Source organism: Brevibacterium aurantiacum, from assembly GCF_900169065.1.
Lineage (GTDB): Bacteria > Actinomycetota > Actinomycetes > Actinomycetales > Brevibacteriaceae > Brevibacterium > Brevibacterium aurantiacum.
Window position 1 is genome coordinate 172,174 of the sequence record NZ_FXZB01000002.1, and the last position, 54,420, is coordinate 226,593.

45 protein-coding genes and 2 tRNA genes are annotated in these 54,420 nt (G+C 60.5%); 25 read left to right on the forward strand and 22 right to left on the reverse strand.

Going from position 1 to position 54,420, the window contains the following annotated elements; genetic code table 11:
• Nucleotides 1-15: 15 nt before the first annotated feature.
• The 10 genes from BAUR9175_RS02390 to dnaA form a co-directional block, all read right to left on the reverse strand.
• The gene (locus BAUR9175_RS02390) at nt 16-1,452 is read right to left on the reverse strand and encodes an MDR family MFS transporter (RefSeq protein WP_096161575.1); all 1,437 of its coding nucleotides are present in this window, start codon (nt 1,450-1,452) and stop codon (nt 16-18) included.
• Between the two features lie 312 nt (nt 1,453-1,764).
• Nucleotides 1,765-1,840: transfer RNA gene (locus BAUR9175_RS02395), tRNA-Ala, on the reverse strand.
• 151 nt (nt 1,841-1,991) lie between these two features.
• A tRNA-Ile gene (locus BAUR9175_RS02400) sits at nt 1,992-2,065 on the reverse strand.
• 217 nt (nt 2,066-2,282) lie between these two features.
• On the reverse strand, nt 2,283-3,137 hold the full coding sequence (locus BAUR9175_RS19600; protein ID WP_233430336.1) for a DUF3566 domain-containing protein: 855 nt from the start codon (nt 3,135-3,137) through the stop codon (nt 2,283-2,285).
• Nucleotides 3,134-5,692 (reverse strand): DNA gyrase subunit A, encoded by a 2,559-nt coding sequence (gyrA, locus tag BAUR9175_RS02410; RefSeq protein ID WP_101582859.1) that lies wholly within the window; start codon nt 5,690-5,692, stop codon nt 3,134-3,136. Before gyrA ends, BAUR9175_RS19600 begins: the two co-directional genes overlap by 4 nt.
• Nucleotides 5,693-5,801: 109 nt before the next feature.
• Nucleotides 5,802-7,799: a DNA topoisomerase (ATP-hydrolyzing) subunit B gene (gene gyrB, locus BAUR9175_RS02415; protein ID WP_069599103.1), complete on the reverse strand. Its 1,998-nt coding sequence runs from the start codon at nt 7,797-7,799 to the stop codon at nt 5,802-5,804.
• A gap of 248 nt (nt 7,800-8,047) precedes the next feature.
• Complete coding sequence (locus BAUR9175_RS02420) at nt 8,048-8,560, reverse strand: DciA family protein (RefSeq protein WP_009882739.1); 513 nt, start codon at nt 8,558-8,560, stop codon at nt 8,048-8,050.
• Entirely contained in the window at nt 8,557-9,681 is a 1,125-nt protein-coding gene (gene recF, locus BAUR9175_RS02425; RefSeq protein WP_009882740.1) for a DNA replication/repair protein RecF, read from the reverse strand. The genes BAUR9175_RS02420 and recF overlap by 4 nt, the downstream gene beginning before the upstream one ends.
• Nucleotides 9,682-10,821 carry a DNA polymerase III subunit beta gene (gene dnaN, locus BAUR9175_RS02430; RefSeq protein ID WP_180959195.1) on the reverse strand — a complete coding sequence of 380 codons (1,140 nt, stop codon included), beginning with the start codon at nt 10,819-10,821 and terminating at the stop codon, nt 9,682-9,684.
• 541 nt (nt 10,822-11,362) lie between these two features.
• Nucleotides 11,363-12,997 (reverse strand): chromosomal replication initiator protein DnaA, encoded by a 1,635-nt coding sequence (dnaA, locus tag BAUR9175_RS02440; protein WP_069599102.1) that lies wholly within the window; start codon nt 12,995-12,997, stop codon nt 11,363-11,365.
• 415 nt (nt 12,998-13,412) lie between these two features.
• On the opposite strand from dnaA, the gene rpmH reads away from it, so the two are divergent.
• The 8 genes from rpmH to BAUR9175_RS19605 all read left to right on the forward strand — a co-directional run bounded on the left by rpmH (nt 13,413) and on the right by BAUR9175_RS19605 (nt 19,454).
• On the forward strand, nt 13,413-13,550 hold the full coding sequence (gene rpmH, locus BAUR9175_RS02445) for a 50S ribosomal protein L34 (RefSeq protein WP_009882743.1): 138 nt from the start codon (nt 13,413-13,415) through the stop codon (nt 13,548-13,550).
• A 2-nt stretch (nt 13,551-13,552) separates the two neighbouring features.
• A complete protein-coding gene (gene rnpA, locus BAUR9175_RS02450) occupies nt 13,553-13,918 on the forward strand; it encodes a ribonuclease P protein component (protein ID WP_009882744.1) in 366 nt (121 codons plus the stop codon).
• A gap of 82 nt (nt 13,919-14,000) precedes the next feature.
• Nucleotides 14,001-14,255, forward strand: a complete 255-nt coding sequence (yidD, locus tag BAUR9175_RS02455) for a membrane protein insertion efficiency factor YidD (RefSeq protein ID WP_226823932.1) — start codon at nt 14,001-14,003, stop codon at nt 14,253-14,255.
• A 172-nt stretch (nt 14,256-14,427) separates the two neighbouring features.
• Entirely contained in the window at nt 14,428-15,387 is a 960-nt protein-coding gene (yidC, locus tag BAUR9175_RS02460; protein ID WP_101582860.1) for a membrane protein insertase YidC, read from the forward strand.
• A 9-nt stretch (nt 15,388-15,396) separates the two neighbouring features.
• Nucleotides 15,397-15,978 carry a Jag family protein gene (locus tag BAUR9175_RS02465; protein WP_096146174.1) on the forward strand — a complete coding sequence of 194 codons (582 nt, stop codon included), beginning with the start codon at nt 15,397-15,399 and terminating at the stop codon, nt 15,976-15,978.
• Nucleotides 15,971-16,609, forward strand: a complete 639-nt coding sequence (gene rsmG / locus BAUR9175_RS02470) for a 16S rRNA (guanine(527)-N(7))-methyltransferase RsmG (RefSeq protein WP_226829955.1) — start codon at nt 15,971-15,973, stop codon at nt 16,607-16,609. Before BAUR9175_RS02465 ends, rsmG begins: the two co-directional genes overlap by 8 nt.
• Nucleotides 16,610-16,675: 66 nt before the next feature.
• Nucleotides 16,676-17,572: a ParA family protein gene (locus BAUR9175_RS02475; protein ID WP_009882749.1), complete on the forward strand. Its 897-nt coding sequence runs from the start codon at nt 16,676-16,678 to the stop codon at nt 17,570-17,572.
• Nucleotides 17,573-18,332: 760 nt separating this feature from the next.
• Nucleotides 18,333-19,454, forward strand: coding sequence for a ParB/RepB/Spo0J family partition protein (locus tag BAUR9175_RS19605; RefSeq protein WP_226829954.1), 1,122 nt, complete (start codon nt 18,333-18,335; stop codon nt 19,452-19,454).
• Nucleotides 19,455-22,201: 2,747 nt separating this feature from the next.
• On the opposite strand, the gene BAUR9175_RS02485 is transcribed toward BAUR9175_RS19605, so the two are convergent.
• The 7 genes from BAUR9175_RS02485 to BAUR9175_RS02515 form a co-directional block, all read right to left on the reverse strand.
• Nucleotides 22,202-23,344 carry an N-acetylmuramoyl-L-alanine amidase gene (locus BAUR9175_RS02485; protein ID WP_226829953.1) on the reverse strand — a complete coding sequence of 381 codons (1,143 nt, stop codon included), beginning with the start codon at nt 23,342-23,344 and terminating at the stop codon, nt 22,202-22,204.
• Between the two features lie 97 nt (nt 23,345-23,441).
• On the reverse strand, nt 23,442-23,759 hold the full coding sequence (trxA, locus tag BAUR9175_RS02490; RefSeq protein WP_009882752.1) for a thioredoxin: 318 nt from the start codon (nt 23,757-23,759) through the stop codon (nt 23,442-23,444).
• Nucleotides 23,760-23,901: 142 nt separating this feature from the next.
• Nucleotides 23,902-24,897 (reverse strand): thioredoxin-disulfide reductase, encoded by a 996-nt coding sequence (gene trxB / locus BAUR9175_RS02495; protein WP_096146171.1) that lies wholly within the window; start codon nt 24,895-24,897, stop codon nt 23,902-23,904.
• A 190-nt stretch (nt 24,898-25,087) separates the two neighbouring features.
• The gene (locus tag BAUR9175_RS02500; RefSeq protein WP_101582862.1) at nt 25,088-27,658 is read right to left on the reverse strand and encodes a protein kinase family protein; all 2,571 of its coding nucleotides are present in this window, start codon (nt 27,656-27,658) and stop codon (nt 25,088-25,090) included.
• A gap of 25 nt (nt 27,659-27,683) precedes the next feature.
• A complete protein-coding gene (gene murJ, locus BAUR9175_RS02505) occupies nt 27,684-29,297 on the reverse strand; it encodes a murein biosynthesis integral membrane protein MurJ (protein ID WP_096146169.1) in 1,614 nt (537 codons plus the stop codon).
• 3 nt (nt 29,298-29,300) lie between these two features.
• The gene (locus BAUR9175_RS02510; RefSeq protein ID WP_096146168.1) at nt 29,301-31,631 is read right to left on the reverse strand and encodes a DUF6049 family protein; all 2,331 of its coding nucleotides are present in this window, start codon (nt 31,629-31,631) and stop codon (nt 29,301-29,303) included.
• Nucleotides 31,628-32,116, reverse strand: a complete 489-nt coding sequence (locus BAUR9175_RS02515) for an NUDIX domain-containing protein (RefSeq protein ID WP_096146167.1) — start codon at nt 32,114-32,116, stop codon at nt 31,628-31,630. Before BAUR9175_RS02515 ends, BAUR9175_RS02510 begins: the two co-directional genes overlap by 4 nt.
• A gap of 119 nt (nt 32,117-32,235) precedes the next feature.
• Here BAUR9175_RS02515 and BAUR9175_RS02520 point away from each other — a divergent pair, with 119 nt between their 5' ends.
• The 8 genes from BAUR9175_RS02520 to rplI all read left to right on the forward strand — a co-directional run bounded on the left by BAUR9175_RS02520 (nt 32,236) and on the right by rplI (nt 41,578).
• Nucleotides 32,236-33,723, forward strand: a complete 1,488-nt coding sequence (locus BAUR9175_RS02520; RefSeq protein WP_069601193.1) for a CCA tRNA nucleotidyltransferase — start codon at nt 32,236-32,238, stop codon at nt 33,721-33,723.
• Nucleotides 33,724-33,834: 111 nt separating this feature from the next.
• Nucleotides 33,835-35,541 (forward strand): AMP-binding protein, encoded by a 1,707-nt coding sequence (locus BAUR9175_RS02525; RefSeq protein WP_101582864.1) that lies wholly within the window; start codon nt 33,835-33,837, stop codon nt 35,539-35,541.
• 341 nt (nt 35,542-35,882) lie between these two features.
• On the forward strand, nt 35,883-38,339 hold the full coding sequence (locus BAUR9175_RS02530; protein WP_257944249.1) for a transglycosylase domain-containing protein: 2,457 nt from the start codon (nt 35,883-35,885) through the stop codon (nt 38,337-38,339).
• Between the two features lie 60 nt (nt 38,340-38,399).
• Nucleotides 38,400-39,725 (forward strand): glycosyltransferase family protein, encoded by a 1,326-nt coding sequence (locus tag BAUR9175_RS02535; RefSeq protein WP_101582868.1) that lies wholly within the window; start codon nt 38,400-38,402, stop codon nt 39,723-39,725.
• A 137-nt stretch (nt 39,726-39,862) separates the two neighbouring features.
• Nucleotides 39,863-40,153 (forward strand): 30S ribosomal protein S6, encoded by a 291-nt coding sequence (gene rpsF, locus BAUR9175_RS02540; protein ID WP_009882765.1) that lies wholly within the window; start codon nt 39,863-39,865, stop codon nt 40,151-40,153.
• A 33-nt stretch (nt 40,154-40,186) separates the two neighbouring features.
• Nucleotides 40,187-40,828: a single-stranded DNA-binding protein gene (locus BAUR9175_RS02545; RefSeq protein ID WP_009882766.1), complete on the forward strand. Its 642-nt coding sequence runs from the start codon at nt 40,187-40,189 to the stop codon at nt 40,826-40,828.
• A 36-nt stretch (nt 40,829-40,864) separates the two neighbouring features.
• Nucleotides 40,865-41,104: a 30S ribosomal protein S18 gene (rpsR, locus tag BAUR9175_RS02550; protein WP_009882767.1), complete on the forward strand. Its 240-nt coding sequence runs from the start codon at nt 40,865-40,867 to the stop codon at nt 41,102-41,104.
• A 15-nt stretch (nt 41,105-41,119) separates the two neighbouring features.
• Nucleotides 41,120-41,578 carry a 50S ribosomal protein L9 gene (gene rplI / locus BAUR9175_RS02555; RefSeq protein WP_009882769.1) on the forward strand — a complete coding sequence of 153 codons (459 nt, stop codon included), beginning with the start codon at nt 41,120-41,122 and terminating at the stop codon, nt 41,576-41,578.
• A gap of 239 nt (nt 41,579-41,817) precedes the next feature.
• Here the strand turns inward: rplI and BAUR9175_RS02560 are convergent, their stop codons facing one another.
• From BAUR9175_RS02560 to BAUR9175_RS19900, 4 genes are all read right to left on the reverse strand, one after another.
• Complete coding sequence (locus BAUR9175_RS02560; RefSeq protein ID WP_096146163.1) at nt 41,818-43,119, reverse strand: MFS transporter; 1,302 nt, start codon at nt 43,117-43,119, stop codon at nt 41,818-41,820.
• On the reverse strand, nt 43,116-44,324 hold the full coding sequence (gene argE, locus BAUR9175_RS02565; RefSeq protein WP_096146162.1) for an acetylornithine deacetylase: 1,209 nt from the start codon (nt 44,322-44,324) through the stop codon (nt 43,116-43,118). Before argE ends, BAUR9175_RS02560 begins: the two co-directional genes overlap by 4 nt.
• 246 nt (nt 44,325-44,570) lie before the next feature.
• Nucleotides 44,571-45,143, reverse strand: a complete 573-nt coding sequence (locus BAUR9175_RS02570; protein ID WP_096146161.1) for a DUF488 domain-containing protein — start codon at nt 45,141-45,143, stop codon at nt 44,571-44,573.
• Entirely contained in the window at nt 45,143-45,481 is a 339-nt protein-coding gene (locus BAUR9175_RS19900) for a hypervirulence associated TUDOR domain-containing protein (RefSeq protein ID WP_009882777.1), read from the reverse strand. The genes BAUR9175_RS02570 and BAUR9175_RS19900 overlap by 1 nt, the downstream gene beginning before the upstream one ends.
• Nucleotides 45,482-45,531: 50 nt before the next feature.
• On the opposite strand from BAUR9175_RS19900, the gene BAUR9175_RS02580 reads away from it, so the two are divergent.
• Nucleotides 45,532-46,830, forward strand: coding sequence for a DUF445 domain-containing protein (locus tag BAUR9175_RS02580; RefSeq protein WP_096146238.1), 1,299 nt, complete (start codon nt 45,532-45,534; stop codon nt 46,828-46,830).
• A gap of 75 nt (nt 46,831-46,905) precedes the next feature.
• On the opposite strand, the gene BAUR9175_RS02585 is transcribed toward BAUR9175_RS02580, so the two are convergent.
• The gene (locus BAUR9175_RS02585) at nt 46,906-47,319 is read right to left on the reverse strand and encodes a VOC family protein (protein WP_009882779.1); all 414 of its coding nucleotides are present in this window, start codon (nt 47,317-47,319) and stop codon (nt 46,906-46,908) included.
• Between the two features lie 282 nt (nt 47,320-47,601).
• Between BAUR9175_RS02585 and BAUR9175_RS02590 the strand changes: the two genes are divergently transcribed.
• The 8 genes from BAUR9175_RS02590 to BAUR9175_RS02620 all read left to right on the forward strand — a co-directional run bounded on the left by BAUR9175_RS02590 (nt 47,602) and on the right by BAUR9175_RS02620 (nt 54,296).
• Nucleotides 47,602-48,348, forward strand: a complete 747-nt coding sequence (locus BAUR9175_RS02590) for an ABC transporter ATP-binding protein (protein ID WP_009882780.1) — start codon at nt 47,602-47,604, stop codon at nt 48,346-48,348.
• A complete protein-coding gene (locus BAUR9175_RS02595; RefSeq protein WP_101582871.1) occupies nt 48,348-49,718 on the forward strand; it encodes an FtsX-like permease family protein in 1,371 nt (456 codons plus the stop codon). The genes BAUR9175_RS02590 and BAUR9175_RS02595 overlap by 1 nt, the downstream gene beginning before the upstream one ends.
• Before the next feature lie 13 nt (nt 49,719-49,731).
• Nucleotides 49,732-51,126 carry an FtsX-like permease family protein gene (locus BAUR9175_RS02600; protein ID WP_009882783.1) on the forward strand — a complete coding sequence of 465 codons (1,395 nt, stop codon included), beginning with the start codon at nt 49,732-49,734 and terminating at the stop codon, nt 51,124-51,126.
• Between the two features lie 115 nt (nt 51,127-51,241).
• Nucleotides 51,242-52,552 carry a replicative DNA helicase gene (gene dnaB / locus BAUR9175_RS02605; RefSeq protein ID WP_050773361.1) on the forward strand — a complete coding sequence of 437 codons (1,311 nt, stop codon included), beginning with the start codon at nt 51,242-51,244 and terminating at the stop codon, nt 52,550-52,552.
• A gap of 126 nt (nt 52,553-52,678) precedes the next feature.
• Nucleotides 52,679-52,837 carry a hypothetical protein gene (locus BAUR9175_RS19300; protein WP_168769738.1) on the forward strand — a complete coding sequence of 53 codons (159 nt, stop codon included), beginning with the start codon at nt 52,679-52,681 and terminating at the stop codon, nt 52,835-52,837.
• Nucleotides 52,834-53,139: a hypothetical protein gene (locus tag BAUR9175_RS02610; protein ID WP_035278575.1), complete on the forward strand. Its 306-nt coding sequence runs from the start codon at nt 52,834-52,836 to the stop codon at nt 53,137-53,139. Before BAUR9175_RS19300 ends, BAUR9175_RS02610 begins: the two co-directional genes overlap by 4 nt.
• Nucleotides 53,140-53,147: 8 nt before the next feature.
• Nucleotides 53,148-53,621 (forward strand): SRPBCC domain-containing protein, encoded by a 474-nt coding sequence (locus BAUR9175_RS19905; RefSeq protein WP_131259940.1) that lies wholly within the window; start codon nt 53,148-53,150, stop codon nt 53,619-53,621.
• Between the two features lie 171 nt (nt 53,622-53,792).
• Complete coding sequence (locus tag BAUR9175_RS02620; protein WP_101582874.1) at nt 53,793-54,296, forward strand: O-methyltransferase; 504 nt, start codon at nt 53,793-53,795, stop codon at nt 54,294-54,296.
• The last annotated feature ends 124 nt before the right edge of the window (nt 54,297-54,420 follow it).

Consider the following 54,420-nt stretch of genomic DNA (forward strand, 5'->3'; position numbering starts at 1 on the left):
CAACTCATCCTCAGATTATGTGGCAGGTGTCTCCGGAACCAGGGGGACCTCCTCGGCGGGGGCGTCTTCCTGATCTTCGGGCTTCTTGATGAAGAACGACAGCACCACGGGCACCAGGGCGATGACTGCGGCCAACAGGAACGCATTGTGCGCTCCCGGCGAACCTGACTCCGCGACGGAGCGTCCTGCCGCCTCACCCGAGTGCAGGGCAGAGGAGTAGATGGAGATGAGAAGCGCGGTTCCGGCAGCTCCTGCCACCTGCTGCATGGTGTTCAGCGCCGCAGATCCGTGTGAGTACAGTTTCCGGTCCAGTGACCCCAGTGAGGCGGAGAACAGGGGTGTGAACGACCCGGCCAGCCCCAGTGACATGACCGTCTGGATGACGACGAGGACCCACGTGGGTGTGCCCACGCCGACCATGGAGTAGGCGAACATCGATGCAGCGATCATGACCGATCCTGGGACCAACAGTGTCCGTGGGCCCCGCGCATCGTAGATGCGGCCCATCACGGGAGCAAGAACGCCCATCAGGATGGATCCGGGCAGGAGGACTAGACCCGACTGGGTGGCGTTGAGCCCGGCGACGTTCTGCAGGTACAGCGGAAGCAGGGAGAAGGTACCGAACATGGCCAGCGAGACGACGGCCATGATGACGACTGCGATGACATAGTTCTTCGCGGAGAAGACGCGCAGGTCCAGCAGCGCCCGATCTTCCTTCTGCAGGATCAGCTGTCGCCAGGCGAACAGCCCCAGGAAGACGAGTCCCGCAGCGATCGCAGTCCAGGCGGAGCCGGTGGTGGAGCCGCCTGCCTGGCCCCCACCGAACTGGCTGAGACCGAAGACGATGCCGCCGAAGGCGAGGACAGAGAGCACGACTGAGACGATGTCGATCGGAGCATGGGTGCTCTCACCCAGGTTGGTCATCCACTTGGCGCCGAAGCCGAGAGCGATGAGCGCGATCGGGAGGACGATGGCGAACAGCCAACGCCATCCCAGGGAGTCGAGCACGATGCCCGACATCGTCGGACCGATTGCGGGAGCGAGCGAGATGACAAGGCCGACCCGACCCATCATCCGACCGCGCGAGTGGGCAGGGACGACATTCATGATCGTTGTCATCAGCAGGGGCATCATGATGCCGGTGCCCGCAGCCTGGACGACGCGTCCGACGAGTAGGACGGTGAAGCCCGGAGCCACGAGACAGATCAGGGTGCCAGCGGAGAACAGAATCATTGCCGCCAGGAAGATCTGACGGGTGGTGAAGCGCTGCAGGAGGAAACCGGTGGTGGGAATCACGACGGCCATGGTGAGCATGAACGCGCTGGTCAACCACTGACCGAGTTCCGGAGGGATACCGAGGGCAACGTTGAGCTCTGGGATCGCGATGGCCATCGTCGTTTCGTTGAGGATCGCAACGAAGGCAGCCACCAGAAGCAGCCAGATCACCCGCATCCCGGCAGGATCGATGGCGTCAGCCTGCGCGTCGTTGGTACGGGAGGGCGAAGTGTCGCTGGACAAAGAGGAACTCCGATCGAGTGATGTGATCAAGGGCCGAACTGGCTTCTGCAGCCATCTGCCCCGGAAGGCGAGTGCGAGTTCGGAAACTGCGAACGACATTCGCGGATGTAGCAGGCAACAATGATGAGGGCGGACTTATTCCGAACAGAGAGCGAAAAGAGACCGGAAGTGGAGAGAGTGCGGGGCACGAGGGAAGTTCTTCACAACGAAGGCTCCGGACCGATTCGGTCCGGAGCCTTCGTCATCTGGTGGAGGTAAGGGGACTCGAACCCCTAACCCCCTGCTTGCAAAGCAGGTGCGCTACCAATTGCGCCATACCCCCAAACGGGATTCACCTTCACACCGAGTCGGTGTGTTCAGACCATTCGGCTTGGGCACTGAGATTACCGTGCCGCCACCGGAAGAAAACTCCGAGTCCCACAAGCGTGAGACCACTGAGAATCCACTTCTTCATGATCCTCCTCGAAAGGATGTGGGCCTACCTGGACTTGAACCAGGGACCTCTTCGTTATCAGCGAAGCGCTCTAACCGCCTGAGCTATAGGCCCTTTTCAGGGGGTGAACCCGAAGTAAAACGATACCCAACGGGTCATTCCAACACAAATCGGCTGACAGTGACTCGCCTCACATGACCCCATAATACTCTGCGATCCTCCCCGGAACCGCCCGACGGCGGCTCGGAATTCCCAGACTGGGATTCCGAGCCGCCGCCAGGTTCTGGGAGCAGGTAGGAGCACATAGCACCGAAAGAGGCTGCCGCAGGTCTCAGTCGTCGGTCAGTGTCAGATGGAATCCACCCGCGATGAGGGATCCGATGTTGTAGATGAACGCACCGAGAGTGGACAGGGCGGTCATCAGGACGATGTTGATGACTGCGATGATGAAGCCGGCGGCCACAACTCGTCCGAAACCGAATATCCCGACGATCTTCTCGGCCGATTCCGCGCCGGCAACTTCGGAGATCGTCGTTTCCAGACCGCTCATGACGCCCGTGGCCTGGAGGACGACCCAGAGCACGACGAATGCCACGATGGTGGCGATGCCGATGGCCACAGACATGAGGAACGACATCTTCATGACCGACCATGGGTCCACCGCTGACACGGTGAGGCGAACCGTTCGCGGGCCCTTCTTCTTTTTATTGCCCTTGCCGCTGTCGACCATGTTCTTGACGCCCATTTTCACGCTGCCGGAGCTGGCGCGAATGGTGTTGGACGCTGATCCCATCGCCGAGGTGGCCGGACCACTTCCGGACGCTGAGTTCTGCGAACCGGTTGCCTGACTCGAAGGCGTCGAGCCACCGGTGGAGGTCCCGGCAGAGGGCTGCCGGCCGGAGGCCGAACCGGCTGAGGACTGACCGGCCGAGGGAGCCTTGCTGGGCTTCGGCGAGGCCTTGGGCGTAGGGGGAGCAACGACTCGGTTCCTATCGGGTGCAGTACCCGATTCACCCGAGCTTGCCGATCTATTCGAGCCCGCCGATTCGCCGGAGCCGCCCGGGTCATCGGAGCCGGAAGAATGATCAGCCTTCTCCCCGTCCTTCGACGATCCTGCTGTCAAGCGGGTGGAGCCACTGGACGTGCGTATGATCTTGCCTGAGCCTGGCTGTTTGTTCTCGCTCACTCTTCCACATCCTCGCTGCCGGTCTGAGGCTCTACGTCCTCACCTTCCGGTTCCTCAGCTTCTTCGTCAAGTTCTTCGACCACGGTCTCGGGTCCACGCGTTACAGCGATAATACGATCATTCTTGCCCGGTTTCGCGAACACCACACCCATGGTGTTGCGTCCCTTTGCCGGAACTTCATCGATATTCGACCGTACGATCTTACCGCGTTCCATGACGACGAGGACTTCTTCTCCCTCATCGACGATCAGTCCGCCCACCAAGTCTCCGCGCTGCTCCGTGATCTTGGCAACCCGGATTCCCAGGCCACCACGGCCCTGCAGACGGTATTCATCGACCGGAGTCCGCTTGGCATAGCCACCCTCTGTCACAACGAAGACGAAGGTGTCTGGCTGGATGACATCCATGGTCAGCAGCTCGTCATCGCCCTTGAACTTCATTCCGGTCACACCGCCGGTGACTCGGCCCAGGGGGCGAATCGAGTCATCGTCGGCCGCGAACCGGATCGACATTCCCTTGCGGGAAATCATCAGAAGGTGGTCCTCGGAGCTGACGATCCGTGCGGAGACCAGTTCATCCGGCTGACCCTTGTACTCACGGAGGTTGATCGCGATGACGCCGCCCGTGCGATTCGAGTCGTATTCGCTCAGACGGGTCTTCTTCACGACACCGGACTGCGTGGCCAGGATGAGGAACTCTGCTTCCTCGTAGTCGCGGATGGAGAGTACCTTGGCGATCGTCTCGCCCGGCTGCAGGGCAAGCAGGTTCGCCACGTGCTGGCCCTTGGCATCCCGTGAACCCTCGGGGAGCTCATAGGCCTTTGCGCGGTACACACGACCGGTGTTGGTGAAGAACAGCAGCCAGTTGTGTGTCGAGGTGACGAAGAACTGTTCGACGACGTCGTCGCCGCGTAGGTTTGCGCCCTTGATTCCCTTGCCACCGCGGTGCTGAGCGCGATACAGGTGGTTCTGCGTGCGCTTGGCATAGCCGCCGCGGGTGATGGTGACGACGACCTCTTCCTCCGGAATGAGGTCTTCCATCGATACATCGCCGTCGAATCCGGCCATGATCTTGGTCCGACGATCATCGCCGTAGCGTTCGACGATCTCGTCGAGTTCTTCCGACACGATCTCACGCTGCCGGGCGGGGGTTGCGAGGATGTATTTGAACTCGGCGATCTGCTGCTCGATCTTCTCGGCCTCTTCCTGGATCTTCAGGCGTTCCAGGGCCGCCAGACGACGCAGCTGCAGGTCGAGAATGGCATTGGCCTGAATCTCATCGACCTCGAGGAGGTCCATCAGTCCGGACCGAGCCTCATCGGACGAGGGAGAACGCCGGATCAGTGCGATGACCTCGTCGAGGGCGTCGAGTGCCTTGAGGTAGCCACGCAGGATGTGCGCACGTTCCTCGGCCTTGCGCAGACGGAACTCGGTGCGACGCACGATGACTTCGACCTGGTGCTTGACCCACAGACGGAGGAAGGAGTCCAGGCTGAGAGTGCGCGGCACGCTGTCGACGATCGCCAGCATGTTCGCGGAGAAGTTCTCCTGCAGCGAGGTGTGCTTGTAGAGGTTGTTGAGGACGACCTTGGCCACCGCATCGCGCTTGAGCACGATGACCAGACGCTGTCCGGTTCGTCCCGAGGACTCGTCGCGGAGATCCGCGATGCCTGCGACCTTGCCGTCCTTGACGTAGGAGGCGATCTTCGCAGCCAGGGTGTCGGGGTTGACCATGTAGGGCAGCTGAGTCACGACCAGGCAGGTGCGTCCCTGGATCTCTTCGACCTCGACGACGGCACGCTGTGTGATCGACCCGCGACCGGTGCGGTAGGTGTCTTCGATGCCCTTGCGACCCAGGATGGTTGCACCCATCGGGAAGTCCGGGCCCTTGACGATGCCGAGCAGTGCTTCGAGAGCCTCTTCCTTGCTGGCCTCGGGGTGAGACAGCAGCCACTGCGCTCCGGCGGCAACCTCACGGAGGTTGTGCGGTGGGATGTTGGTCGCCATACCGACAGCGATGCCGGACGAACCGTTGACCAGCAGGTTCGGGAACCGTGACGGCAGAACCGTCGGTTCCTGGTTACGGCCGTCGTAGTTGTCCTGAAAATCGACGGTGCCCTCTTCGATGTCCCTGACCATCTCGAGAGCCAGGGGAGCCATCTTGCACTCGGTATAACGTGGCGCAGCCGCACCATCGTCACCTGGAGAGCCGAAGTTTCCCTGTCCCGCGACCAACGGATAGCGCATGGTCCACGGCTGCACGAGTCGGACCATGGCATCGTAGATCGCCGAGTCACCGTGCGGGTGGTACTGGCCCATGACATCGCCGACGACGCGTGAGCACTTGGAGAAGTTGCGGTCCGGACGGTAACCGCCGTCGAACATCGCGTACAGCACGCGCCGGTGAACTGGTTTGAGTCCGTCACGGACGTCAGGCAGAGCACGTCCGACGATCACGCTCATCGCATAATCGAGGTACGACCTCTGCATCTCGAGATTGAGATCAACCTGTTCGACACGGTTGATTTCGGTTCCGATATCGTTTTCGTCAGCCAATGTGGGCTCTTCCCTTGTGTCTTAACCCGCGCATGAGGGCGGTGCTTGAGTTCATGAAAGTCTGTGTGACCGTCGGTTCCCGGCACAGGCCGGGAACCGACGGTGAGAATCAGATATCGAGGAAGCGAACGTCTTTCGCGTTCTCCTGGATGAAGCGTCGACGCGAGTCAACGTCATCACCCATGAGGACTGTGAAGATCTCATCCGCGACGATCCCGTCGTCGAGCGACACCTGCTTGAGCAGCCGGTGGTCGGGATCCATCGTTGTCTCCCACAGCTCCGAGTAGTTCATCTCGCCCAGACCCTTATAGCGCTGAATCGCCATGTCCTTGGGCAGGCGTTTGCCCGCCGCTCTACCGGCTTCCAGCAATCCGTCGCTTTCCTTCTCGGTGTAGGCGAACTCATGAGGAGCATTCGACCATTTGATCCGATACAGAGGAGGAGTCGCCAGATACACGTAACCGTGCTCGATGAGCGGCTTCATGTAGCGGAAGATCAGAGTCAGCAGCAGCGTCGTGATGTGCTGGCCGTCGACATCCGCGTCGGCCATGAGCACGATCTTGTGATAGCGGAGCTTCTCGAGGTCGAACTCTTCGCCGATACCGGTACCGAAAGCGGTGATCATGGCTTGGACTTCGTTGTTGCCCAGAGCTCGGTCGAGGCGGGCCTTCTCCACGTTGAGGATCTTGCCGCGCAGCGGCAGAATCGCCTGTGTGTTCGGGTTGCGGCCCTGAGTCGCCGAGCCGCCTGCCGAGTCACCCTCGACGATGAAGACTTCGGAGATCGTGGGGTCCTTGGACTGGCAGTCCTTGAGCTTGCCGGGCATGCCCGAAGACTCAAGCAGTCCCTTGCGTCGAGTGGCTTCCCGGGCTTTGCGTGCAGCCAATCTCGCCTGGGATGCCTGGAGTCCCTTGCGGACGACGTCCTTGGCCTGAGCCGGGTTGGATTCCATCCAGTGTCCGAGTTCATCGCGGACAACGCGCTGGACGAAGCCCTTGACCTCGGAGTTGCCCAGTTTCGTCTTGGTCTGACCTTCGAACTGCGGATCGCCGAGCTTGACGGAGATGACCGCGGTCAGTCCTTCACGGATGTCATCACCCGTGAGGTTCGCGTCCTTCTCCCGCAGGAGTTTCTGCTCACGAGCGTAGTTGTTGATCAGCGAGGTCAGCGCAGTGCGGAAGCCCTCTTCGTGGGTGCCGCCCTCATGGGTGTTGATGACGTTGGCATAGGTATGGACCGATTCGCTGTAGGACGTCGTCCACTGCATGGCGATTTCGAGCGACAGCGTCTCTTCGGCTTCCTCGGCCTCGAAGACGATGACGTCAGGGTGGACGAGATCGGCCTTCTTCGTCGAATTCAGGTACTGCACGTAGTCGAGCAGACCATGTTCGTAGTGGTAGGTAGCCTCACGCGGTTTGGCGTCTGTCTCTTCGTCTTCGTCGATCTGAACATTGTCGTCATCCACCTGGACGTGGCGTTCGTCCGTGAGGCTGATCTTCATGCCCTTGTTGAGGAACGCCATCTGCTGGAAGCGGGCGCGCAGGTACTCGTACGAGAAGTCGGTGGTCTCGAAGATCGTCGAGTCGGGCCAGAAGGTCACCATCGTGCCGGTCTCTGAGGTTTCAGCACCACGGGTGAGCTCACCGGTGGGGACGCCTTTCTCGAAGTTCATGTTCCAGAAGTAGCCGTCACGGCGGACTTCGACCTCAAGACGCTCGGAGAGCGCGTTGACCACTGTCGAACCCACACCGTGGAGACCGCCGGCCACGGCGTAGCCGCCTCCGCCGAACTTACCGCCGGCGTGCAGAATCGTCAGGATCACTTCGACGGTGGGTTTGCCCTCGGTGGGGTGCATCGCCACTGGCATTCCGCGCCCGTCATCGACGACTCTCACGCCACCATCGGCGAGGATCGTCACCTCGATGTGGGAGCAGTATCCGGCCATCGCCTCATCGACGGAGTTGTCGACGATTTCCTGCACCAGGTGGTGGAGACCGCGTTCCGAGGTCGAACCGATATACATGCCAGGTCGTTTGCGAACTGCTTCGAGACCCTCGAGTACCGTAATATCCCCGGCATCGTAATGGGGCAGATCCTCGGTCGTCATATGACTCCTTGTAAGGGTGGGCGCTATCAGCTTCCTATTCTACCGCGCCATGACCGGAAATGCCCGTAAGCGGCCCTTTAAGGTGCATTTCCGGATTTTCCAAGCCTCAGATGTACCCCCGGGCACGAACGGGACCGGCTATCGCCGTTTAAGGCTCTCTATCGCTTTTCAGATCTCGGCTCTAGCCGAGTCAGAATTTCACTTGCTGAAGCCCCTCCGAACACCGTCGTTCGGGTTGGCTCTGAGGCTCAGCCGTAGGTGTCGCGAGGTCCCCGGCCGGATACGCTGCGCCGGCCCTTCTTGAAGCTGCGCCCCCTAGGTCCGCGGATCTCGATCTCCGTGATCGTCTGTGAGCCGAGACCAGCCTCGAGCGCTCTGAGGATCGTCGGCTTAAGCACTCGCAGCTGAGTCGCCCAGGTCGTTGAGTCCGCGGCGATGATCAGCAGAGGAGGGGAGAAGTCGACGGGCTTGCAGTGCATCGCCACCTGTTCTCCCACCAGATCCGGCCACCGGCCCAGCACCTTGCCGATGTCGATCGACGAGGACCAACCTCGGGCGGAGATCAGCTTCCCCAGGGCCGATGAGATCGCTGCCGGATCTCGTCTGTCCTTACCTGCGCCGCTGTAGACGGCTTCACCGCGCAGTCGCGAGCGGCGACGGCTGCGAACGAACTTTGCCTCGGTCGCCTCCATCCGTCGGACCCGGTCGAGAGCCTCAAGTGAGGCCACCGGAGTTGAGGTGTCCTTCTGGATGCCGCTCATGACTGCAGACGCTCCTGCCCGATCCTTCGGCCTTCCAGCCCTTCGGGCAGATCTCCGTCCACGGCCGCGGTGATGAATACCTGTTCGGCCTCGGTGATGCGCGACGCAAGTCGGTTGCGGCGTCCGGTGTCGAGTTCGGCGAAGACATCGTCGAGGACGAGGACAGGCTGTTCGGCAGCAGATCCGGCATCGGAGCTGAGCAGGTCCCATCCGGCTAATTGCATGGCCAAGGCCAGGGACCAGGTTTCTCCATGTGAGGCGTAGCCCTTTGCCGGGTGGTCTCCGATCGTCAGCGCCAGATCGTCACGGCCGGGACCGTGCAGGGTCAGACCGCGTTCGATCTCGGTGGTGCGGCGACGTTCGAGGGCGGCCAACAGCAGCTCGCGGCATTCGGCGGCCGATTCGGCCTGCGAATAGTCGATGCGCGAATCATAGCGAGCCTGGATTCCCTGACGCTCAAGTCGAGCATCGGCGGCGATATAGGCGAAGTTCTTCTGCAGCGGCTCGACGATGTCGGCGAGGATCCGCTGCCTGCCGTAGACCAGCTCCGAAGCAGAGTCGGCGTAGGCCATGTTCCAGATGTCCAAGGTCGCCTCGAGTCCGGGGTCACGGTCCTCACGAAGACGTTTGAGCAGAGCATTGCGCTGCTTGAGAGCGCGTTCGAAGTCCGTGATCACCGAGGAATATCGAGGGTTGCGTGAGACGACCAGGGTGTCCATCCACGAACGTCGTTCAGCTGGTTCGCCGCGCACCAGGCTGAGATCCTCCGGCGCGAAGACCACACAGGAGACGAGTCCCAGAATCTCCTTCATCTTCACTGGAGAGCGGTTGACTCGTGCCCGGTTGGCGCCCTTCGACTGAATCGATACTTCCACAGTGGCGTGACGCTGATCGCGGTTGACGAGAGCAGACACGGTCGCCGTCTGCGCGGACTCGTTGACCAAAGGCGCATCGAAGGCAACTCGATGAGAACGCAGATGGGCCAGATACCCGATGGCTTCGACGATATTGGTCTTGCCGGTTCCGTTGTCGGCCACGAATGTGGTGACTCCGGGCTCGAACTCGAGGTCGAGTTCCGGATAGGACCGGTAGTTACGCAGCGAAAGTCGGGATATCCACATTCAGATACGAGTTGGCATGAGCAAGTATCGATACGATTCGTCGGCCGTCGATTCCAGATCTCTCTGTCCCGAGATGATGACGGGTTTCATCGGCTGAGTGAACGAGAAGTTCACGTACGGGCTCTCGATCGCGGCCAGACCCTCGGCGATGTAGTGCGGGTTGAAGCCCACGGTGATCGGGTCACCCTGCAGCACAGCCTCAACGGCTTCCGATGCCTGGGCATCGTCACCGGTGCCGGCGTGGAGTGTGAGCATTCCATCGCTGACCTCGAAGCGCAGCGGAGTGTTTCGCTCGGCAACGAGGGAGACACGACGAACTGCCTCACGCAGAACGCCTGTTTCGACGATCGCGTGGATCGGCACAGAATCGGGGAACAGCGACCGCACCTTCGGATATTCGCCTTCGACGAGCAGCGAGGTCGTGACTCGGCCCGCCGAGGTGAAGGAGATGAGATCCTTGCCCGCATCGTTGCTCAGGCCGATCGTGACATCTCCGCCCAAGGACTTCGACACATCGGACAGTGTCCGTCCGCGCAGAAGAGCAACGGCGGAGACATCGGGGCGACCGGGATTCCAAGTGAACTCACGGACAGCGAGCCGGTAGCGGTCGGTGGCCAGGAGTGTGACCTTCTCGCCCTCGATCTCAACGCGAACACTGGTCAGGATCGGCAGAGTGTCATCTTTCGATGTTGCGATCGTGACCTGGGAGACGGCGTTCTGGAATTCCCCGGCGGAGACCGTTCCTGAAGCGTCGGGAACCTGCGGCAGCGATGGGTATTCGCCGACCGGCATCGTCATCAGCGAGAAGCGAGATGAGCTGCAGGTGACGTCGACCTTCGAATCGATCCGCTCCAGGGTGACTTCCTGATTCGGAAGAGCTTTGGAGATGTCTGCAAGGAGTCGACCGGAGACGAGGACCGTACCGGGCGTGACCACGTCGGCCGCGATCTCCACTCGGGACGAGACTTCGTAGTCGAAGACGGAGAGCCGGACCGTGCCACCAGCCTCGGCGGTGATGAGGATGCCGGTGAGAACTGGTGCGGAGGGACGACTGGGGAGGGTCTTGGTAGCCCAAGTCACCGCATCGGCAAGGACATCGCGGTTGACTTTGAACTTCAGGGGAGATGCTTCGGCGTTCACTTTACTCCTTCGGGGTGGCCACCCGACGTACTCAAGACACTGGCTTGACGTTGCTCGGAAAACTTTACACAGCCTATCGGAAATATCAGCGTCCCGGCATTGGGCAGCCAACATCATGAACGTCGACAGACACCGACTCAAGCGAGAACTCAGGGATCTCGTATTCGAGAATCGGCTGTGACAGTGTGTTCGAATAAATGGCAGTGCTCAGAATGGGTCTCGAGCTCTCACTCGAGAGCTCCCCAACCGACCCGATGCAGTCGGTGGCGGTCACCCTCTTATTACTTCCATTCAATGAGTAGAAGTATTAGCACCTGTGGAGTTTGTGGACAACCATCGGTTACGCCCTAGTAATCAAGGCTTGGGCGATCTCCGAGGGTGTGGATCCCCTGTGTACGCTCACACATGCTTCGGTGGGCGCTTGGGTAAGCACATCCATGTAGTTCACAGCCGTCCACTCACTTCGTGGAGTTATCCACCATTCTATCCCCAGGATACGCAGTTTGTCCCCATGGTTATCCACAGATGTGTATACCGCGTTCTATAGGCGATGTTGCTGTTTAATGCGGTTTGTTAACTCGGTGACCTGAGTGTAGACCGCTCGTCGTTCGGCCATCTGAGTTCGAATCTTCTTGTTCGCATGCATCACGGTGGTGTGATCGCGACCGCCGAAGGCCTGGCCGATCTTGGGCAGCGACAGCTCCGTGAGCTCACGGCACAGATACATGGCGATCTGCCTGGCAGTGGTCAGCGTTCGCGACCGGGACGTGCCGCACAGGTCATCGAGGGTGAGGCTGAAGTAGGCAGCGGTCTGTCCCATGATGTCGGCTGCGGTGATGGCTGGGGTGTCGTCTTGGGTGATGAAGTCCTTGAGTACTGTCTCGGCCAGACTCACATCGACCTGCTGATCATTGAGGTTGGCGAAGGCCGTCACGCGAATGAGTGCGCCCTCGAGCTCGCGGATGTTCGATGAGATCCGCGAGGCGATGTATTCGAGGACGTCATTGGGAACGTCGAGCTGCTCGCCGGCGGCCTTGCGACGCAGAATCGCGAAACGGGTCTCCATATCCGGAGGCTGCACGTCAGTGAGGAGACCCCATTCGAAGCGTGAGCGCAGCCGTTCCTCAAAGCCCTTGAGCATCTTCGGCGGCTGGTCCGAGGTGATGACGACCTGTTTGACCTCATTGTGCAGAGCGTTGAAGGTATGGAAGAACTCTTCGACCGTCGCATCCTTGCCCTGCAGGAACTGGATGTCATCGATCATCAGAATGTCGACCTCGCGGTAGCGACGCTGGAACGCGGGACGCAGCGAATTCGAGGTCTTCGACGAACCGATGGTGTTGATGAAGTCGTTGACGAACTCTTCGCTCGAGACGTATTTCACTCGGATCTCAGGAAACAGCTGCGTTGCGTAGTAGCCGATCGCGTGTAAGAGGTGCGTTTTGCCCAGACCCGAATCGCCGTAGATGAACAGTGGGTTGTAGGCCTTGGCCGGTGCCTCGGCCACAGCGAAGGCCGCGGCATGTGCGAAGCGGTTGGAAGCGCCGATGACGAAGGTGTCGAAGGTGTACTTCGGGTTGAGCTGGGCGAGTCCGGGAACCTCGACCGGCGGAGTCGACTGGGCGGCGGTCGCCTCGGCGATCTTCATCTCTCGCGTCGTCCTTTCCACAGGTGCCCCATTGCTGGGTGCCGGCCCGGCGTCTTCGTACCTGGGTGACTGCGGCTGCGGGTGAGGCGCGCGGTTGTAGGGAGAGGGGATCTGCGGCTCGGACGCTGGGGCCTGCGTCGGCGCATGGCTTGGGGATCCCGTGGAATCCATCGCCGAGGTGGATGTCTCCGGATCGATTTCGATCGGTGATCCCGGTGTGGGTTCCCCGATGAGATCTTCGAACCGAATCGGTACATCGAGTTCCGGATCGACGACGAACCCGAAGGTCACCTCGAAGCCAAGAACATGGGAGAACTCCCTGGTCAGAGGACCGAGAAGTCGAGTCTCAATGGTTCTGCGCGTGTGTTCGTCGCGGACAGCGAGGAGGACCAGAGCATTGTCGACGAGAGCCTTGGGCAGCGCGAGCGAGAGGAATCCCCTCTGGTGGGCGGTCAGACTGGGGTCCTGATCCAGGGTCGAGACCACCGTCCGCCATTGGCTGATGAGCTCATTCTTGGAATTCGACACCGTCAATCTTCCTCCGTTTTCGTCGTTTGTTCTTGGCACGGTCCACACCTGTGTATGACTTCCACATAGTTTTCCACAGTTTGTGGAGAACTGACGAGTCTGCCCAGTAATCCTCCACACTGGTGGATAACCATGTGGAAAACTACACGCTTGTTACTTGTGGACGGGTGAAGATGTGCAGGGAATGAATTTCGGCAAACAGGTCGCGACAGTGACGTGAAACATTGCCATCGAGTTTGACCAGCAACTTTGACCTTCGCTAAGATGGAGTGTCCTGTGTACCGGGCTTCATCCGATTATCTTGAATATCTTTTGGCTCTTATGCACAGGAGTGCTCGGCGGTCGAGACTCGTACCGCCGTTTTTTGTGAGAACGCATTGTCGTTCGACCGCAACCTAGAAATCGGAGACTTGAAGTGAGTAAGCGTACTTTCCAGCCCAATAACCGCAAGCGCGCCAAGAAGCACGGCTTCCGTCTGCGCATGCGCACCCGTGCCGGCCGTTCGATCCTGGCCGCACGTCGTCGTAAGGGACGTGCCGAAGTTTCGGCATAAGTGTGATCACCGCGGCTCACCGGATCCGCAGCGGAGACGACTTCAGAAGAGTCTTCAAAGCTGGCGTCCGTGTGCGCTCGGCCCATTTGATGGCACACAGCCTGATTGATACTGATGATTCCCACGCTGCACGCGTGGGTTTCATCGTATCCAAGGCCGTTGGAAACGCCGTTGTTCGGAACCGAGTGAAACGTCGTCTTCGAGAGATCATGCGGGTCCGACTCGACACCCTGGACTCTGGCGCGCTGTTCGTCATCAGAGCGTTGCCCCAAGCAGCCGACGCAGAATTTGCAGAGCTCGAGTCCGAAGTCACGATGCTGATGGACAAGGCGCAGAAGAAGCTCGAGAGCCGTGGACGCCGAACATGATCTGAAGCACCCGTCGGAGGTGCCCCGCAGGCCGGCCGGATTCTGGCCCACCGCCTGGTGGCTGATCCGGATCGGACCGCGCATGCCCTTCGTGTGGTTCATCAGGGCCTATCGAACCGTGGTGTCTCCGATGTACGGGCAGGTCTGTCGGTACTATCCCAGCTGCTCGATGTACGGCTTGGAAGCGTTCGAGATACACGGAGTTCTCAAGGGAATGGTGTTAACTGGGTGGCGAATACTGCGATGCAATCCCTTTTCCCACGGCGGGGTGGACCATGTTCCCGGTTCAGCGCGCCAGGCCCGCTCAGTCTCCATGCACAACGATGAGGGCCACTGACAATACTTGACGTGTGTGCGACAGATGTTCAGCGCATCTGGCCACCGCGAGCTGCTTGGGGCCAAGGCCTCCGGCACGTGCGAAAACAGGACGATGAGTTCTGTGTCGCGAAGACCTGCGAACAATGGCAAAATGAACGATCGTGAAGATTCGTTGTAACGAGGAGTACTGAATGGACTGGATGGACAAGCTGCTCTACCCGCTGCAGTGGGTAGTTGCTTGGATCCTCGCGATCTTCCACGAGATCTTCACGGCGATCGGCCTGCCGGCCGCCAACGGTTGGACCTGGGTGCTGTCGATCGCGGGACTGACTCTCGTGATTCGTGCGGTCCTGATTCCGCTGTTCGTCTATCAGATCAAATCTCAGCGCAAGATGCAGCTGCTGCAGCCTGAGATTCAGCGCCTTCAGGCCAAGTACAAGGGCAAGAAGGACCAGTACTCGCGTCAGGCCATGGCCGAAGAGCAGATGAATCTGTTCCGCGACAACAAGACCAGCCCCTGGGCCTCGTGTCTGCCTCTCCTCGTGCAGATGCCGATCTTCTTCTCTCTCTTCCGTGTTATCCACAACATGCCCAAGGTGGCCGACGGATCGGTCGGCGCCATCGGCGGATTCACTCAGGATCTCGCGATTCAGGCAGAGCAGTCTTCGGTCTTCGGAATTTCGCTGTCGGCGGTCTTCACAAACCCGGGCATTTCCGTCAAGCTCCTCACAGGCATCCTCATCGTCATCATGGCTGGGACAATGTTCATCACTCAGAAGCAGATGATGGCGAAGAACATGTCGGAGTCCGCTATGGCGAACCCGATGATGCAGTCGCAGAAGATGCTTCTCTACGTGATGCCACTCGTCTTCGGCATCGGCGGAATCTACTTCCCACTCGGTGTCCTGTTCTACTGGCTCGTCTCGAACACCTGGACGATGTGCCAGCAGCATGTGGTCATCCGCAATATGCCAGCCCCCGGCTCCAAAGCCGAGAAGGAGATGCTGGAGCGGAAGGCCCGCAAGGGCAAGCCTGTTCAGAAGTCTGAGGTCAAGGGTGGGACCGCCACCGAAGTTGAGCAGACCCCGAACCAGAGCCGTCAGCGGCAGCAACCGGTGAGCAAGAACCGCAAGAAGAACAAGAAGCGCTGAGGAAGAACCATGACTGAAGAGAATGTCGACACGACTGTTGATGAGACCGTCGACGCGACTGCCGACGCTGGGGCCGCTGTTGACGGTACCGAGAAGGCTGCGAAGCCGACGAGAGCAGAACTCCTCGAAGAAGAGGGCGAAATCGCAGCGGACTACCTCGAAGAGCTGATGGATGTCGCTGACATCGATGGCGACATCGACATCGATGTCGGGGACGGCCGCGCACAGCTGTCGATCGTCTGCGAGGACGACGATGACTCGAATCTGCGTACCCTGGTCGGCCGCGATGGCAAGACCCTCGGTGCGCTGCAGGAACTCAGCCGACTGGCTGTGCAGACCAGTACGGGCCAGCGTTCCTGGCTCATGCTCGACATCGACGGCTTCCGAAACAATCGTCGTGATGAGCTCATCAAGAAGGCCAAGCAGGCAATCGACGATGTCAAGGAATCCGGCAACGAATTCGCTTTCAAGCCGATGAACAGCTTTGAACGCAAGATCATTCACGATCAGGTCGCCCAGGCCGGATTGGTTTCGGAGTCCGAAGGCGAGGGTGAGGGCCGGCACGTGCTTGTCCGTCCTGCCCATGACTGACCTCTCCGCCCTCGAAATCCCCCCGGCAGGCACAGAAGAGTTCTTTGGTGCCGCTTACCCAGCTGCACAGCGGTATGCGCAGCATCTGGCCACCACTGGCATCGAATGGGGACTGATCGGTCCCCGCGAGATCGACCGGCTGTGGACGAGGCACATCCTCAATTGTGCTGTTGTCGCTGAGTTCATTGATGACAGCGACGTCGTCGGTGATGTCGGCAGCGGCGCCGGCCTGCCCGGCATTCCGATTGCACTGCTTCGGCCCGAGGCACAGGTTGTGCTCATCGAGCCGATGGAGCGTCGGGTCGAATGGCTGAAGATGGTCGTCGACGACCTGGCTCTGGACAATGTGAGAATAGTCCGCGCCCGCGTTGAGGAACTCGTCGATGAGGAGATGTTCACCGTTGTGACCTCACGCGCGGTCAAAGCGATGACGACCCTCATCGAATGGACTCATGACGTGATGGGGCCTGAGGGACGCATCCTTGCTCTCAAAGGCGCTTCGGTTGAGGCCGAGCTGGCGAAGACGAAGAAGCTTTTGAAGCGGTACCGACTGTCCCAGCCGGAGATTCACATCGTCGACGGTGGAATCCTCGATGTTCCCAGCCGTGTCGTCGAGATAGTCAAGAAATAGTACGAAGTAGATTTGGTCTAGGCTGAGTATAGCTTTGTGAAACCAATGGATGATGGAGTGCGCCGAATGCCGATCATGGACGAGTCGTCTCCCATAGGTGCTGCAATCGCGCGTGATAACCGACGCGCTGATCGACTGTCCCAGGCGAGTTTTCCACGACCAGACTCTACTCGGGTCTTCACCATCGCCAACCAGAAGGGCGGCGTCGGGAAGACCACCACAGCAGTGAATATCGCTGCTGCGTTGGCGAATCAGAACCTCAATGTTCTGCTCATCGACATCGACCCGCAGGGCAACGCAAGTACAGCTCTGGGCATCGACCACTATTCCGAGGTCACCAGCATCTACGATGTCATCATCGACGACGTGCCGATGCGGGACGCGGTTGCGCAGTGCCCGGACTTCGACACACTCAAATGCGTGCCGGCGACGATTGACTTGGCCGGCGCAGAGATCGAGCTTGTTTCGTTGGTTGCCCGGGAACAGCGCCTGCAGAGGTCATTGGGCGTCTACCTCGACGAGGAGGCTGCAGCGGGAAATCGAGTCGACTACGTCATCGTTGATTGCCCGCCGAGCCTGGGGCTCCTGACAGTCAACGCATTCGTTGCTGCCAGGGAAGTCCTCATCCCGATCCAGTGTGAGTACTATGCGCTCGAGGGACTGAGCCAGCTGTTGAAGAACATCCAGCTGATCCAGAAGCATCTGAACCCCAAACTGTCGATCACGACGATCCTGCTGACGATGTACGACGGCCGAACAAACCTCAGCGCTCAGGTCGCGGACGATGTCCGCACCCATTTCCCTGAGCAGGTCCTGTCTTCGGCGATTCCACGCTCGGTACGGATCTCTGAAGCTCCGAGCTACGGTCAGACTGTCATTTCCTATGACCCCCATTCCAGTGGCGCTTTGTCCTACCGCGAAGCAGCCGAAGAAATCGCACAACGAGGAGTAAATCGTGGCTGAACGCAGGAAGCGTGGATTGGGCCGTGGACTGGGTGCTTTGATCCCGGATGCGGCGTCGAGCGATCGCCCAGTCGACGTGTTCTTCTCCGGCGGCGAGCCTGACGAGGGTAAGCAGGGCACAGAGGAACAGAAGGCAGCTCGGGCCGCTCGCACAGATCCCGCGGCCTCTATGCAGTCCTCTCGTCGCCGGAAGCCCAAAGCCGGAGCCACCACAACCTCGTCGACGGCCAAGACGGCTAAGAAGGAGACTACATCTGCGAAGCCTGCTTCCGCGAAGAGCACCTCAACATCCAAATCTTCAACGGCGAAGACCACCCCAGCGAAGAGCACAGCTGCCAACAGTGCTGCGAAGGACACTCCGGCCAAGTCCGCCTCCACGACTTCGACGAACGCGAAGAAGTCCGCTTCCTCGGCTAAGGCTCCCACGGCAAAAGGCGCAACGGGTGCAGCTTCGAAGCGCACCACAACGGGGGCTAAGACATCTGCGAGTAAGACGTCCGGTACCAAGACCTCTGGAACACCTGCGAAGGCAGCGAACAACGGTTCGGCAGCCTCTACATCCAGCGAGAAGATGTCGTCTGGCGTGAAGAGTTCCAGTACGAAGGAAGCAGCTTCGGCGGCGTCGTCTCCGGAATTAGATAACGTGCGATCGACATCTTCAGTCGAGACTTCACAGGCCCAGGAGTATGACACCAGCTATGAAGCCGCGGCACCGGTGTTTGAGACTGCGGAGCCCGATGTTGAGGCAAACTCCAGCGGTATGACGAACGAGACTGTCGATTCGGAGACGTCTCACCCGGATGACGAAGTTTCCGAGACTCACCCCGGGGTATACCGGTCGGGTCACGAAAGATTCGATGAGGCGCGTGAAGAAAGCAGCGGCTTCAGTACTCAAACTACAGATGAAGTAGATGCGACGTCGTCCACGCTTCAATCCGTTGACAACTCAGCTGTGAACGACTCGGCTACGGATGTCTCGGGCGCCGCGGATCATGATAGCCAGGATAGTGAACAAGTAGTCACAGAGAGCTCCAGTGACTCCGGTATCGAGACCCCTGGTGTAGATTCGATTCCCGATACAGAGTTCGGCGAGATCGACGTCGACCTGATTGATGCCAATCCTCGTCAGCCTCGTACATTCTTTGATGAAGACCAACTCAGCGAGCTTGTCCACAGCATTCGCGAGATTGGTGTGCTCCAGCCTGTGGTCGTTCGGCAGAAGCCCGGAGATTCAGAGCGCTTCGAACTCATTATGGGTGAGCGGCGTCTGCGGGCGACCAAGGATGCTGGCCTCTCCGCTATTCCAGCGATCATTCGGTATGTCGACGACACCGATCTGCTGCGAGATGCGCTCCTCGAGAACTTGCATCGCGCAGAACTCAATCCATTGGAAGAGGCTGCTGCATACGGTCAGCTGCTCGAGGACTTCGGTTGTACACAGGAGGAGCTCTCCGAGAGAATCGGTCGTTCACGCCCTCAGATTTCCAACACACTGCGGCTGCTCCGCCTGCCACCTCTCGTTCAGCGACGGGTTGCGGCCGGAGTTATTTCGGCGGGACATGCTCGTGCAATTCTCGGACTTCGGGAGCCAGAGCATATGGAAATTCTTGCTCAGCGCATCGTCGCAGAAGGACTCTCCGTCAGAGCTTCAGAAGAGGCAGTTGTCCTGTTAAACCGCGGTGATTCTATGAATGTTTCACGTGCAACGACGAAAGTGGCACCCCAGTTCATTGAAGTTGCCGAGAGGCTCGGGGATCGTCTGGACACAAAGGTCAACATCACCGTGGGTAAGAAGAAGGGGAAGTTGAGCGTCGAATTCGCGAACCAAGATGACCTTGACCGTATTCTTCTGCTGCTGGGTGTGGAGTCGCCGGCCGAATAGTTCTTCCCCAATTGGTTGAAGATGGGCGGGTGAGAAGGATTCTTCTCACCCGCCTTCTTTGTATTCATTTCGGTCTATGAGTCGTGCGACTCAGCTCGCTTGTATGAGCGAATGCGCGCGAATGACGGTAATGAACTGAAGGCCCCGGATATGGAGTGCCAGATTAGGGACCACTCGATCTTTCGAGCCCAAACAACAGTCTATTATCGCGCTATTCGTTCTTAGCCTCCCCTCTTTATCGTTCCTGTGGCCGTCGTCCGATGGATCCCGAGAGTTGGGGAATGCGGCAGGTCCATCGGTTACAACCGCAGCATGGTCGGCGTCGCATTTCAACGTTCGGTAGGTCGCTCTTGCCATTGTGGTTATGGGTCAGTCCGAATTCCCATCGACAGGCCGTTTCACGTGAAACAGCAAAGACGTGGCGATGCCTAGCGTCGGCGCGACTAGAGCAATCCAACGCCGTTTGGCGAGTGGGCGTCGAAAAGCACTGTGCGAGCGACTCCAGTTCTAAAGAATGGTCTAGTGGATCCATATCTCTGACGATTGTTGATACGTGATTGTCGAAATGCTGTCAGCCGAGAGCGTTAAAACCGGGCTCGCTATAGATGTTTCACGTGAAGCGCTGTTCTTCTGTTTTGTTGAGTGCAATCATTTGGCACAGACATGCGGTAGGGAAGCACACGTGGTCTATCTGGTCTTTCGGTAGTGTGACTAGGTATGGGTTAACCCTGCGAATGGACCAATCGAGAACATTCAGCTGCATATATTGGTACTAGGCGGAGGCCTAACTCCAACTGAATCAGCGTATACGTGTGAGAGTCTCTAATGATTCGGAGGCCAGCTTTAGGCCGGTCTTCCTAATGGTGTAAACGTTTCACGTGGAACATCAATTTCCAGTGGAATTGTCACGTTCGCATGATGCTCCTGTGTCTATTTGCGGCCGGTGCCTCATCTGAAGAAAAGGGATCACCAACTTCGCCCTAGTTGTCTACCAGGGTCATTCTCTTTTCTCAGCGCAGAACGAGATTCGGCGCAGCAGCACTGCTTGAGAAATCCGCACTGCCTGGTCCAATGCATATTGTTACTGAGGATCTGCATTACGCGTTCCTTCGGGATTACGATCCCTACTACCGATTCGAGTGAAGGACATGGGCCCGGAGCCCGATGTATGCGTTGTTTCACGTGGAACACATGGCTGTTCTTGCCCGTAGCCACCGGTGCAGAATCGCCCTAGATCGTCTCGGAAGTCGTCGAAAGCGATTGTTTGATTGCTATGAAGCTACGATTGTCCGCGGCGCGTTGACTGACAGTTCATGTACTTGGGGCGTTATGTTTCACGTGGAACAAGCCGATTCGAGTAAGCCGGCCTCTACGTATTCTCCACTCAAACTTGAGTTTGTTGTCTTAGAGGCTGACTGCAACATGGTCAGAATGTTCGCACAGTCACCGCGTGCGACATGCGGACTTTCGATATTCGTGACTGGATACCACTTAGAGCTGGTCCATTCAATACTTACGTTTCACGTGAAACGCTGTTATACATGTGGCTCCTCGGCCTTTTACAGGAACCCTTCTTCGCGAGTTGGAACGATTTCGTATGCACTGTGCTCGTACCGCCGGTGGCTTGCCGGCATCGGCAATCGGTGACGCCCACCGCGAGACCGATTTCAATGCTAGTAGCGGGGACTCGTGTCTATTCGTGGAGGTATATGGGTGCCATTTGAGGCATTGTCATTTACATTCGAGATTGTTTCACGTGAAACATTGCCCACTCATCGTTTTGGCACTGGTGCGGCTAGAAGCGGAAGCAGGAGGCCGTCGTTTGATCGCCACTACCCCTTTTCCGTTTTGGGAACGCCCGTGAATGGGGGGTGCTGAAGGCAACTGCCTGGGGCCGCGGTACTATCGCAGTTTCGTTTTTCCGGGAACGCTGTATTCTCGGCCGTTGTAACGAAGGTACGCGTCGCGTTTCACGTGAAACGATTACCAACCAGGCGTATCGCTCTTACCATGTTGGGCAGATAGGCGATTTGGTGTTCAAGTAGTTAATACGTGTCCGGTGTGATTGAGCTACCGAAGACTGTGCCCCTATGGCATCTGCGTAGCGATATCCTTTTTGTGACTGCGGGGTGGCTCTGTGGGATTCATAGCCATCGTGTAAACCCGCGAACTGGTAACTCTTGGGCGCCGTCGAATCGCCCGGGTTTGGCCATCTTCCTACCAGGCACACGTTTCACGTGAAACTATGCGATCGAGTTTCGGTTAGGTGTGAGTGAATCAGCGGCTATGAAGTATTGACTTCTGTTGGTGTTCGTCTCAAGACCGGTATGTCCACAGTGATGTCGTATAGCATATCGATCTGCAGCGCATGCCGTGTGGCAGTGTGATTTGACGGGTTCGGACGAGTGCAGCCGCGCTGTGCGATTCCTAGCGTGTCTTATCGATCCGTGAGTAGGTGATGATTTCTACCTACTGACTAGCAACTGGCTGATTCGACGTCGTGTACGACCTGTCAGCACACCTCTTATCTAGAGTGCAGTGTGGTCACAGATCGTAGTTTGACGTGCGTAATGCGCTCTACTGTGCGGTCTACCCGCTAGAGGTCTACTTGGTGTGCGGAACAGGTTAATCACTCAATGTTGCAATCGCGTCCGCTTAGTACCTGTATGCAGGGGCGTATCTACAAACTGAACTGGAATCTACAGTTCACTGTCGTGTTTCACGTGAAACACGACAGTGGGTGGGTTTCAGCTGTACGCCTTGATCTCCGCGAGGCTCAAGGTGCCCGTCCCAGGGTCAGAGTCCTCTCGCACGTAGAGTCTCTGCAGCCCGGCCGCGATGCCGTCTGCGATCGCGTCTCGCACGTTGGGGTCCTCAAGATTCTCGAGATCCTGCATATTGGTGAGGTAACCAGAGACCACATGTACCTTCGGCGTTCGCAGCCTTGTCAAGGAAGACCACGTGCGGGCGTGGGTTCTGCAGTCCTTCATCCCGGTTCGTGCAGTGAGCTCGCTCTGTATAAGTTCTGCCAGGCGTGCACCGGTTGGAGAGTTGATATCGGAATGGGTCTCGTGCCCGAAGAAGAAGGTCGCGATTCCGTTTGCGTCTTTTGATTTGTTGACGTCAGCAGTAACAGTTACGACAGCAGATGCGCCAAGTTGGTCAGCTGTGTTGACTTCGACGGCGTCTCCGTCGAGAACAATGGCGCCAGCTCCCACCGCTTCAAGACGTCCAGCAAGGCGGGTTGCTATATCAGTAGTAATGCGACGCTCGGTCTCCGCTTGTTCTGACGTCATCGGAAGAGTCACGAAATCTACAACTGTAGTTGCAGCTTCGATGACGAAGGTTCGTCCCGCAAGGGAAGTTCCGGATGCTGCCACGCGAGCTCGTTCCTCGAGCGCGAAGAGATTGCCGGTGTCTTGTTTGCGATCGATCGCATCGAGTCCACGTAAGGTCTGTGGACCTGCTATCCCATCAACCTTGGTCCCGAGACTCATCTGCAGCTCTTTGACAGCAGCGTCCGTGACTGCGGAGTATTCGGCATCCATGCGGCCTGCGTAGAACCCGAGTCCGGCAAGGGTCCGCTGGAGTCTCAGTACATCATCGCCGGTAAGGACTCTGACGGGGTCATAGCGGAGCACACGGTCGCCCAGCTGATATCTGGCGCGCTCGAGCTCTGTAAACGTCTCTTTGCCCATCACACCGTCGCAGAGGATTCCACGCACTTGCTGGAACTGCCTGACTCCAAGCTCAAATGCGCGATCGAATTCGTCAGAATCGGTGTCACCGACATTGAGCCCCAAACGAGCCATCTGAGATTTGATGTTGGGCAACACCTCAGAGCTGGTCCCGCGTGAAAACTGCGGGTGCGGGTTGTGAGTCAATGCCATGCCAATCTGCTGTGCGAAGTTCTGAACGTGTTCCTGTCTGCCATCTGGATAGACCTAAGGCGCCTGTTGATCGTACAACAGGCGCCTTAGAACATGATCAGATGAAGTCGGAGAGCTCATCCTCAAGCGCCGGCTTAGGCCGGGCACCGATGATGGTCTTGGCTACCTCACCATCCTTGAAGACGTAGAGGGCAGGAATCGAGGTGATTCCATACTTGCTCGCGGTCTCAAGGTTCTCGTCTGTGTTGACCTTGACCACGTTGAGCTTCTCTGTGTTCTCTTCAGCGATTTGATCAACGATGGGGCTGACCATACGGCAAGGGCCGCACCAGGGAGCCCAGAAATCCACCAGGACTGGCTTGTCGGACTTCAATACGGTCTCTTCGAACGTGGCGTCAGTGACTTCTGTCGACATGACCAACCTTTCTCTCAATGATGTTCAATAGCAGAAACAGCCGTTGCGTGGGATTCATTCCCCGAGGCGATGTTCCGGCTGAGAAGCTGCAGACGCAGTATGTGCCAACTCGCCCTCATCTACGCCCAGTGGAGTGGGTATATCAGGAAGCGACTGGTGCCGCGGCCTCGGAGACCTCAGTGGTGACAGCCTCGGCCTGCTTTGCTACTGCTTCAAGATCGGCAAGGTAGTGCTCAGCGTCAAGCGCTGCCGAACAACCCGATCCTGCAGCGGTGATCGCCTGCCTGTACACCGAGTCGATGACGTCGCCGGCAGCAAAGACACCTTCGATCGCGGTCTTGGAGGTTCGTCCTTCGACATTGAGATAGCCGTCGGGACGCAGCGAGAGCTGATCTCCGAAGAGGCTGGTGCGAGGGTCCGAGCCGATGGCCACAAACATGCCCGTGACGGGCAGTTCGGAAGTCTCGCCCGTGACGGTGTTGCGGACAGTGAGTCCAGTGAGCGAATCTTCGCCGTGGATCTCAGCCACTTCACTGTCGAGGAGGTACTCAAGCTTCTCATCGGCTGCCGCTCGGTCCTGCATCGCCTGCGAAGCTCGAAGCTCCTGACGGCGGTGGATCAGCGTCACCTTGGATGCGAAACGGGTGAGGAACGTTGCCTCTTCGAGGGCGGAGTCGCCGCCGCCGATAACGGCGATGTGCTGGTCCCGGAAGAAGAAGCCGTCGCAGGTTGCGCACCAGCTGACACCGTGACCGGAAAGCTTCTTCTCATTCGGAAGGTTGAGCTCGCGGTACGCCGAGCCGGTTGCAAGAATGACGGCCTGCGCCGTGTACCGGGCACCGAGCGCCGTCTCGATCTGATGAGCTCCGGGTTCAAGCTTGAGGCTCGCGACATCGTCGTAGATGACCTCGGCGCCGAACTTCTCAGCCTGCTCGCGCATGCTCTCCATGAGCTCCGGACCCTGCACACCAGCGGGGAATCCTGGGTAGTTCTCGACGTCGGTGGTGTTCATGAGTTCACCACCGGCTGTCACAGAACCCGCAATGACTACGGGCGAAAGATTCGCACGAGCCGCGTAGACGGCCGCGGTGTATCCGGCCGGACCCGACCCGATGATCACCAATTGTGTATCAGTCATGTGAAAATTCCCTGTTTCTGCTCGCTGTGTTCTCAGTGCCCCGCTCGACGGCGGCACGGAATGCCTATCGTACTTGTAACGGTACGGCGGTTGCGACTATTCCGCACCTGCTGATGAGGGCAGCGGGTGGCTTTCTGCGCCGCTGGCGTCTGATTTGCGAAGTTGAGGAACAGCCGTCTGTCTATGATTCTTACTTGATGTCGACGGTGTTGACGATGGCGCGGAATCCGCCCTCGTCCTGGGGCAGCTCGGTGACCCAGAGAATCAGGTTGTCGGTTTCGACGTCATCATCGAGTTTGATCGTGACGCCATCCGAGTCGAACTCCCCTTCGCCCACCTTCTTTGCATCCTCAGGGTCGGAACCATCGCGAATCTCGAAGGTTCCCCCCGAGTTCGAAGACTTGACCTTGACCTCTTTCACCGTGGTCTTGTCTTCGAGTTCGAACAGCAGACCGACGCCGGACTTCAGGTTGCCGAAGGACGCCGAGTTGTAGCGGTCGGTGCGCCAGGACCCGTCGGTGTTGGGAACGACATCCTGAGCCTGGTCGTCGTTCTCCTCATTGTCGCCTTCGGGATCCAAAGCTGTGACCTTATCGATCTTCGGAGGTTTGGCCTGAGGTTCCTCTGTCTTCTTGTCTTTGCCGTCATCCGTGTCTGCCGGAGCCGAGGTTTCAGCGACTGGGTCGGGGTTCTCTTCGCCTGAGTTGAAGCTGAAGACGGCGATCGAGATGACGATGGCGGCGATGACCACCAGCGCGAGGACTAGCCAGGCGAATGGCCTTCGGGTGTTTTTAGGGTCCTCGTCCGAGCCGTCGCCGGTGTTCGTAGGCCCGCCTGGCGCTGCACCTGCACCGCCGGCCGCTGCATCCGCAGACCCTGCTGCTGCACTCCCTGCGCCAGACTTCTTCGCCGGTGCATCTGAGTTCGCTGTGCTGCTGCCGGTCGAGGCTCCTGCCGTTGCAGATTGCTTTTTGCCCGCGGACTGTTTCTTTCCTGCGGCCTGTTTTTTGCCTGCGGAACCGTCCGCTTTCGAAGCACCGGCAACCGCAGCTGCACCGGCGGCGCCGACAGCCGCCGCACCCGCGGCACCTGCAGCCCCTGCCTTGCCGGAGCGCGAGTTGTCGTCGGACTGCTTATCGGGCGAGACCGCGGGAACGGGAGCAGTCGTCCGAGCCGACTTGGTGTCTGAATCATCGACCGAATTGGGCGAGAGCCTGCGCACCTGCTTGGGCGGCGTGGAGGTGCTGGCCTCTTGCCGCTTACTTGCCGACGAGGCCTCGAGCGCGGCGATGCGCCGGCGGGCTTCGTCTTCCTTGGCCTTGGCGATGCGGCGTTCGCGTTCGTACTCGCGCAGCTGATGCTCGCGCTGCTGCTCATTGGTCTCGAACATCCCGCCCAGGAACCACGACCCGTCATCGTCTTCGTCCATGATGGCTCGAGTGTCGTTGTCGTCCCCGTCCATGATGACTCGGGTGTCGTTGTCGTCCTCGGCCTCTTCAACACTGTCCTCGGAGACGATGTCGAGTGCCTGAGTATCGGGATCCGAATCCTGAGCATCACGATTCATGATCGGAGAGGTCAGATTCTCGTCATACTCGTGATCGGCGTACGCGGAGTACTCCGAATAGGTCTGCTCCGGCTCCCATTCCTCCCAGTCCTGGGCGGCATTGTCGAGCTGGTCCTTACCGATGGGGAAGCTGGATGCCTCACGCATCTGCATCCGATCCGCATACTGTCCCGTCGTCTTTCCGACGACTCCCACAGCCAGTCCGCGAGTTCCCGGACGGGTGATGCCGATGCGAACCAGAGCTGCCTTGACCTGGTCGTCGCTGGCGGTGTTCGCAGGGGCCGAACCGATCGATGTCGATCGTGGTGCGGGCAGACTCGTTGCCTCGTCGAAGCTGCGGGGTGACTGGTTGAAGACGCTGTCGTTGTCGAGCACCGGTGCACGGTTGACGTAGCGCAGCAGCTCGGCATCCCACTCATCCAGGTAACCCAGCACCTCTGCCACTGATCCCGGTCCCGGATCAGATCCGGTGAGGATTCCGCTGACGAAGTCATCGAGTTCATTGGAGATCTCGGGATTGAGAGCCTTGGCGCGTGCGATGCGGGAGTTCTCACGACCGGCGGCGGGGATCCCGTTGAATGCTTCCTCAGACGGCCAATAGCCGGTGATGGCGGCATAGAAGAGCCGAATGAGCCCCAGTGCATCCTCGCGTGAGGCCTTCGTCGGCGTATAGTCCTCGGGCGAAATGACCCCGGTGCCCAGAGCCAGGGCGGCATCGATGCCGATGCCGGAGACCAGAACGGTGCCCTTGGTCGTGATTCCCACCGTGTTCGGGCGCAGGAACATATGGAACAGGCCGCGTCGGGCGGCGGTGACGAGAACCGTCCCGATCTCGCCGATGAGAGCGCAGGCGGCATCGATGGGAAGCGGTGATTTGGGCAGGATCTCACTCAGTGGCGTGACGGCGATGCGTTTGGACACGACATAGTCGAGTCCGTTCGAATGGCCGACGTCCAAGGTCGGGGCAATGCGATGATCGCCGAGGATGGAGACCCGTCGCGCTGCCTCGAGCACATCCGTGGATCCATCGGCATCGGCGACGTGGATGAGCACAGGTTCATCGAGGATGGCATCGAGGGCTGTGCACACTGCCCCCGCTTGCGGTTTCTCCTCGAGCCAGCGACGGTCGACCGTTGATACGACGTAACGACCGGCAACTACCATGCCGGGTTCGATATCGATCAGGGTGACCACCTCCAGAGGGGCTTCAGTGCGCAGGCTATTTTCTTAGTTTTCCAGCAACGACGCCAATAATCGAATGCAACTCTCTGACTTTCAGCAAATAACATGCTCCCAGGAAGACAATGAGCATGAGTGTGCCGACGGCGGCGGTGGAGACGAAAGCCTGCCACTGGCCCGACAGAGCGAAGTCCGGGAAGAAGAAGAGAAGACCGTAACCGGCAATTCCGGCAATCAAGGCTGCTACCAAGAACTTCATATGGGCGGTCAGGATCCCGCGGAGATCAATGTCGCCGAGGCGTTTCTTCAAGAGCGTGAACGACAGGATCATGGCGAGGAGATAGCCCAGACTCATCGCCAGGCCGATGATGGCCACCGTGACCGAATTCGGGAAGATCGAGGCCGAGAGCACCAAAAGGGATTGGAAGATCACCTGTGGAAGTTGGATGAAGAACGGCGTCTTCGCATCCTCATAGGCGTAGAAGACCCTCTGTGCCAGGTAGTTGGCACTGAAGGGAATGAGCCCGAACACCATAGCGATGATGACGAGCCCAACTGCCATTGCCTGTTCGCGGCCGTCGCCGGCGATGATCATCGCCACGGGCGAGGCGAGGACGATGAGCGCTGCCACGGCGAAGGAGTTGATGAGGCCGACCATGCGCACACCCATGGAGAAGTCGCCGACGACCGCCTCGGTGTCCTTGTTTGCGGCATTCTTGCTCAACGAGGTGAACAGTGCCGTGGCCAGCGATACCGCGATGAGCGAGTGCGGGAGCATGAAGACGAGATAGCCGTAGGAATACGCGGCGTTTGAGGCATTGCCCTCACCCGGGACGGAGGCTCCGGCAGCGACGCGGGAGATGATGAGGAAGCCGATCTGTCCGATGAGCATGGCCGAGAAGGTCCAGAACGCCACCTTTCCTGCTGTGGCCAGACCGACCCCGCGGAAGCCGAAGGTCGGCTTGTACTTGAACCCGATGCGCTTGAGCGGCCAGATCAGGATGAGTGCCTGAGCGACGACTCCCAACGTGGCTGATCCCGCCAGGAGAGCGATCATGCCCGGATCCCAGGTGCTCAGCCCATGCGGAGACGCTTTGTCCGTGCCGAACATCAGGATGAAGACCAATAGACCCACGATGGCCACGACGTTGTTGAGCACAGGTGCCCACATGTACGGACCGAACGAGGACTTGGCGTTGAGTACCTGGCCCAGAAGCGTGTAGAGGCCGTAGAAGAACAGCTGCGGCAGGCACCAATAGGCGAACGCCGTCGCCAAGGCCATCTGATCCGGACCCCAGCCCGAGGAGTAGAGCCAGACGAGCAGCGGTGCGGCCAGGGTCGCGATGAGGCCGACCGCCGCCAGAATGAGGAACGCCAAGGTCAGCAGACGGTTTGTGTAGTCTTCGCCCCCGTCCTTCCTCTTCGACGCCCGAACGAGCTGCGGGACGAGGACGGCATTGACAACACCGCCAGCCAGCAGCATGTACAGGGTGTTGGGCACCTTGTTGGCGACATCGAAGGCGTCGGCCTGAACCGCGGTGACCCCGATCGCCATTGCGAGCAGCGACGCCTTGACTAAGCCCAAAATGCGCGAGGTCAGGGTACCTGCGGTCATAATGGCCGAGGATTTGGCCAATGATGAAAGATTGGACAAGTCCTACCTCGTTTCCGATTCGTCGTTCTTCGCGCGGGCCATCGCATCAGCCAGCTGCTGTTCGGGGATCTTCCTGCGGCCGCGGGAGATCGTCTTGATCAAGCCGATCACGAATACGGCGGCCAGTGCCAATCCGACGACCGCCGTGCCGATGTTCTCCCAGTCGGCCCGCACTCTGACAAGCAGCGTCTCGTCCTTCGGCAGAACGACGTCATCGGTGGCGACCATCTCGATCGTCGTCGGCACGTCGGCGTTTGCCAGGCCTTTGACCGGAACGTCGACGCGCATGGTCTCCTCAGCTGGCACGACCACGGTTTCTGTGGGTTCGGCCCGCAGCTGCGGGGTATTCGGCTTCATCCGGATGCTCATCTTCGCCTCGGCGGAGGAATCGTTGACGATCGTCACCGGAATGGTCGTCTCCTCACCGGTGACCAGCAGCACCGAGGAGCCCTTCTCGAGATGGATGCTGTTCCTCACCTTCTCACTCGACGCCTGAGCCTCGTCAGCGCAGCGAGTCGCATTTCCACCGAGCGTCCATGCCACCGAGGTGCAGCTGAGCAGTTCGCGGTCCAGCCGAACATTCGCTCCCGCCGGATCGGAGAACACACTGTTGAACTTCCTCTGCGTGGTCCGAGTCTCGGCCAGGCTCTTCACGGTCTTCGAGCCGATGGTCTTCGCATCCGTTCCCGTCTGCAGCACGCCACGGGGCACGACGTCGGTATCGAGGAGCTCATCGATGCCCGAGGGGTCGACCCACGGGGCGTCTGCGACGGCCCCGACCGTCTGCTCCCAGTTCGCCGAGGCGGCTGTGCGTGGCATGGGCAGCAGCAGGTGCCGTGTCCGGTAGGGGGCCTCGGCCTGGATCGCAGCGGTCGTTGCGACCAATTCCGAGATCCCGGAGGCCGGATGGTCCGAGTCGGCTACCTGAGCGCTCTGCTTCGCCAGAGCCGAATCGCTGATCAGAGTGTCGATCGACGACTGAGCATCGGAGGTGAGTCGGGTCTTCGAATGGGCGTTGTCGTGGACGCCACCCAGAGAGGGCTGCTGGGTGTTGTCGAGGATCACTGCCTTGTCCCCGGCTTTGGCGAAGGCGGCCAGGTCAGAACGCTGAGCGGAGCCGGCGATGGGCCAAGCGATGTCGGTCTTGGCCTTCGGCAGGACATCCTTGACGATCATCCGCTGCTTCCGTGCGAAGGTCCCCAGGCTCTTCAGATCGCCCTTGCGCAGAGTCGTCTGATCGGGATCTCCGAAGGGCAGAGCGATGACGGTGTGCGACTGTGCCTCGTCAAGGAAATCCTGATACCAGGTGTCGAGGCGCTTGCGCTGCTCTTCCTGGGCCTTCAACTCATCGGCGGTGAGCCCGTCGGCACTGCCCTGATCATCGGAGTTCGCACCAGGGTCGGTGTCCTGGGCATCGGGTCCTGCGGTCGCCGTTTCGGTGTCCTGCGGAGTGGGTTCGTCGGTCTCCTCGGGATCCGACCCTTCATCCTCGGAAGCTGGGTCGGCAATCGCGGCCTCGAAGGAGGCGATGACCCTGGGGTCGACTGCGATGCCCACTCCAGGATTGTCGAGCACGTTCCTGATCGCGGTCAGGGAACCGCCCTTGCCGATCGCCTTGTCGAGTTCGTCGGGATCGATGATCCCGTCGGTGGTGTGAGCCGGAAGCGTCACCGGGGCGAGCATGCTGACCTTGGTCTTGTCGAACTTCGGGCTCGGATACCAGGTGGAGAATCCGACTTCTGAAGCCAGACGTCCGGTGTCATCACCGAGCTGCACACTCAGGCCGCGTGGACCCCAGGCCGAGACCGGAGAGGACTTCTGCAGCCCCAACTCATCGGCTGGGACGGAGAACGTGAATTCCGAGGAGGACCCGGCCGCGATCTCTTTGTCGAAGGCGGTGTCCACCTCAGTCATCGGATCTGCGTCCTCGGCCGAGTCCTGCCCGGCGTCCTCTGACTTCTCGCGAGCATCGGGGCCGTCGTTCTCGATGTCAGCGACCAGACGGTTCCGGGACTGATCGGTCTTCCAACTCTGGATCTTGCGTCCGGAGTTGAGCTTCTGTGTGGACATCGCCAGAGCCAGATTGGGATCGGAGATCGCCTGATCTGTGGGATTTGTGATCGTGCCGCGCACCGTGAGCGTGCCCTTCTCATCCACCCATGGTGTGACCTCGTCGAGGGTGATCGAGACCTCGGCGTCGCTCGAATCGGTGTTCGTCGCCGCACGTGCGGGGTCTGCTCCACTCATGAGCGGGACAGCGAAAACTGACCCTGCGAGCAGCAGGACTGTGCTCAGCAGGGCGAGGAGGAAACGCATATGGCTGATGGGTTTCACTGCTCCAATCGGGCGACCATCGGACGGGCGGCGGCAACGATGCGACGCTCATTGGCGAATGAGAGCCGGGAGCGCAGATCGTTGAACGGAATCCACGCAGCGTCGATCGCTTCCTGGTCAGGATCATTATCCACGGTCAACGTCCCAGACCGTGCACGCAACAGGAAGTGGTGGACGAGTTTATGGATTCGGATTCCGGTCACCGTGAACCAGTAGTCGACGGTGCCAAGGGGGCAGACAATCTGCCCGAGGATGCCTGTCTCCTCTTCCACCTCACGGCGAGCCGCCTCGGCGGGGGTCTCAATTCCTTCGAGGTGACCCTTGGGAAGGCACCATTCGATCCGTCCTGCCCGGTTGATCCGGGCGATCACGGCCACGGTCAGTTCCGGGCGTGTGAAGTCGACGACGATGCCCCCGGCGGATATCTCCTCTACCGTGGTGCGACGAGACGCTCTGGGTCCCGGCTTGGGCATCGGTGTGGTCATTCTCCTACCTTAGTAGGCGATTCTTGGAAGTGTCGTGGGGCGCGCTCCCGGTAGGCTGGACTCGGCTAAAGATGAGTCGTCTCCGATCGGAACGGCACGGTAGAACACGAAGGAGCTCGGTGGACCCGAAGACCGCGCACGCCCGTCTGTACGACAAGCTCGATGAGCTCGAGAACATTCTCGGGCCCCTGGGCAAGCGTTTCGCAGCGGCCGGATTCGAACTCGCACTCGTCGGAGGCTCCGTCCGCGACGCACTGCTGGGTCGTCCCATGCCCGATCTCGACTTCACCACCGACGCACGCCCCGACGACATCCTCGCTCTCATCTCCGACTGGGTGGACACTCATTGGGACATCGGCCGGGAGTTCGGCACCATCGGCGCGATCAAATCCGGTGCGCAGATCGAGATCACCACCTACCGCGCCGAGGCCTATGATCCGGAATCGCGGAAGCCGACGGTGCAGTTCGGCACAGACCTCGACGCTGATCTGGTCCGACGCGACTTCACGATCGGCGCAATGGCGATTCGACTCCCGGCGATGACCTTCGTCGACCCGTTCGACGGCTTCACCGACCTCGTCGAGGGTGTCATCCGCACCCCGGGCACCGCCGCGGATTCGTTCTCCGATGATCCCCTGCGCATGATGCGCGCCGCACGATTCACCGCTCAGCTGGGTCTCGATCCCGTCGCCGAGGTGGAAGCGGCGATGCGTGACATGGCCGATCGGATCGCGATCATCTCCGCCGAACGCATCCAGGTGGAGCTGTTCAAGCTGATGACCGGCATCGACCCGGCCGCGGGCATCGATCTGCTGGTACGCACCGATGTCGCTGATCATGTTCTGCCCGAAGTCGCCGGCCTGCGGCTGGAGACCGATGAGCATCATCGCCACAAGGACGTCTATCAGCACTCACTGACCGTGCTGCGCCAGGCCGTCGAGCTCGAAGAGCAGTACGCGGCCAAACAGCGCGAAGCCGGGTTGAGCGCCGATGATCCCAACCGCCTCGTCGTGCCGGACTTCGTCGTCAGGTTCGCTGCTCTCATGCACGATGTCGGCAAACCCGCGACCCGCAGGTTCCTGCCCGGTGGGGCCGTCACCTTCTATCACCACGATGCCGTCGGTGCGAAGCTGACGGCGAAGCGGATGAAGGCGCTGCGCTTCGACAAGGACACGACCAAGGCTGTCGGCCGCCTCGTCGAACTGCATCTGCGCTTCTACGGCTACGGCGACGCCGGCTGGACCGATTCTGCGGTGCGCCGCTACGTCACCGATGCCGGTCCACTGCTCTCCCGCCTGCACATCCTCACCCGGGCAGACGTGACCACCCGGAACAAGAAGAAGGCCGATCGGCTCGCCTTCGCCTACGACGATCTGGAGCACCGGATCGAGAAGCTCAGCGAACAGGAGGAGCTGGCAGCGATCCGTCCCGACCTCGACGGTCGCCAGATCATGGCCATCCTCGACATCAAGCCCTCGCCGCTGGTGGGCAAGGCCTACAAGCACCTGCTCGAGGAGCGGATGGAGCACGGCCCGCTGGGGCAAGAGCGCGCCGAAGAGGTTCTGCGGCAGTGGTGGGCCGAGAACGGGCCTGCGGAACAGCCTTAGGCACCACCCCGCCTGTTGTCCTCCTCACAGCAACTGATAGCTTCGTAAATCGCGTATGTTTGTGCTTGTCGTCACATGATGTGGCGCAGGCGACGATGTGAGGAGATCCGGATGACTGTGACCGATGAGTTCCGTGCAGCCAGAGACAAGCTGATCGAACTGCGCAGCGATGCTGCCGCGGCGGGCGACGGCTTCGAATGGCCGCGCTTCGACCACTTCAACTTCGGCATCGACTGGTTCGACAAAGTCGCCGAGGGCAACGACAACCCCGCGCTGTGGATCGTCGAGCAGGACGGTTCAGAGGGCAAGTGGAGCTATGCCGAACTCTCCTGCCGCTCGAACCAGGTGGCCAATTTCCTCCGCCGCTCCGGGGTGAAGCGCGGTGACCACGTCATGATCATGCTCAACAACCAGGTCGAGCTGTGGGAGACCATGCTCGCCGGAATCAAACTCGGCGCGGTCCTCCTGCCCACGACGACTCAGCTGGGTCCCATCGATCTCAACGATCGCGTCGATCGCGGCAAGGCCGAGTTCGTCATCGCAGGTGCTGAGGATGCCGCGAAGTTCGACGACGTCAACGCCGAGGTGGTCCGCATCGTCGTCGGTGCCGACGCCGCTCGTCAGCAGGACTACAGCTACGCCGACGCCGACGACGAAGACATCAGCTTCGACCCGCAGGGCACCTCGCGCGCCGATGACCTGCTCCTCCTCTACTTCACCTCGGGCACGACCTCGAAGGCGAAGATGGTCGCCCACTCACACGTGTCCTACCCTGTCGGCCACCTGTCGACGATGTACTGGATGGGCCTGACTCCCGGAGACGTCCACCTCAATGTCGCCTCTCCAGGCTGGGCCAAGCACGCCTGGTCGAACATCTTCACCCCCTGGATCGCCGAATCCTGCGTCTTCCTCTACAACTACACGCGCTTTGACGCGAATGCCCTGATGGAGACCATGGACCGGGTCGGAGTCACCAGCTTCTGTGCCCCGCCGACCGTGTGGCGCATGCTCATCCAGGCAGATCTCAGCCACCTCAAGAACCCGCCGAAGATCGCCCTGGGCGCCGGTGAGCCCCTCAACCCGGAGGTCATCGACCGGGTCAAGCAGGAATGGGATGTGCTCATCCGCGACGGCTACGGCCAGACGGAGACGACGCTGCAGGTCGGCAACTCTCCCGACCAGGAGCTCAAATACGGTTCCATGGGCAAGGTTCTGCCCGGCTACGACGTGGTCCTCATCGACCCGTCGACCGGTGAAGAAGGCAACGAGGGCGAGATCTGCCTGCGCCTGGATCCCCGCCCCCTGGGTCTGACCAGCGGGTACTGGTCGAACGAGGAGAAGACCGCCGAGGCGTTCGAAGGCGGCGTCTATCACACCGGTGACGTGGCCGAACGAGATGAGAACGGGTACATCACCTACGTCGGTCGAGCCGATGACGTGTTCAAGGCCAGCGACTACCGTCTGTCCCCGTTCGAGCTCGAGAGTGTGCTCATCGAGCACGAGGCCGTCGCCGAGGCGGCTGTGGTCCCATCGCCGGATCCAGTGCGTCTCGCTGTGCCCAAGGCCTACGTCGTCCCTGCCGGCGGATTCGAGCCCAACGCGGAGACCGCGCGAGCCATACTCGCCTACTGCCGTGAGCATCTCGCCCCGTACAAGAGGATCCGCCGCTTGGAGTTCTCGGAGCTGCCCAAGACGATCTCAGGCAAGATCCGCCGCGTGGAACTCCGCGCCCGTGAGGACCAGCTGCACCCGTTCAGCGGTGAACCGGCCGTTGAGGGCCAGGAGTTCGCCGACACGGACTTCGACCTCAAGGGCTGAGGGCACTCCCATCCCTCGCCGAGTGCTGAGGGATGGGAGTGCACAGTTCTGTGCACAGGGGTGGACCGGCAGGCGGCCAACAGCTGAAAAATCGGCTAAATGTGAGCAATTCCGCACTGGATGTGGTCGATGACCGTGCTGGACGGTAAAATCCCTGGTGAGGGCGGATGAAAGACGCTACTCGCATGTACTGACAGGTAACTACTGGGGCAGAAGGGCGCTGGATTCAGGAGATTTTCACACTGTTCCAAAGAAGGCGTGCCACACTGAAGCTCAAGTGTGACCTTATCGAACCTCGTCGCCACGCAATGCGGCAGGCAAACTGACCTGGAGGACCTTGGGTGGCTAAGGGACAAGAACAAGCCAAAACCAGAGGCAAGAAAACAAAGAATATTCTCAACTATCCGCGCTCAGGTGTGCGCGGATGGACGCGTTTTCTGCCCAGCATCCGGCTGCTCGTCGTCGGCGGACTCAGCATCATCATCCTTCTGTGCGTGCTGTTCTCCATCGGCTACGCCGCCACGGACGTCCCTGAGCCCAATATCGAGGCCACCGGTCAGACGTCGACCGCCTACTTCAGCGACGGCAAGACTCCCATCGGTCAGTACAAGGTCCAAGACCGCAAGTCCGTGAAGATCGATGAGATCTCCGAGCCGATGCGCAAGGCCGCCATCGCCGCCGAGGACACTTCGTTCTATGAGAACCGCGGAATCTCGATCAAGGGACTCTCCCGCGCCGTTGTCGGCGTCGTCACGAACCAGTACGCCGGCGGCGGTTCGACGATCACACAGCAGTACGTGAAGAACTTCTACCTGACCAACGAGCATTCTCTGGATCGCAAGATCAAGGAGATGTTCATTTCCCTCAAGATCGACCAGCAGCAGAGCAAGGATGAGATCCTCGCCAACTACCTGAACACGATCTATCTGGGACGCCGGTCCTACGGCGTTGAAGTTGCCAGCCAGAACTACTTCGACAAGTCGGCGAAGGACCTCGATGTCAGCGAGTCGGCTCTGCTGGCCGCGATGATCCAGCGTCCGGGTGCAGCTGACCCTGCAGACAATCCCGAGGCCTACCAGGATCGCTTCGACTATGTTGTGAAGTCGATGGCCGATGAGGGCTTCATCACCGACGAGCAGGCCGCCAAGGTCAAGATGCCCGAGGTGAAGAAGGCCAACAAAGAGGCATCCCTCAAAGGCCAGACCGGCTACATGTGGGACTTTGTCCGGCGTGAAGCCCTGAATAAACTCGACATCGATGAAGCCCAGCTGGACCGCGGTGGCTACAACATCACCACCACCTTCGACAAGGATCGGATGAAGGAGGCCGAAAAGGCTATCAAGAACCTGCCGCCCGATCAGCCGGAGGGGATGCAGGCCGGCCTGATCTCGATCGATCCGGACTCCGGTGGCATCGAAGCCTTCTACGGCGGTGAGAACTACCTGGACCAGGCATTCAACGCCTCAACACAGAGTCATGTACAGGCCGGATCGACCTTCAAACCCTTCGCCCTCGTCGCAGGACTGGAGAACGGTGTGCGATTGACGGACCGGTACCCGGGGAGCGCGACGACATTCCCAAATGGCGGGTCTCCGTGGCCGGTGACAAATTTCGGTGGTGCGAACTATGGGCCGGTGACCCTGCTCAAAGCGACGCAGTCATCGATCAATACGGCATATGCAGCACTCAATGTGCAGGTCGGTCCTGACAAGACTGTCGATGTCGCTCAGCGAGCTGGCTTGAGTGGTAATTGCACGAAGGAACAGTTGGATTCGGGCGACACCGGCCAATGTTCGATTGATCTGACTCCGGATAAATCGAACGTTCTGGGCACGCCCAGCGTGAAGCCCATCGATATGGCCAACGCTTATGCGACCTTCGCCTCCAATGGCGTTCATCACGAGACCCATGCGATCAAGAAGGTCACCCAGGGCTCCGATGATGAAGAGGTGTATAAGCCCGAGACCAAGGGCGAACGAGTCTTCGACGATGCCGTAATGGCCGAAACGTCATATGCGCTGCAACAGGTGGTCAACAGCGGTTCAGGTGCCTACGCTGCCAACCTCGGTCGTCCAGCCGCTGGAAAAACAGGCACTACTAACAAGAACCTAGCTGCTTGGTTCACTGGCTATACGCCTAACCTGGCGACCTCGGTGGTCCTCTACCGTGAGGTTGATAACAAACCGATTCCGATTGGGCCCTACGGCGGCCGTGGCCAAGTGACCGGTGGCTCGTTCCCGGTTCAGGTGTGGACCGAGTACATGAAGTCAGCTCTCGAGGGTACAAAGGTTGAGCAGTTCCCCGAGCGCGGAGAGCTGCCGGACAAGCCGAAGCCCAAGAACACGAATGAACCGGTAGCGCCCGCCCCGAAGGAAGAGCCCAAGGCACCCAGCGGCAGCGACGGCGACGGCAGCGACGGCGGCGACGGGTCCGATAAGAAGGCCCCAGTCGACGAACCGAGCGAGAAGCCGAAGGATGACAAAGACAAGGACAAGGACGCCGACAGCAAGGACGATTCCAAGGACGACGGTAAGGACTCCAAAGATTCGAAAGACGGCCGTGAGGATAATGGCTCGTCTAAGGATGGTGACGGCGGATCGAAGAATGGCGATACCGGCGATACCGGAGGCAGTGGCGATACCGGCGGCAGTGACAACGGTAATGGTTCGGACACCGGCGGCTCCGACAATGGTAATGGTTCCGACACCGGCGGTGGAGAAGACGGTAGCGGTTCCGACACCGGCGGTGGCGAAAACGGCGACGGTGATCCCGTGGGAGTCGTCTCGCCCGGTGGCTGAGTCTCGGCTGTGACACGCGCATCGATAGCGAGCGTTACGGCGAGCCGGTAACCTCTAGTCATGCCCCATCAGTCCAGCACCCGGATCGCCGAGCCTCTGCTCGGCGGTCCGGACGGCATTCATCTCGCATCAGCGGGTGCGCGGTTCCGGCGCGGTCAGGCATACATCTTCGCCGGTATCCTCGGTTTCACGACCTTCCTCGCGCTCGCTCTGCAGGGCCCGTGTCTGGGTTCGGGCTATGAACAGCCGTCCGCCTCGGCGAGGATGTGCTCCGGGCCTCTGTCCATGGCATTCCTCGGTGAGTTCAATCCCGAGGACGCTCTGGGACGCTCCCACGGGGGCATGCCGGGACTGTCCGCGCTCGAAGCCCGCTTCGTCCAACTGAGCAAGCTCATGACCGACGACGTCTCGGTCTTCATGGCGATCGCCCTGATCATCAACGTCATCGCCTTCGCCGCACTCGGCGTCGCACTCCTGGTTCTTGCCAGGCAGCGGGCTTGGCTGGTCGCAGCCTTCGCCTCGCCGGTCATCCTCTTCACCCTGGGGTCGACCTTGGACCCCGCGGCAGTGGCACTGAGCGTCTGGGCCATGGTTGTCTTCGTCGGATCCTCCCCGATGAGATCGCGTCCTTGGCTCTCCGGGGTCCTCCTCGGGCTAGCCGCGTTCATCAACCCGCTGGCCTTGCTGGTTCTCCTCGCCCTCACCCTGACCGGTCCTTCTCCGGCCGGACGACTGCGCCCGCGGGATCCGCGGATGATGCTCGCGACGGTCACCATCACCTCGGCGCTCCTCCTGGTCATCGACGGCACCGCCATCGACCGGGTCCTGCATTGGATGGGCGACGCCGTCGACGGCGGCTCCTTCGCCTCGATCCTGGTCATGGCACGTCTGGGGTCCGCCGAAACCTGGGCACCGGTGTGGATCATTGCCAGCGCGGGAGTCATCGCCGCTGTCGCGCTCTCGCTGTTCATGGTGCGGCGAACCGGACTCGACCCAGCCGTCGCCGCCTGCCTCCTCATCGGCGGCTGCCTGCTGCTGGCCCCCGGGATGATGCCCTGGGACAGCCTGTGGATCCTGCCGTTCCTCGTCCTCGCCGTGCGTCGCTGGTGGGTGCTCATCATCTGGGCTGTGGCGGAGACCGCTTTCGCCATTGCCATCCACCTCGGGGATGTCGCCGCCATCGAGCCAGACAAAGGACTCGAACCGACCTTCGTCGCGCTGCTGACCCTGCTGAGACTGCTCGCTCTCGTCGCCGTCGTCATCTGCGCGGGTGAGAATCTGTACCGACGACGGATCCGCGGTCGACTGCGTATCGCAGAGCCACCTCGGCGAGGTGAATCCGATCATCCGGTCATCCGTGTCCAAGGGCACGGGAATCCGACATGACACCGCGGGTGCACGTCCACTAGACTGTGTAGGTCTGTTCCCATTTCGCGACAAGCGTGAGGGACGGAACGGATATGCATTTACCCTCCTGCCATGGAACGACCATGGCCGTAAAGACCAGAGGAGGTGGGTGACAGATGCGTCATTACGAGCTCATGCTCATTCTTGACAACGAAACCGACGAGCGGACGTTGGCTGACACCGTGGACAAGCTGATGAAGGTTGTCCCGGCTGAAAACGGAACCGTCGACAACGTGGACATCTGGGGACGCAGGCGCTTCGCCTACGACATCCAGAAGAAGTCCGAAGGCTTCTATGTCGTGGTTGATTTCCACGCAGAGCCTGCAACGACCAAGGAACTCGATCGCCAGCTCGGACTCAACGAGTCCGTTCTGCGCACCAAGATCCTCCGCCCAGACGCCAAGTAATAGCGTCAAGCACCTCGTTTCAAGGAGCAGTCAATGGCAGGCGAAACAGTCATCACGGTCGTCGGGAACCTGACAAGTGATCCCGAACTGCGATTCACACCTAACGGTGCTGCGGTCGCAAACTTCACCGTGGCTTCGACGCCGCGTATGTTCGACCGTCAGTCCAACGAGTTCAAGGATGGGGAAACCCTTTTCCTTCGCTGCTCGGTGTGGCGTGAGATGGGCGAAAACGTAGCCGAATCCTTGCAGCGTGGTACTCGGGTCGTCGTTCAGGGCCGCCTCAAGTCGCGGTCCTTCGAAACCAAAGAGGGCGAGAAGCGCACCGTCATGGAACTGGATGTCGACGAGGTCGGCCCCAGCCTGCGACGCGCCACCGCTCAGGTGACGAAGAACGAACGCAGCGGAGGCGGATTCTCCGGCGGCGGTAACTTCGGCGGACAGCAGCAGGGCGGAGGCTCCCAGCAGGGTGGCTTCGGTCAGCAGCAGTCTTCCGGCTGGGGCAACAACCCGCAGCAGGGCAACCCGAATCAGGGCGGCTCGCAGCAGGGTGGTCAGCGCCAGGGTGGTTACAGCCAGGGGAACAACGCACCGGCGAATGACCCGTGGGCATCATCGAGTCCACAGGGCGGCAACGGCGGCTGGGGCAACCCGGGCGCCGATGAACCGCCGTTCTAAACACGTTCAAGACATTTCGTAAATCAGGAGATACTCATGGCAAAGCCAGAGATCCGGAAGCCTATCAAGAAGAAGGCTAATCCGCTCAAGAAGGGCGAAGCGGCGAAGATCCACTACAAGGACACCGCTACGCTCCGTAAGTTCATTTCCGACCGCGGCAAGATCCGTGCTCGTCGCGTCACCGGCGTGACCGTGCAGGAACAGCGCGTCATCGCAAAGGCCGTCAAGAACGCCCGCGAGATGGCACTTCTGCCCTACTCGAGCACTGCTCGCTGATCGGAGGGAGAGAACATGCCTAATCGCAAAGTTATTCTGAACCAGGAAGTTGATGGTCTGGGAGCCGCCGGCGACATCGTCGAGGTTCGCGCCGGATACGCACGTAACCTGCTCCTGCCTCGTGGCTGGGCTTCTGCATGGACCGCGGGCGCGGAGAAGCATGTCAATGCTCTTCGCAAGGCTCGTCAGGCCAAGCAGATCGCTGACCACGATGAAGCAGTCAAGGTGAAGGCTCAGCTGGAATCCTCCAGCGCCCGCATCGAGCTCAAGTCCGGTAAGAACGGCCGCCTCTTCGGCGCCGTGACCCCGGCTCTTGTGGCCGAAGCACTGCACACTGCAACCGGACACGACTTCGATCGTCGTCAGGTTGCACTGCCTGCTCACGTCAAGACCTCCGGCAGCTACACAGCTACCGTGCGCGTCAACGACGAGATCACCGCGAACGCCAAGTTCGAGGTCATCGGCAAGGCCTGATCCACTCGATCAGCGCTTGTGCGACAAAGCGCCGAGGCGACACTTTTCGAAGTGTCACCTCGGCGCTTTTGTGTGCCTGCTTGGTCTCTCGTCCCTGTGGGAACCGGTTCGCAGGTGAGGAAACGTTGATTCGAGCGTGCTCTGTCGACGTTCCCTCACCTGCAAATCTGAACTCGTGTCACGGCATCGCCGCCATGAAGTCTCGTGCAGCTGGGACTGCGCAAGGGGCACGAGTGTGATCAGCGCTGGCCGTAGTGCCTACGGACGAAGAACAGACCGATGAGGGAGAGTACGGCGACCCCCATGTAGTACACGCTCGGCGAGTTCAGCGAACCGGTGATGTCGAGCAGCCACGTGAGCACCAGCGGAGCGATGCCACCGAGCAGCGTCACACCGATGTTGTAAGCGGTAGACAGCCCGGTACCCCTGATCTCGGCCGGGAAGAGCACAGAGAGCATGCCCGGCAGCGGCGCGAAGTAGAACGCCATGATCACGCCGAGCACGGCGATGACGAAGATGAACGCGGGCACGCTGCGCTGGGTGACGATGAGCTGGAACAGCGGCCACGCGAGCACGAGAGCCGCGATCGCAGCATAGGTCATGATCCGCGCGGGACCGACCCGATCGGCAAGGCGGCCCACCAGCGGTGACCCGATCAGGCAGATCAGACCGGCCAGAATGCCGCCGAGGTAGGCCGCTGTCGGTGAGATGCCCAGGTTGGACATTGCGAAGGTCGGCATGAAGAGGATCATGTACACGGAGATCGTGGCGACACCGACCGAAGCGGAGGCTGCGAGGATGCGACCCCAGTGGTTGGCGAAGAGTGTGCGCAGAGGCGACTTCGCCGGAGGCCTCGACGTGAACTCCTCGGTCTCGTCGAGCTTGGAGCGGATGTAGAGTCCGACAGGTCCCACGAGGAGACCGATGAGGAACGGCACCCTCCACCCCCACGAATGGAGCGCCTCATCGGAGAGATAGGTATTGAGGGCGAATCCGAAGGCCGAGGCCAAGGCCATCGACGCGCCCTGGCTCGCGATCTGCCAGGAGGCGTAGTACATCTTCCGGTGCGGAGCGGTCTCCACAAGGAAGGTCGTCGCTGTGCCGAACTCGCCGCCGGCGGAGAATCCCTGCAGGAGTCGGGACGCGAGGATGATGAGAGCGCCCCAGACCCCGATCTGCGAATAGGTCGGGGCAATCGCCATGAGCAGCGTGCCGAGCATCATGAGGAACAGTGTCAGGGTCAGCGCCGGCTTGCGTCCGCGCCGGTCAGCGAACCTGCCCAGGACCAGGCCGCCGATGGGACGCACCAAATAGGAGATCGCGAAGGTGGCGAAGGTGAGGATAAGGGAGAAGACCGGATCACCCTCAGGGTAGAAGATCTCCGAGATCACGACGGCGAACGACGCGAAGACGATGATGTCGAACCATTCGAGGGCCGCACCGATCGAGCTGGAGATGACGGCCTTGCGTGCTGCAAGGAGACGTTCCGGAGTCGCCTCGAGCACAGGCTCTTGCTGCGGATTCGCGGTGGAGGAGCTCATGGTGTCTGCTTTCCTGCTGCGCTGGGGCCGGCCTCTGCGCTGAGGTCGGTGATGAGATTGCCGATGAACGCTTCGCAGGCGGCGATCTGTTCGAGTTCGATGAACTCATCGGGAGCGTGGGCCTGGGCAATGTCTCCGGGGCCGCAGACGACGGTGGGAATGCCCGCGTTCGAGAACAGTCCCGCCTCGGTGCCGTAGGTGACCTTGTCATCACTGACGACTCCGCCCCACTGTCCGGCCAGGGAGACGATGTCGGCGTCGGCAGGAGTCTCACAGCCGGGAGCGGCGGCCTCAACGGTGAAGTCGACGTGGGCGCTGTCGTTCTCCGCACGCATCATGCGCTCGAGGCGGGCCGCCTCGGCGCGGAATCGCTCGACGAGCGCTTCACGATCCACAGATCCCAGGGAACGGAACTCGAACTGCACGCTCGCCTCGGCGGGGATCGTGTTGACGGCGATGCCGCCGCTGATCGTATTCGCCGTCACCGTGGTGAAGGGCACGACATAGTTCTCATCGAAGGGACCCTCTGTGCGGAACTCGGCGGCGACTGCATGGACGAAGGTGACGAACTCGGCGGCGTAGGCAATCGAGTTCACACCCTCTGGGGTCAGCGAGGAATGTGCCGCGACGCCGTGGAAGTCGACGCGGAAGACGTTCATCGACTTGTGTCCGCGCACGACCCGCATGCTCGAAGGCTCACCGACGATGCAGCCGCGTGGGGCCACGCCCGCCTCGGTGATCGTGTCGACGAGGTCGATCGCACCCACGCAGCCGACCTCTTCGTCATAGGAGAAGGCGAGGTGGATGGGCTCTTTGAGCTTCGCGGCGGTGAGCTCAGGGAGTTTGGCGAGGATGACGCCGATGAAGGACTTCATGTCCGCGCTGCCGCGCGCATAGAGCTTGCCGTCCCTGATCTGCGGAGTGAAGGGCTCACTCGACCAATCTTGTCCGTCGACGGGCACGACATCGGTGTGCCCGGACAGGACGATTCCGCCTGTGGTGGAACCATCGGCGGCGGGCAGTGTGGCCAGCAGGTTTGCTTTGGTTCCCTCGGCGTTGGGCACACGCTGAGATTCGATGCCTGCGGCCTTGAGGCGCTCGACGACGTGGTCGATGAGCGGGAGGTTCGTGTCCCGGCTCGTGGTGTCGAAGGTGATGAGATCGGTGATCTCGGAAATGGTGGCCTCGGCCGGTTGTGCTGGCACGGCTGCTCCTGACTGTACGGGGGTGAACCGTCCGGTCAGCCTGAAGCGGAAACCTGGTCAGGTCCCCTCCCGTGCGGGACAGCGGTGATCAGACCCCGACACACTACGCCCGAAATGTCGGTGAGACTGCTCGGTCTCGTCAATTGAGACCATTCACCGGAGCGACGGTGAGGCAGTTCAGTGCAATGCGCCGATTCACAGGGAGAAGAATGTTGATTTGAGCGACTGCGCCCTACATTCTGCTACCTACGAATCCACCGACTCACCCGACGAGTCGTCTGAGGCAGTTGCCGGGTAGGTGACGCGTCTGTCCTTGTCGACGACGGTTCCCGAGCTGAGTTCGGCGGCGGTGGTCTGGTTCTTGCCCATGATGTGGGTGACTGGGTAGTCGTGTGCGAGCAGGTTGTCGGCGATGATGCGCCGGTGGCAGCGCCACCACACCGCCTCTGAACACATGAGCACACAGCGGTTGCTCGCGCCCCACTCAAGCAGCTGCTCGAAATCGGTCCGGAACTCCTCCGTCAGGGCGTGATCGGCATAGTTGTGGAAGCTGCGATTCTTCCACCACCCATTGATCTCGAAGTCGATGTCACGATTCACCGGGCGCCGGCCGGTCAGTCCCTCGAGCCGACGCAGGTCCACTCCCACCTTGGCCAGGTCATCGACGAGAGTATCCGCGTTGAACTGGGGATTCTTATTCGATCCGGGCAGCTTGCGGACGTCAACCACCACCTCGGCGGCGTTGTCGGTAAGAAGGTCGATGAACTCCTGAAGAGAATGGTTCGAGTGACCGATGGTGAAGAACTGCGAGCTGCTCACTATTTGTCGATCCGGTGGAGGGCCGTGCCCTTGTGAGCGGCGATGTGATCGGTCTTATCGCTCTTGATCTCGTACTGCGGCTCGTCCTTCGATGCCCGACGCTTGTGGCCTTTGTACTCGAAGTCGGAAGTGTGGACCTTCGTGATCGTGCCCGAGACCTCGCCGGCCTCCGAGTTCCACCCCACGTGGTCGCCCACATTGAACGTCTCTGCCATGTCATCCTCCCGGAAGTCGTCGAATGGTGCCTCTTCCCATCCAAGCACGATGCGGCAATCGGCGACAGGGCGCAGACTCCACGACGCAGGTTCCCAGGCTCGGCACAGCCTGCCGATGCCCATGACGGGCCGCTACTTCGCTAAAGTCGATGGCAGGCGAAGAAGGGGGAACGATGTCGATCGAAAAAGCACCATCCGTGCCGCGTTTCGGCGGTCCGAGCGAACTGACGCCGGAGGACCAGGAGCGGGCGCGGGGTCTGCGCAAGATGCGGACGCTGGCGCTGTCGCTGCTCGTCCTCGCCACCCTTATCTTCCTCTCGACCCACATCTTCACCGACAACACCGGGGTTTGGGGCTTTGTCTCCCGTGCCTCGGAGGCTGCGATGATCGGTGCGATCGCCGACTGGTTCGCTGTCACGGCACTCTTCCGCCATCCACTCGGGCTGCCGATTCCGCACACCGCGATCATTCCCCGCAAGAAGGACACCCTGGGCGCGAGCCTGTCCGCGTTCGTCGCCGCGAACTTCCTCCACGCCGAGGCGGTGTCGACGAAGATCCGGTCCGCTCAGGTCTCCCACCGTGCCGGTGAGTGGCTGAGCAAGTCTGCCAACCGGGACCTCGTCGTCGACCGTGCCGCCGGTGGGCTCGAATATGTGCTGGCCCGCATCGACGACGATTCCGTCGTGGCCCTGACGAAGAATGTCATCATTCCGCGCCTGGTCGCGACCCGTAAGACTCCGGTGCTGGCGCAGCTGCTGCGTCAGATCGTCCTCGACGGGGCGCACCACAAGCTTGTCGACCTCATCGTCGCCGAGGCGTACTCCTGGTTGGGTGACAACCCGCAGGTCATCGATGAGATCGTCCACAACCGGGCCCCGTCCTGGGTTCCCGACTTCGTCAACGAGCAGCTCTCCAACCGACTGCAGCGAGAGGTGCTCGGCTGGGTCGCCGACGTCCGCGACAACGAATACCACAAGGCACGACAGGCCCTCGACGCCTGGCTCGTCGACCTCTCCGACGACCTGAACTCTGACACTCCACTGTCGGAGAAGGCCGAGGTCATCATCAACGACCTGCTCAGCCAATCCGGGGTCGTCGACTCCGTGCTTGAGATCTGGACTTCGCTCAAGCAGCTCCTGCGCCAGGCCATCATCGACCCCAACGGCGAGGTGCGCGGACGCATCTCCGAACTCATCGGAGAATTCGCCGGGAGGCTGCAGGAAGATTCGGACTTCTCCGCCAAGATCGATGACCGGATCGCCACCACGGCCGGTGACCTGGCCGAGAGCTTCGGCCCCGAGATCGCCAGCGTCATCTCCGACACGATCGAACGCTGGGATGCGAAGGAAGCCGCCGAGAGGATCGAACTCTACGTCGGCCGGGATCTGCAGTACATCCGCATCAACGGCACAGTCATCGGCGCCCTCGTCGGCCTCGTCATCCACACGATCATCGTGCTGCTGCCTGGGTGATGCGCGGTAGAGCCGCCAGAATGAGCAGCATCGCTGCTCGGTGAGCAGACCCGCCGTGACGCAGCCGACTCAGCCTCAAGGCAGGTCGGGCTCGGTGTCCTCTTCCTGATGAATGAGCTGAATGAGGTTGCCCACTGTGTCGTCGAGGACGGCGGTGGTGACTGGTCCCATCGTCGTCGGCTCCTGCGTGAACGTGACACCGAGCTTTGACAGGCGATCATATTCGGCCTGAACATCCTCAACGGCGAACTGGTTGAGAGGGATTCCGTCGGCCTTCAGCGCAGAAGTGAAGTCGTTCGCGGCGGGGTGGCCCTTCGGCTCCAGGACGATCTCGACTCCGTCTGGAGCCTCGGGTGAGACCACGGTGAGCCAGCGGAAGTCGTCTCCGACGGGCACATCGACCTTCGGAATGAAGCCGAGCCTGTCCGTGTAGAACTTCAGGGCCCGAGCCTGGTCGTCGACGAGAATGCTGATCCACTGTGCCTTCATGATGACTCCTCAGTTGTAGACGTGTCTTGGTTGGTCCTCGTCGTGAGTTCACCCGGAGTGGTTCACGCAGAGTGGCTCAAGTGCAGCGGAACCGTCGGGCAACCGCTACGCATTCACAATAGGCGGCTGATCGCCGATTGGTCTATCGGCAAGTCTGATCCCAAGTCAATCACCAGGTGATTCGCCGGAACTGTAACCCCTATTCCAGGAGTCGGGTTTTCCTCGCCGAGGTGGTGGGTCGTCTTCATAGTGGCGCAAGTCCGATTGCGAAAACATGGAGACATGACAAACACACAGCTTCCCGCGATCATCGCCGCCTCGAACGTGACCAAGCACTACAACCAGACCTACGCACTCGCCGGAGTCGATCTGGGCATCGGCCTCGGCGAATCCCTGGCCATTATGGGACCCTCCGGTTCCGGCAAGACGACCCTCCTGCACTGCCTGGCAGGCATCATCCGACCAGACGAGGGCAACATTCGCCTCCTGCCCACCGACCGCAGCGCCGCCGCAGAGATCACTTCGCTCAAGGAGAAGGGCCGCACCGCACTGCGCCGCGAGGTCTTCGGCTTCGTGTTCCAACAGGGCCTGCTCCTGCCCGAGCTCACCGCCTTGGACAATGTCGCGCTCGCCGCCATGCTCTCGGGGATGAAACGCTCCGATGCGACCGAGCATGCCCGCGCATGGCTGCAGCGCCTGGGACTGGCCGAACACCTGAACAAACGCATCGGACAGCTCTCCGGCGGTCAGGCACAGCGCGTGGCCATCGCCCGCGCTCAGGTCACCCAGCCCGTGGTCACCTTCGCCGACGAACCCACCGGTGCCCTTGACTCCTCCACCTCCACCGAGGTGCTCTCCGAACTTCTCGCCTCGACGACCGGCCGCGGATCCACCTTGGTCGTGGTCACCCACGATGAGTCAGTGGCCGCCCGGTGCTCTCGCATCGTCCGCCTCGCCGACGGCCGAATCGTCTCCGATTCTGCGAACCAGCCTGTGCAGAACCACCAGTACGTTGAGAACAACCGGTGATGCCGACCATGAATATCCTTCCCGTCGTACTGACCAAGAAATCCTTCACCTCGACGACCTCGAAGCTCGTCGCCATCGCATTCTTCGCATGCTCTACGCTCTTCCTCACCGTCGCCGGTGGCGCCTGGGCCTTCAACGACCGACCCGGTGTCTCCGGATACGCCGAGGTGGCCGGGCTCTATCGCATGCTTGCGACCTTGGCCACGGTCTTCCTCATCGTTCCCGCGATCAGCTTGGGGGTCGCCTCGGCGAAGTTGAATGCCCGGCGCCAGGATGAGCGTCTGTCCACCCTCTCGCTGCTGGGTGCGAAGCCCGGCACCGTCCGCCTCCTCGCAGTTGCCGAACCCTTCATTCCCGCCTCGGCCGGGATCGTTGCGGGCATCGCCGGTTACTTCCTGCTGGCATACCCGCTCAGTCTCCTCGTCTTCAACGGCCAGGCGCTCGGCTACTCTGCGCTGATGATGCCCCTGTGGCTGCTCGCCGCAGTCGTCATCGGACTGCTCTTCGTGTGCCTGCTCTCGGCGCTGCTCGGCCTGCGCAAGATCACGGTCTCACCACTGGGCGTGCGCACCCGGTCCTTGGCCAGGAAGTTCCCCGTGGCCCGCATCATCGCCGTGGTCGTGCTCGTGGTCGGAATGATCGGTGCGCTCGTCTTCTCACTGGACCGCAACCAACCGACGATGGTCTTCGTCGTTGCCAGCATCATCACGATCGGCATCGCCCTCCTGCTCATCAATGTCATCGGCGTCCTCGTCATGCGCATCCACGGCTGGTTCAGTCACAGGATGGCCCGCACACCCACGTCGATGATCGCGGCGTCGATGATCGCCGATGCCCCCGCACAGTACTGGCGTCGCGTCGCGGGTCTGTCGATGATCACCTTCATCGCGGTCGTCGGCGGTGCCGGCACGGCGATGATGCGGGCGAACCAGGGAGATCTCACAGCCGAGGACAAGGCCATCATGGGCCCCTACCAGTACATGGCCGATGACATCTTCACCGGACTCATCCTCACCCTGGCCATTGCCTTCGTCTTCATCGTCATCTCCGCGACGATCAACCAGGCAGCAGACATCCTCGACCGGGCATCGACCTACCGGGAACTGCACTCGGCGGGAATGACGCAGAAGATGATGCACCGAGTCACCGTCAACGCAGTCATGTCACCCATCGTCCTCGTCACCCTCGTGTCGTTGCTGCTGGGCGGAATCCTGGCCGGACTCATGGCATCGGCGAGCGACCTCGGCGATCCGCTGACCATCGGGGTCGTCGCATCTGTGCTCGTCGGCGGCGTGGTGATGGTGTGGCTTGGACTGCAGTTCACCCGTCCGCTCGTGCGCAGCGTCACCACCGTCAACGCTGCGGTCTGAGAAGGAGATCGACATGTCCACCGCGCTGCCGACAGCAACCCGCATCGTTCCCCTCGTCCTGGGGCGCAAGACACTGAGCTCATCGAGTTCGCTGCTGGTGATGAGTGCCTTCTTCGCCTGCGCCACTCTGTTCCTCACCGTCGCCGCCGGAGCTTGGATGTTCTTCCAGGTCCCACCCAGCCCCGACCCGGACATGGCGGGTATGGATTTCATGTACAAGTTCCTCGCGAGCTTTGCGACCATTCTGCTCGTGATTCCCGCGAGCACACTGGCGTCAGCCTCGGCGACCCTGTCCGCCAGGCGACAGGACGAGCGGTTGTCCACGATGTCGCTGCTCGGCGCCAGGCGCTCGTCGATCGTCACTCTCGCAGTGGCCGAACCACTCGTGCCTGCGATCTGCGGAATCGTGCTCGGAGTCCTCGGTTACCTGGGTCTGGCCTGGCCGGTGAGCCTGATCCACTTCATGGGACATCCCATCGGGTACGAGAACATGCTCATGCCCGCGTGGCTGGTGGCGTCGGTGGTCGTCTTCCTCATCCTCGTGTGCATCGCCTCGGCCCTGCTGGGGCTGCGCAAGGTCGCGATCTCACCGTTGGGCGTGCGCACCAAGGCCCTGGAACGGAAGTTCCCCGTGGTGCAGGTGGTCATGGCAGCCGTGGTGATCCTGACCTTGCCGGTGGTCGTGATGCTGTCGAAGTCCGGCGGGTTGGGAATGGGGATCGTCCTCTCGGCAGGCATCGCCACCTTCGTTCTCGGTCTGCTCGTCGTCGACCTCCTTGGCGGACTCCTGATCAGGTGGTTTGCCCATCTGAGCGGGAACAGGGCACAGACTCCGGAACGACTCATCGCCGCGCGTCTAGTCTCCGACGAACCAAAGCGGTTCTGGCGCAGAGTCTCAGGCCTGGCGATGACCGCGTTCGTCGCTGCCGTGGGTGGAACGGGCATCTCGCTCATGCAACTCGGCCTCGATGCGGGTGACGAACCCGGGGCGCAGATGCAGGAAGCCGACAGGTTCCTGCTGCAGGACATCTTCACCGGAGTCATGCTCGTGATGGGCATATCGATCCTGCTCATCGCCGTATCGGCCCTGATCAACCAGGTTGCCGACATCTACGACCGAGCCGACACCTTCCAGGACCTCTATGCTGCGGGCATGGACCCGGAGACCATGCACAAGGCCATGGTGAGAGCAGTGCTGGGTCCGGTCATCTGGGTATCGCTGCTGGCCGGCGGGCTCGGTCTGGTCCTCGTGCTGCCCTTGGCTGGGGCCGCCCTCGTGCTCAAACCGATCACATTCCTCACAATTCTCGCGTCAGTGGTCCTCGGTATTCTCATCATCAGATCGGGACTGCAGCTGGCGAAGCCGATCCTCGTGACCGTGGCGACAGCTGGTCGTTCACGCGACTGAGGACATTCTGCGGCTTCTCGATCCAGGTACAGTTGGAGGGCGTTGAAAGCGGGTGTCCGCCGACGAGGTTCGAGGAAGAGGAAGACGATTGAGCAACAATCAGGGGTTTGACGGGATGAGGACCCCGCCGCAGGACGTCGAGGCGGAACAGAGCGTCCTCGGCGCGATGCTTCTGTCCAAGGATGCGATCGCCGACTGCGTCGAATCCATGACCGGCGACGACTTCTACAAACCTGCTCACGAGACTATCTACGAGGCCGTCCTCGACCTGTATTCGCGTGGTGAACCCGCGGACTCAGTGACAGTGGCGAACTACCTCACGAAGACCGGTGACCTCTCACGCGTCGGCGGTGCGGCGTACCTGCACACGCTCATCTCCTCCGTTCCGACGGCCGCGAACGCCGGCTACTACGCCGCGATCGTGCGCGAGCAGGCCGTGCTGCGCCGACTCGTCGAGGCCGGTACCCGCATCGTGCAGATGGGCTATGACGCCGAAGGCGACACCGATGAGGTCGTGAACTCGGCCCAGGCAGAGATCTACCAGGTCACCGAGCGTCACACCACTGAGGACTATGTGATCCTCTCCGACATTCTCAGCGATGTTGCCCAGGAGATCGAACGCAACGGCGACACCGATGGCCAGACCGCGGGCGTGCCGACCGGATTCACCGAATTCGATGCGTTGACCAACGGTTTCCACCCGGGCACGATGATCGTCATCGCGGCTCGACCCGGTGTCGGCAAGTCCACGCTGGCGTTGGACTTCATGCGCTCGGCCGCGATCCACCACGGCCAGGCCGCGGTCTTCTTCTCCTTGGAGATGGGCAAGAACGAGCTCGTCATGCGTCTGCTGTCCGCGGAGTCGGAGATTCCCCTGCAGAACCTTCGCCGTGGTGAGCTCTCCCCTCACGACTGGACGACTCTGGCCGCGACGGAATCGCGCATCAACGATGCTCCGCTGTTCGTCGACGATTCGCCGAACATGGCGCTGACCGAGATCCGTGCGAAGTGCCGTCGCCTGAAACAGCAGCATGATCTCAAGATGGTCTGCGTGGACTACCTGCAGCTGATGAGCTCCGGCAAGAAGGTCGAATCGCGTCAGCAGGAGGTCTCCGAGTTCTCCCGTTCGCTCAAGCTCTTGGCCAAGGAGCTCGAGATCCCGGTCATCGCGCTGTCGCAGCTCAACCGTGGCAGCGAGCAGAGGACGGACAAGCGGCCGATGATCTCGGATCTGCGTGAGTCCGGTTCGATCGAGCAGGACGCCGATATGGTGCTGCTCATCCACCGTGACGACATGTACGACAAGGAACACGAACGCGCCGGCGAAGCCGACATCATCGTCGCCAAGCACCGTGCGGGTCCGACCGCAGACATCTCCGTAGCCTTCCAAGGTGCGAAGTCCCGGTTCGTCAATATGCCGCAGTAGACTCTTCTGCTGTAGAGGCGCCTTCTACTTTGTACAGATCCGCGGATACATTGTTTACCCGCATTCGGCAGCAAACGCTTGACAAGTCGGAATGAGGAAGCTTTGGCCCCTCGATAGACTCAACCCATGCCTACCGTATTGATCACCGGCGCGGCGCGTCCGAACAGCATCGCCAGCGGGGTTGCCTCTCATCTGAGGGCAGAAGTTATGAACTCAGTCGAAGCGGTTTACGAGCTCGAAGATCGTGGATTGTTCTTCGATGTCACCAGTGGCTTAGCCGGATGATGCCCTTGATGCTCATCGTCCTCGGCGCAATCTTCCAAGGGGCGGCGAATGCACTGGTCGGAATCACTGTCCGTTCCGACTCGATGTTCCTCTTCCTCGGGTGCGCTTTTCTCATCGCTTCCGCAGTCGGAGTGCTGCTTAAAGCCACCGACAGGACGAAGACAACACACATTCGACCGATTGATGGCCTCTGGCTGAATCTCGCCACAGCAGTGACTTTCGGTGCTTTCTACCTCGCATTGATTTGGATTCCCGCGTTTCCGGCTGCGGGCTCTGTCACGCGACAGTCCACCGTGGCATAGTGGGGCTTATGCCGCTAAATAGCCTGCAAGCAACCAATTCTCTGTTGCGTCTTGAGTGGACTGTGGCTGTGCCACCTACCCGGACGTGGGGTCTTCTGACAGAGGAGACTTATCTCAAGCAATGGTTGGGAAAACTCGAGCAAGGCACTGTTTCCCCAGAAGGGTCCTTCGACGTAGATCACGGGGACGGGTATAAGTGCAGTTCATCAGTCTTAGGCTTCGCAACTGGGCGAACCTTGCGCTATACGTGGAAGTTCCCGGATGAGCCAACCACGGAAGTTTCCTGGGAGTTATCGCCCGTTTCCGAAGGCACAAAGCTGAAGCTGGACCATTCCGGCCTCTCCGATCTGATCGACTCGTATAGGGACGGCTGGCCCGTGCATCTGACCTATTTAGAGGCCGCCGCTCTAGGAACTCCTTTGCCTTCCACGATGTTCTGGAACTTGCATTCCACGTTTGCACGTCTTAGCCCTGAAAAGTAGATCGGCCGACGCGTGCTTCGCTAGGAGTACAGCCGTATACGAACGTTTCCGGTCCATCGAGCAGGGAGAGGGCGCTGACTGTGTGGCCGTCGTTCACTCTGTAATCGCAAGCCGGAACTACCAGCGAGTACCCACTATGGTCAATGGTTCTGGATGCGGAAGAATAGACGCATGGACGAAGCCGAACCATCTGTACCGGTTAACCGTTATGAATCGAGCGACGCTTGGCGCGCAGTCGATAGGTACTTCACGTCAACTCTTGTCGGGGAAGACAGCGCCCTAGTCGTAGCGCGTGATTCGGGTGTTGAGACCACAATGCCGAATGCCGAAGTCGCAGCTAATCAGGGTGCGTTCCTAGAGTTGTTGGCCCAGATCGCTGGTGCTCGACGTGTTCTTGAGTTTGGCACGCTAGCGGGATACTCAACGATCTGGCTCGCACGAGCAGTCGGCGAGCAGGGACAAGTCGTCACGCTCGAACTTGAACCACACAACGCTGCGGTCGCTGAGGCAAATTTTCATGCCGCTGGCGTTTCACATCGAATAGAGACGATCGTCGGACCTGCAACGGAATCTGCAGAGCGACTGATCTACGACGGAGCCGAACCGTTCGACTTCGTATTCATCGATGCCGATAAGCCGAACAACCCCGCCTACCTCGCGGCTGCACTGAAGTGAATATCCGTCTTGTTGGGGGCCGTCAATCGTGAGCTCGGGGGCCAGTTGCTTGGTCGCGTGATCGTGGGCGTCGGGACCATCTATGGCGTGTGCGGGGGCCACGAACTATAAGCTCCTTTCACCG

Bases quoted from the DNA above. Each gene is read 5' to 3' on its own strand.
- BAUR9175_RS19900 (WP_009882777.1), bottom strand. From the start codon at position 45,481: ATGGGCATCGGCAGGCTGTGCCGAGCCTGGGAACCTGCGTCGTGGAGT.
- BAUR9175_RS02590 (WP_009882780.1), top strand. From the start codon at position 47,602: ATGACAAACACACAGCTTCCCGCGATCATCGCCGCCTCGAACGTGACC.
- BAUR9175_RS02420 (WP_009882739.1), bottom strand. From the start codon at position 8,560: ATGAGCGGCATCCAGAAGGACACCTCAACTCCGGTGGCCTCACTTGAG.
- BAUR9175_RS02465 (WP_096146174.1), top strand. From the start codon at position 15,397: ATGACTGAAGAGAATGTCGACACGACTGTTGATGAGACCGTCGACGCG.
- BAUR9175_RS02390 (WP_096161575.1), bottom strand. From the start codon at position 1,452: ATGCGGGTGATCTGGCTGCTTCTGGTGGCTGCCTTCGTTGCGATCCTC.
- gyrB (WP_069599103.1), bottom strand. From the start codon at position 7,799: ATGACGACCGAGGATCTGCCCCATTACGATGCCGGGGATATTACGGTA.
- BAUR9175_RS02595 (WP_101582871.1), top strand. From the start codon at position 48,348: ATGCCGACCATGAATATCCTTCCCGTCGTACTGACCAAGAAATCCTTC.
- trxA (WP_009882752.1), bottom strand. From the start codon at position 23,759: ATGTCGACAGAAGTCACTGACGCCACGTTCGAAGAGACCGTATTGAAG.
- dnaB (WP_050773361.1), top strand. From the start codon at position 51,242: ATGAGGACCCCGCCGCAGGACGTCGAGGCGGAACAGAGCGTCCTCGGC.
- yidD (WP_226823932.1), top strand. From the start codon at position 14,001: ATGCCCTTCGTGTGGTTCATCAGGGCCTATCGAACCGTGGTGTCTCCG.
- BAUR9175_RS02560 (WP_096146163.1), bottom strand. From the start codon at position 43,119: ATGAGCTCCTCCACCGCGAATCCGCAGCAAGAGCCTGTGCTCGAGGCG.
- BAUR9175_RS19300 (WP_168769738.1), top strand. From the start codon at position 52,679: ATGCCTACCGTATTGATCACCGGCGCGGCGCGTCCGAACAGCATCGCC.
- BAUR9175_RS19905 (WP_131259940.1), top strand. From the start codon at position 53,148: ATGCCGCTAAATAGCCTGCAAGCAACCAATTCTCTGTTGCGTCTTGAG.
- BAUR9175_RS02620 (WP_101582874.1), top strand. From the start codon at position 53,793: ATGGACGAAGCCGAACCATCTGTACCGGTTAACCGTTATGAATCGAGC.
- BAUR9175_RS02525 (WP_101582864.1), top strand. From the start codon at position 33,835: ATGACTGTGACCGATGAGTTCCGTGCAGCCAGAGACAAGCTGATCGAA.
- BAUR9175_RS02475 (WP_009882749.1), top strand. From the start codon at position 16,676: ATGCCGATCATGGACGAGTCGTCTCCCATAGGTGCTGCAATCGCGCGT.
- BAUR9175_RS19605 (WP_226829954.1), top strand. From the start codon at position 18,333: ATGACGAACGAGACTGTCGATTCGGAGACGTCTCACCCGGATGACGAA.
- BAUR9175_RS02610 (WP_035278575.1), top strand. From the start codon at position 52,834: ATGATGCCCTTGATGCTCATCGTCCTCGGCGCAATCTTCCAAGGGGCG.
- BAUR9175_RS02485 (WP_226829953.1), bottom strand. From the start codon at position 23,344: ATGGCATTGACTCACAACCCGCACCCGCAGTTTTCACGCGGGACCAGC.
- rsmG (WP_226829955.1), top strand. From the start codon at position 15,971: ATGACTGACCTCTCCGCCCTCGAAATCCCCCCGGCAGGCACAGAAGAG.
- BAUR9175_RS02585 (WP_009882779.1), bottom strand. From the start codon at position 47,319: ATGAAGGCACAGTGGATCAGCATTCTCGTCGACGACCAGGCTCGGGCC.
- BAUR9175_RS02515 (WP_096146167.1), bottom strand. From the start codon at position 32,116: ATGACCACACCGATGCCCAAGCCGGGACCCAGAGCGTCTCGTCGCACC.
- rpsF (WP_009882765.1), top strand. From the start codon at position 39,863: ATGCGTCATTACGAGCTCATGCTCATTCTTGACAACGAAACCGACGAG.
- rpsR (WP_009882767.1), top strand. From the start codon at position 40,865: ATGGCAAAGCCAGAGATCCGGAAGCCTATCAAGAAGAAGGCTAATCCG.
- trxB (WP_096146171.1), bottom strand. From the start codon at position 24,897: ATGACTGATACACAATTGGTGATCATCGGGTCGGGTCCGGCCGGATAC.
- BAUR9175_RS02545 (WP_009882766.1), top strand. From the start codon at position 40,187: ATGGCAGGCGAAACAGTCATCACGGTCGTCGGGAACCTGACAAGTGAT.
- yidC (WP_101582860.1), top strand. From the start codon at position 14,428: ATGGACTGGATGGACAAGCTGCTCTACCCGCTGCAGTGGGTAGTTGCT.
- BAUR9175_RS02535 (WP_101582868.1), top strand. From the start codon at position 38,400: ATGCCCCATCAGTCCAGCACCCGGATCGCCGAGCCTCTGCTCGGCGGT.
- rplI (WP_009882769.1), top strand. From the start codon at position 41,120: ATGCCTAATCGCAAAGTTATTCTGAACCAGGAAGTTGATGGTCTGGGA.
- BAUR9175_RS02580 (WP_096146238.1), top strand. From the start codon at position 45,532: ATGTCGATCGAAAAAGCACCATCCGTGCCGCGTTTCGGCGGTCCGAGC.
- BAUR9175_RS02600 (WP_009882783.1), top strand. From the start codon at position 49,732: ATGTCCACCGCGCTGCCGACAGCAACCCGCATCGTTCCCCTCGTCCTG.
- recF (WP_009882740.1), bottom strand. From the start codon at position 9,681: ATGTGGATATCCCGACTTTCGCTGCGTAACTACCGGTCCTATCCGGAA.